53 protein-coding genes and 1 pseudogene (1 of these 54 running past the window's edge) are annotated in these 57203 nt (G+C 66.3%); 33 read left to right on the top strand and 21 right to left on the bottom strand.

Annotation, left to right across the window (positions count from 1 at the left end; all coding sequences use genetic code 11):
- The 5 genes in view from BPODLACK_RS17145 to BPODLACK_RS17125 are tightly spaced (each overlapping or abutting the next) and all read left to right on the top strand, a layout consistent with a single transcriptional unit that may run on beyond the window.
- A protein-coding gene (locus tag BPODLACK_RS17145; RefSeq protein WP_159405784.1) for an acyl-CoA dehydrogenase family protein crosses the window boundary here: on the top strand, window positions 1-1053 show its 3' portion. 141 nt of this gene lie to the left of the window's left edge; only the last 1053 of its 1194 coding nucleotides appear in the window; its start codon lies off the left edge, out of view; it ends in the stop codon at window positions 1051-1053.
- Entirely contained in the window at window positions 1050-1784 is a 735-nt protein-coding gene (locus BPODLACK_RS17140; RefSeq protein ID WP_159405783.1) for a hypothetical protein, read from the top strand. Before BPODLACK_RS17145 ends, BPODLACK_RS17140 begins: the two co-directional genes overlap by 4 nt.
- A complete protein-coding gene (locus BPODLACK_RS17135) occupies window positions 1781-2653 on the top strand; it encodes an alpha/beta fold hydrolase (RefSeq protein WP_159405782.1) in 873 nt (290 codons plus the stop codon). The genes BPODLACK_RS17140 and BPODLACK_RS17135 overlap by 4 nt, the downstream gene beginning before the upstream one ends.
- Window positions 2650-4347: an AMP-binding protein gene (locus BPODLACK_RS17130; protein ID WP_159405781.1), complete on the top strand. Its 1698-nt coding sequence runs from the start codon at window positions 2650-2652 to the stop codon at window positions 4345-4347. Before BPODLACK_RS17135 ends, BPODLACK_RS17130 begins: the two co-directional genes overlap by 4 nt.
- Window positions 4344-5582, top strand: a complete 1239-nt coding sequence (locus tag BPODLACK_RS17125) for an acetyl-CoA C-acetyltransferase (protein WP_159405780.1) — start codon at window positions 4344-4346, stop codon at window positions 5580-5582. The genes BPODLACK_RS17130 and BPODLACK_RS17125 overlap by 4 nt, the downstream gene beginning before the upstream one ends.
- Window positions 5583-5590: 8 nt before the next feature.
- Here BPODLACK_RS17125 and BPODLACK_RS17120 read toward each other — a convergent pair whose 3' ends face one another.
- On the bottom strand, window positions 5591-6298 hold the full coding sequence (locus BPODLACK_RS17120; RefSeq protein WP_024499651.1) for a tyrosine-protein phosphatase: 708 nt from the start codon (window positions 6296-6298) through the stop codon (window positions 5591-5593).
- A gap of 76 nt (window positions 6299-6374) precedes the next feature.
- Complete coding sequence (locus BPODLACK_RS17115) at window positions 6375-6689, bottom strand: DUF2470 domain-containing protein (protein WP_159405779.1); 315 nt, start codon at window positions 6687-6689, stop codon at window positions 6375-6377.
- A gap of 104 nt (window positions 6690-6793) precedes the next feature.
- Between BPODLACK_RS17115 and BPODLACK_RS17110 the strand changes: the two genes are divergently transcribed.
- Window positions 6794-7426, top strand: coding sequence for a flavin reductase family protein (locus BPODLACK_RS17110; protein ID WP_024499649.1), 633 nt, complete (start codon window positions 6794-6796; stop codon window positions 7424-7426).
- Here the strand turns inward: BPODLACK_RS17110 and BPODLACK_RS17105 are convergent.
- From BPODLACK_RS17105 to msrB, 3 genes are all read right to left on the bottom strand, one after another.
- Window positions 7423-8376 carry a PfkB family carbohydrate kinase gene (locus BPODLACK_RS17105; protein WP_024499648.1) on the bottom strand — a complete coding sequence of 318 codons (954 nt, stop codon included), beginning with the start codon at window positions 8374-8376 and terminating at the stop codon, window positions 7423-7425. The two genes, BPODLACK_RS17110 and BPODLACK_RS17105, sit on opposite strands and share 4 nt — an antisense overlap.
- A gap of 114 nt (window positions 8377-8490) precedes the next feature.
- On the bottom strand, window positions 8491-9039 hold the full coding sequence (gene msrA / locus BPODLACK_RS17100) for a peptide-methionine (S)-S-oxide reductase MsrA (protein WP_159405778.1): 549 nt from the start codon (window positions 9037-9039) through the stop codon (window positions 8491-8493).
- Window positions 9036-9521, bottom strand: coding sequence for a peptide-methionine (R)-S-oxide reductase MsrB (msrB, locus tag BPODLACK_RS17095; protein ID WP_159405777.1), 486 nt, complete (start codon window positions 9519-9521; stop codon window positions 9036-9038). Before msrB ends, msrA begins: the two co-directional genes overlap by 4 nt.
- Before the next feature lie 190 nt (window positions 9522-9711).
- Here msrB and BPODLACK_RS17090 point away from each other — a divergent pair, with 190 nt between their 5' ends.
- A complete protein-coding gene (locus BPODLACK_RS17090) occupies window positions 9712-11124 on the top strand; it encodes an amino acid permease (RefSeq protein WP_159405776.1) in 1413 nt (470 codons plus the stop codon).
- A gap of 94 nt (window positions 11125-11218) precedes the next feature.
- On the opposite strand, the gene BPODLACK_RS17085 is transcribed toward BPODLACK_RS17090, so the two are convergent.
- Entirely contained in the window at window positions 11219-12952 is a 1734-nt protein-coding gene (locus BPODLACK_RS17085) for a PEP-utilizing enzyme (RefSeq protein ID WP_024499644.1), read from the bottom strand.
- Between the two features lie 272 nt (window positions 12953-13224).
- On the opposite strand from BPODLACK_RS17085, the gene surE reads away from it, so the two are divergent.
- Complete coding sequence (surE, locus tag BPODLACK_RS17080; protein ID WP_024499643.1) at window positions 13225-14013, top strand: 5'/3'-nucleotidase SurE; 789 nt, start codon at window positions 13225-13227, stop codon at window positions 14011-14013.
- Window positions 14014-14111: 98 nt separating this feature from the next.
- On the opposite strand, the gene BPODLACK_RS17075 is transcribed toward surE, so the two are convergent.
- Both BPODLACK_RS17075 and BPODLACK_RS17070 read right to left on the bottom strand, forming a co-directional pair.
- Window positions 14112-14741, bottom strand: a complete 630-nt coding sequence (locus tag BPODLACK_RS17075; RefSeq protein WP_024499642.1) for a MarR family winged helix-turn-helix transcriptional regulator — start codon at window positions 14739-14741, stop codon at window positions 14112-14114.
- The gene (locus BPODLACK_RS17070) at window positions 14738-16309 is read right to left on the bottom strand and encodes an AMP-binding protein (RefSeq protein ID WP_024499641.1); all 1572 of its coding nucleotides are present in this window, start codon (window positions 16307-16309) and stop codon (window positions 14738-14740) included. Before BPODLACK_RS17070 ends, BPODLACK_RS17075 begins: the two co-directional genes overlap by 4 nt.
- A 165-nt stretch (window positions 16310-16474) precedes the next feature.
- Between BPODLACK_RS17070 and BPODLACK_RS17065 the strand changes: the two genes are divergently transcribed.
- The 8 genes from BPODLACK_RS17065 (at window position 16475) to BPODLACK_RS17030 (ending at window position 24963) form a co-directional block, all read left to right on the top strand.
- Entirely contained in the window at window positions 16475-17674 is a 1200-nt protein-coding gene (locus tag BPODLACK_RS17065) for a cytochrome P450 (protein ID WP_024499640.1), read from the top strand.
- The gene (locus BPODLACK_RS17060) at window positions 17671-19125 is read left to right on the top strand and encodes an aldehyde dehydrogenase family protein (RefSeq protein WP_024499639.1); all 1455 of its coding nucleotides are present in this window, start codon (window positions 17671-17673) and stop codon (window positions 19123-19125) included. Before BPODLACK_RS17065 ends, BPODLACK_RS17060 begins: the two co-directional genes overlap by 4 nt.
- Complete coding sequence (locus tag BPODLACK_RS17055) at window positions 19122-19946, top strand: SDR family oxidoreductase (RefSeq protein ID WP_024499638.1); 825 nt, start codon at window positions 19122-19124, stop codon at window positions 19944-19946. Before BPODLACK_RS17060 ends, BPODLACK_RS17055 begins: the two co-directional genes overlap by 4 nt.
- Window positions 19947-19959: 13 nt before the next feature.
- Entirely contained in the window at window positions 19960-21444 is a 1485-nt protein-coding gene (locus BPODLACK_RS17050; protein ID WP_024499637.1) for a pyruvate, phosphate dikinase, read from the top strand.
- A complete protein-coding gene (locus BPODLACK_RS17045) occupies window positions 21441-22154 on the top strand; it encodes a TetR/AcrR family transcriptional regulator (protein ID WP_024499636.1) in 714 nt (237 codons plus the stop codon). The genes BPODLACK_RS17050 and BPODLACK_RS17045 overlap by 4 nt, the downstream gene beginning before the upstream one ends.
- Window positions 22151-23194, top strand: coding sequence for a ferredoxin--NADP reductase (locus BPODLACK_RS17040; protein WP_159405775.1), 1044 nt, complete (start codon window positions 22151-22153; stop codon window positions 23192-23194). Before BPODLACK_RS17045 ends, BPODLACK_RS17040 begins: the two co-directional genes overlap by 4 nt.
- Before the next feature lie 165 nt (window positions 23195-23359).
- Window positions 23360-24211: an SDR family oxidoreductase gene (locus BPODLACK_RS17035; protein WP_268895972.1), complete on the top strand. Its 852-nt coding sequence runs from the start codon at window positions 23360-23362 to the stop codon at window positions 24209-24211.
- Window positions 24208-24963 carry an enoyl-CoA hydratase/isomerase family protein gene (locus tag BPODLACK_RS17030; protein WP_159405773.1) on the top strand — a complete coding sequence of 252 codons (756 nt, stop codon included), beginning with the start codon at window positions 24208-24210 and terminating at the stop codon, window positions 24961-24963. The genes BPODLACK_RS17035 and BPODLACK_RS17030 overlap by 4 nt, the downstream gene beginning before the upstream one ends.
- Before the next feature lie 110 nt (window positions 24964-25073).
- Here the strand turns inward: BPODLACK_RS17030 and BPODLACK_RS17025 are convergent, their stop codons facing one another.
- Entirely contained in the window at window positions 25074-25292 is a 219-nt protein-coding gene (locus tag BPODLACK_RS17025) for a hypothetical protein (protein WP_236577703.1), read from the bottom strand.
- 143 nt (window positions 25293-25435) lie between these two features.
- On the opposite strand from BPODLACK_RS17025, the gene BPODLACK_RS17020 reads away from it, so the two are divergent.
- Together BPODLACK_RS17020 and BPODLACK_RS17015 are read left to right on the top strand one after the other, a co-directional pair.
- Window positions 25436-26077 carry a TetR/AcrR family transcriptional regulator C-terminal domain-containing protein gene (locus tag BPODLACK_RS17020; RefSeq protein WP_096274702.1) on the top strand — a complete coding sequence of 214 codons (642 nt, stop codon included), beginning with the start codon at window positions 25436-25438 and terminating at the stop codon, window positions 26075-26077.
- Window positions 26077-27759 (top strand): acyl-CoA dehydrogenase family protein, encoded by a 1683-nt coding sequence (locus tag BPODLACK_RS17015; RefSeq protein WP_159405825.1) that lies wholly within the window; start codon window positions 26077-26079, stop codon window positions 27757-27759. The genes BPODLACK_RS17020 and BPODLACK_RS17015 overlap by 1 nt, the downstream gene beginning before the upstream one ends.
- A 19-nt stretch (window positions 27760-27778) precedes the next feature.
- Here the strand turns inward: BPODLACK_RS17015 and BPODLACK_RS17010 are convergent, their stop codons facing one another.
- A complete protein-coding gene (locus BPODLACK_RS17010) occupies window positions 27779-28690 on the bottom strand; it encodes a LysR family transcriptional regulator (protein ID WP_024499629.1) in 912 nt (303 codons plus the stop codon).
- A 331-nt stretch (window positions 28691-29021) separates the two neighbouring features.
- Between BPODLACK_RS17010 and BPODLACK_RS17005 the strand changes: the two genes are divergently transcribed.
- Window positions 29022-30191 (top strand): GGDEF domain-containing protein, encoded by a 1170-nt coding sequence (locus tag BPODLACK_RS17005; protein ID WP_035760776.1) that lies wholly within the window; start codon window positions 29022-29024, stop codon window positions 30189-30191.
- Here BPODLACK_RS17005 and BPODLACK_RS17000 read toward each other — a convergent pair.
- The gene (locus tag BPODLACK_RS17000) at window positions 30169-31533 is read right to left on the bottom strand and encodes an FAD-binding oxidoreductase (RefSeq protein WP_159405772.1); all 1365 of its coding nucleotides are present in this window, start codon (window positions 31531-31533) and stop codon (window positions 30169-30171) included. The genes BPODLACK_RS17005 and BPODLACK_RS17000 overlap by 23 nt on opposite strands.
- 87 nt (window positions 31534-31620) lie before the next feature.
- On the opposite strand from BPODLACK_RS17000, the gene BPODLACK_RS16995 reads away from it, so the two are divergent.
- Both BPODLACK_RS16995 and BPODLACK_RS16990 read left to right on the top strand, forming a co-directional pair.
- Complete coding sequence (locus tag BPODLACK_RS16995; protein ID WP_024499626.1) at window positions 31621-32046, top strand: nitroreductase/quinone reductase family protein; 426 nt, start codon at window positions 31621-31623, stop codon at window positions 32044-32046.
- A gap of 72 nt (window positions 32047-32118) precedes the next feature.
- On the top strand, window positions 32119-33063 hold the full coding sequence (locus BPODLACK_RS16990; RefSeq protein WP_159405771.1) for a serine/threonine-protein kinase: 945 nt from the start codon (window positions 32119-32121) through the stop codon (window positions 33061-33063).
- Between the two features lie 14 nt (window positions 33064-33077).
- On the opposite strand, the gene BPODLACK_RS16985 is transcribed toward BPODLACK_RS16990, so the two are convergent.
- Window positions 33078-34205, bottom strand: a complete 1128-nt coding sequence (locus BPODLACK_RS16985; protein WP_236577702.1) for an amidohydrolase family protein — start codon at window positions 34203-34205, stop codon at window positions 33078-33080.
- A 132-nt stretch (window positions 34206-34337) separates the two neighbouring features.
- Here BPODLACK_RS16985 and BPODLACK_RS16980 point away from each other — a divergent pair, with 132 nt between their 5' ends.
- The gene (locus BPODLACK_RS16980) at window positions 34338-35489 is read left to right on the top strand and encodes an FAD-binding oxidoreductase (protein ID WP_006437657.1); all 1152 of its coding nucleotides are present in this window, start codon (window positions 34338-34340) and stop codon (window positions 35487-35489) included.
- Here the strand turns inward: BPODLACK_RS16980 and BPODLACK_RS16975 are convergent.
- The 8 genes from BPODLACK_RS16975 to dnaK all read right to left on the bottom strand — a co-directional run bounded on the left by BPODLACK_RS16975 (window position 35483) and on the right by dnaK (window position 42878).
- A complete protein-coding gene (locus BPODLACK_RS16975) occupies window positions 35483-36565 on the bottom strand; it encodes a hypothetical protein (RefSeq protein ID WP_159405769.1) in 1083 nt (360 codons plus the stop codon). The genes BPODLACK_RS16980 and BPODLACK_RS16975 overlap by 7 nt on opposite strands.
- A 33-nt stretch (window positions 36566-36598) precedes the next feature.
- Window positions 36599-37744, bottom strand: a complete 1146-nt coding sequence (locus tag BPODLACK_RS16970; protein ID WP_006437655.1) for a hypothetical protein — start codon at window positions 37742-37744, stop codon at window positions 36599-36601.
- 46 nt (window positions 37745-37790) lie between these two features.
- Window positions 37791-38093, bottom strand: a complete 303-nt coding sequence (locus BPODLACK_RS16965; RefSeq protein WP_006437654.1) for an antibiotic biosynthesis monooxygenase family protein — start codon at window positions 38091-38093, stop codon at window positions 37791-37793.
- 74 nt (window positions 38094-38167) lie between these two features.
- Entirely contained in the window at window positions 38168-38635 is a 468-nt protein-coding gene (locus BPODLACK_RS16960; RefSeq protein ID WP_006437653.1) for an SRPBCC family protein, read from the bottom strand.
- 36 nt (window positions 38636-38671) lie between these two features.
- Window positions 38672-39070, bottom strand: coding sequence for a heat shock protein transcriptional repressor HspR (locus tag BPODLACK_RS16955; protein ID WP_006437652.1), 399 nt, complete (start codon window positions 39068-39070; stop codon window positions 38672-38674).
- Window positions 39071-39073: 3 nt separating this feature from the next.
- Window positions 39074-40276: a molecular chaperone DnaJ gene (dnaJ, locus tag BPODLACK_RS16950; protein WP_024499621.1), complete on the bottom strand. Its 1203-nt coding sequence runs from the start codon at window positions 40274-40276 to the stop codon at window positions 39074-39076.
- Window positions 40277-40410: 134 nt separating this feature from the next.
- Window positions 40411-41034 carry a nucleotide exchange factor GrpE gene (grpE, locus tag BPODLACK_RS16945; RefSeq protein WP_024499620.1) on the bottom strand — a complete coding sequence of 208 codons (624 nt, stop codon included), beginning with the start codon at window positions 41032-41034 and terminating at the stop codon, window positions 40411-40413.
- The gene (gene dnaK / locus BPODLACK_RS16940; protein ID WP_024499619.1) at window positions 41031-42878 is read right to left on the bottom strand and encodes a molecular chaperone DnaK; all 1848 of its coding nucleotides are present in this window, start codon (window positions 42876-42878) and stop codon (window positions 41031-41033) included. Before dnaK ends, grpE begins: the two co-directional genes overlap by 4 nt.
- 337 nt (window positions 42879-43215) lie before the next feature.
- Here dnaK and BPODLACK_RS16935 point away from each other — a divergent pair, with 337 nt between their 5' ends.
- The 4 genes from BPODLACK_RS16935 to BPODLACK_RS16920 all read left to right on the top strand — a co-directional run bounded on the left by BPODLACK_RS16935 (window position 43216) and on the right by BPODLACK_RS16920 (window position 47695).
- Window positions 43216-44403 (top strand): hypothetical protein, encoded by a 1188-nt coding sequence (locus BPODLACK_RS16935; RefSeq protein WP_236577701.1) that lies wholly within the window; start codon window positions 43216-43218, stop codon window positions 44401-44403.
- 11 nt (window positions 44404-44414) lie between these two features.
- The gene (locus BPODLACK_RS16930; RefSeq protein WP_159405768.1) at window positions 44415-45497 is read left to right on the top strand and encodes a DUF1214 domain-containing protein; all 1083 of its coding nucleotides are present in this window, start codon (window positions 44415-44417) and stop codon (window positions 45495-45497) included.
- The gene (locus tag BPODLACK_RS16925) at window positions 45497-46759 is read left to right on the top strand and encodes a sulfotransferase family protein (protein ID WP_159405823.1); all 1263 of its coding nucleotides are present in this window, start codon (window positions 45497-45499) and stop codon (window positions 46757-46759) included. Before BPODLACK_RS16930 ends, BPODLACK_RS16925 begins: the two co-directional genes overlap by 1 nt.
- Window positions 46760-46864: 105 nt before the next feature.
- Window positions 46865-47695, top strand: a complete 831-nt coding sequence (locus tag BPODLACK_RS16920; protein WP_159405767.1) for a DUF1353 domain-containing protein — start codon at window positions 46865-46867, stop codon at window positions 47693-47695.
- Between the two features lie 53 nt (window positions 47696-47748).
- On the opposite strand, the gene lon is transcribed toward BPODLACK_RS16920, so the two are convergent.
- On the bottom strand, window positions 47749-50076 hold the full coding sequence (gene lon, locus BPODLACK_RS16915; RefSeq protein ID WP_159405766.1) for an endopeptidase La: 2328 nt from the start codon (window positions 50074-50076) through the stop codon (window positions 47749-47751).
- A 177-nt stretch (window positions 50077-50253) separates the two neighbouring features.
- On the opposite strand from lon, the gene BPODLACK_RS16910 reads away from it, so the two are divergent.
- The 7 genes and pseudogenes from BPODLACK_RS16910 to BPODLACK_RS16885 form a co-directional block, all read left to right on the top strand.
- Window positions 50254-50979, top strand: coding sequence for a TnsA-like heteromeric transposase endonuclease subunit (locus tag BPODLACK_RS16910; protein WP_006369927.1), 726 nt, complete (start codon window positions 50254-50256; stop codon window positions 50977-50979).
- Window positions 50976-52985 (top strand): helix-turn-helix domain-containing protein, encoded by a 2010-nt coding sequence (locus BPODLACK_RS16905; RefSeq protein WP_079931101.1) that lies wholly within the window; start codon window positions 50976-50978, stop codon window positions 52983-52985. The genes BPODLACK_RS16910 and BPODLACK_RS16905 overlap by 4 nt, the downstream gene beginning before the upstream one ends.
- On the top strand, window positions 52982-54055 hold the full coding sequence (locus BPODLACK_RS16900) for an ATP-binding protein (RefSeq protein WP_006369929.1): 1074 nt from the start codon (window positions 52982-52984) through the stop codon (window positions 54053-54055). Before BPODLACK_RS16905 ends, BPODLACK_RS16900 begins: the two co-directional genes overlap by 4 nt.
- Window positions 54021-54503: pseudogene (locus tag BPODLACK_RS23925) on the top strand (TniQ family protein); the annotation flags it as partial. The gene BPODLACK_RS16900 and the pseudogene BPODLACK_RS23925, both read left to right, overlap by 35 nt.
- Before the next feature lie 159 nt (window positions 54504-54662).
- Complete coding sequence (locus tag BPODLACK_RS23610) at window positions 54663-55715, top strand: hypothetical protein (protein WP_020169780.1); 1053 nt, start codon at window positions 54663-54665, stop codon at window positions 55713-55715.
- A 296-nt stretch (window positions 55716-56011) separates the two neighbouring features.
- Window positions 56012-56362, top strand: coding sequence for a hypothetical protein (locus BPODLACK_RS23605; RefSeq protein WP_010844931.1), 351 nt, complete (start codon window positions 56012-56014; stop codon window positions 56360-56362).
- Window positions 56363-56453: 91 nt separating this feature from the next.
- On the top strand, window positions 56454-57203 hold a 750-nt coding region (locus tag BPODLACK_RS16885; protein WP_236577700.1), incomplete at its 3' end, for a helix-turn-helix domain-containing protein.

The raw sequence follows: 57203 nt of genomic DNA, 5'->3' as shown, positions 1-57203 counted from the left end.
ACCATCCCCGACACGCTCAAGAAGGCGATGGCCGAGGTCGGGTTCTTCGGCATCATGATTCCCGAGGAGCACGGCGGCCTCGGGCTCGGCGTCTTCGAATACTGCCTCGTCGCCGAAGAACTCTCGCGTGCGTGGATGAGCGTGTCGGGACTGTTGGCGCGCGGCAACGGCATGGGCGGCGGATTCACCCCCGAGCAGGAGTCCGCACTCCTGCCACGCGTGGCGCGCGGCGAATACCTCGGCGCCTATGCGCTTTCCGAGGCCGAGGCAGGCTCCGACGTCGCCAACATCTCCTGCCGGGCGACCCGTGACGGCGACGACTGGGTCGTCAACGGCACCAAGATGTGGTGCACCTATGCCGACGAGGCCGACTACCTCGTGCTGTTCGCCCGTACCGATCCGAACAAGGACCCGGCCAAACCGCATCGCGGCATCAGCGCCTTCCTCGTCGAGAAGGATCGCGGCGTGTTCCCCGAGGGCATCTCCGGCACCAAGGTCCGTAAGATCGGCTACTTCGGCTGGAACACCTGGGAACTGTCCTTCGACGATTTCCGCATCCCCGCCGACCGCATGCTCGGCGGGGAGGGCAAGGGCTTCTACCTCGCGGTCAGCGGGCTCGAGGTCGGTCGTGCCCACACGGCGGCTCGCGCGATCGGCCTGGCCCGCGCCGCACTCGAGGACTCCATCGCCTACATGCACACCCGCAAGCAGTTCGGCCACGAACTCGCGGACTTCCAGCACCTGCGTTTCAAGATCGCCACGATGGCCGCCGACATCGAAGCGGCCCGGCAACTGATGTACTCGGTCGCCACCGACATCGACACCGGCAGGCGTTGTTCGCTCGAGGCCTCGATGTGCAAGCTCGTCGCCACCGAGATGGCCGAACGGGTGACCAGCGAGGCCGTCCAGATCCACGGCGGCGCGGGGTACACCACCGACTTCCAGGTCGAACGGCATTGGCGCGACGCACGTCTCACCAAGATCTTCGAAGGCACCAGCGAGATCCAGATGCGGATCATCTCCGACGAGTTGCTGGGCAGGGCCGGGTCATGAGTTCCGCCCTCGCATCGATCCGCGTCGGCGTCCGGACCGCGACCGGCACCGAACCGGCCGCCGATGTCCTCGACCGCCACGGGCTCCGCATCCCCGCTCGTTCACCGTCGTTCGGGATGGTGGTGGCGGAGTGGCTGACCGACCCGGTCCCGGCTGCCGAACGGCTCGGCGTCACCTGGTCGGCCACAACGCCGATCACCGGGTCGGACCGTGTCCACGCCACCACCGTCGTGACCCGCGTCGGACCCGACGGCATCGACCGCGAGGTCCGGCTGCTCGACGACACCGGGCGGGTTCGCGAATCCGGGACGGAGACCTGGCGTACCGAGATCCGGACCGAAGTGATTCCGTCGCTTGACTTCTGCTCGATCGAGTGGGGTGAGCAACTGTGTGGACGCCTGCATCACGACGCCGCGTTCACCTCGTCGGTCTCCACCTGGGACGGCACCGTCGGACTGCGGTGCGGCAACCGCGAAGTGCACCTGCGCATCTACAAGGGCCAGGTCATCGACGTCACGCGGCGCGCGCTCCTGGGTGCCACGTTCACCTTCGAAGCGGCCCCTGTCACCTGGGTGGATCTGATGCTGTCCGACTCAGACGACTTCATGCGTCGCGCACTCCGTGGTGAGTTCTCCTCAGCCGGAAACGGATACGAGTATCTGCGATTGACCAAGCCGTTACACGCGATCATCCAGAACGCGCGAGCGATGGCGCGGGAGGTGCACTCATGATCGAGGCACGCTACCTCGAGATCCAGGGCGCCTTGGCGTTCGTCGAGATCGTCACCGCCGACCCCACCGCGCCGGGCCGGCGCGTCGTCGACATACCGACGGTGCTGTGCATCCACACCGCCGGACAGAGCGGCGTCCAATGGCGTTGTGCCGCACAGGACATCGCCGACCGCGGCTACCGCGTCATCGTCCCGGACCTACCGGGTCACGGACGCTCCGAGCCCTGCCCAACGGGCCCGATCACCGGCCTCGGCGACTACGCCGACTGGCTCACCGCCGTCCTTCGGCGTCTGGACGTCGAGCGGCCGTATGTCATCGGGTGTTCCATCGGCGGCAAACTCACGCTCGAACTGGCGACGCGGCCGGAGTACCCGCTCGCCGGGGCCGTCGCCATGGCCGCCGAGACCGGGCCGGGCCGGGTCAGGATCGCCGGTCTACGACGCGAACTCGAGGATGTCGCCGGGCCCGCCCGCGCGGACCGCACCTACCTCGGCAGCCTGGCCTCCGTAGGACGGGCGGTGCCTGCGGCGCGGGCACATCTCATCGGCCTCATGCACAAACGTGAGGACCCGGAGATCTCCTCGTCGGATCTCATCGGCTGGGGCAGTCACGATGTCCGCGACCGGCTCACCGAACTCACCTGTGGCCTGCACCTGGTCTGCGGCGCCGACGATCCGTGGATCAGTGTGGACGCCGTCCGCCGAGCCGCCGACGAGATCAACGAACTCGACGGTCCGCGTGCGGAGTTCACCGAGCTGGCCGGATACGGCCACTATCCGATGGAGGAGCTCCCCGACTTCGGTTCACGCGCCGACGCCTGGCTGCGGTCCCTGTCGTCCGGCACGCGCACCCCGGAGGTCGTGTCATGACCATCACCACCCGTCCCACGCTCGCGGGAATGCTCGCCGACCTCGTCCAGAAGTCCCCGGACAGTCCGGTGGCGATGGACGTCGCCGACGGCGAGGTGATCACCCTCACCCGATCCGAACTCGCACGACGAGTCGAGCAGCTGCGCGAAGAGCTGTCCGACATCGGTGTCCGTCGAGGCCAGTGTCTGGCGGCATATCTGCCGAACTGGTCCGACGCGCTCGTCTGGCAGTTCGCCGCGTCGGCCGTCGGTGCGCACGTCATCGGGGTCAACACCCGGTACAACGTCGGCGAGGTCGCCCACATCCTGAACTCGGCGCGGCCCGTGGTGGTCGCCGTCCCCGCACAGTTCCACGGGCTCGACATCTTCGGCACCTTGCGCGATGCGAGTTCGGCGGCCGATCCCGTTCCCGCGATCGCGGTCGTCCCCGGGCCGTTGAGTCCCACCGCGACGCCGTCCGACTTCGATCTCGGCGCGGGAGCCTGGATCGCCGGAAGTGGCGACACCACCGGCGTTCACGCACCCGCGACCCCGTCGACGGCGGCATGGACACCTGCGGGTGAGCGCGCTGCGGACACCGGTGAACTCGGGGTCGCATTCACGACCTCGGGCTCCACCGGGACCCCCAAGCTCGCAGCGCACCGGGATTGTGCCGTCGTCCGACACGCGCATGCCGATTCCGTCATCATGGACGTCCGCGAGGGCGACGTGGTCCTCGGCGTCCTACCCGTGTCGGGTGTCTTCGGATTCAGCACGGCCATGGCCGGTCTCGCCGGTGGCGCAGCCATCCTGATGGAGCCCGTCTTCGACGCGGTGGCCGCCCTCGATCGAGTCGAATCGCTGCGTGTGACCCACATCGTCGGCGGCGACGACCTCTTCGGGCGCCTGTACGACACCTGGCATGACGGCCGGCGTACCGACCTGAGTTCGTTGCGTTGGCTCGGCATCGCGGACTTCCTCGGCCGGTCCCATGACATCGCCCGGTGGGCGCGTGACGAGGCCGGCGCCGAGACGACCGGTGTCTTCGGTTCGTCGGAGATCTTCGCCCTCGCTCTGCTGTGGTCGTCGGACGACCCGGAATCGTTGCGCTGGAACGGCGGTGGCCGGCCGGTGGAGGATGCCATCGAGGTCCGTGTCGTCGATCCGTTCGACGACCGCATCCTGGGAGCCGACGAGGAGGGTGAACTGCAGTTCCGCGGTCCCAACGTCGTCGACGCGTATCTCGGCAACCCGGAAGCCGCCACGCGGGCATTCACCACCGACGGCTGGTTCCGCAGCGGCGATCTCGCGCGCACCCTCGACACCGGCGGCTTCCGTTATGTGTGCCGTATGGGAGATGTGTTGCGGCTACGAGGTTTCCTCGTCGACCCGGCGGAGATCGAGCACCGCCTCGCCGAACACGAGAACGTGCAGACCGCGAAGGTCGTCGGGGTCACCGGTTCTGGTGGTTACACCGAGGCGGTGGCCTTCGTCGTACCCGTCGAACCCGACGCCGACCTCGACGCCGCCGCGTTGAAGGCCTGGTGCCGCGACCGCCTGGCCGCATTCAAGGTGCCTGCCGCCGTACACGTGATCGAGGAGATGCCGACCACGGTCGGGGGCAACGGAACCAAGATCCGGGCCGTCGAGCTGCGCGACTGGGCGCAGCGGTGGTCAGGCCAGGAAGTGGACTACCGCAAAGGAACACCCGCATGAGCGTGAACACCGCACCACCCGCAGCCGACGACGTCGTGATCTGTGAGCCACTCCGTACGCCCGTGGGACGCTACGGCGGTTCGTTCGTCGACGTCCCGGCGACCGACCTGGCCGCGACGGTGATCTCGGAACTGTTGCAACGCACCGCGATCGACCCGGAGAGTATCGACGACGTGATCTTCGGCCAGTGTTACCCCAATGGCGAGGCGCCGGCCATCGGTCGCGTCGCCGCACTCGATGCGGGACTCCCCGTCACCGTGCCGGGTTCCCAGCTCGACCGGCGTTGCGGCTCCGGTCTACAGGCCGTACTCGACGCCGCGATGCGCATCCAGACCGGGGTCGCCGAGCTGGTGATCGCCGGCGGCGTCGAATCCATGAGTCGCGCAGAGTATTACACCGAATCGATGCGATGGGGCGCCAAGGGCGCGCCGGCCGCCCTGCACGACCGGCTGGCCCGCGGCCGCGTCACCGCGGGCGGAAAGAACCATCCGGTCCCCGGTGGCATGCTCGAGACCGCGGAGAACCTCCGCCGCGAGTACTCGATCCCGCGCCGGGAACAGGACGAGTTGGCCGTCGAATCGCATCGACGCGCCGTGGCCGCCATCGAGAGCGGCAAGTTCGCGGAAGAGATCGTGCCGGTGTCGGTTCCGCAGCGAAAAGGCGACGACCAGGTCGTCGACCGCGACGAACATCCCCGTGCCGACACCACGCTGGAGTCACTGACCCGACTGCGCCCGATCATGGGCAGATCCGATCCCGAGGCGACCGTCACCGCCGGCAACGCCAGCGGCCAGAACGACGGCGCCGCCGCCACACTGGTGACCACCCGGGCGAATGCCGAACGCCTGGGTCTCGATCCGCTCGCCCGCCTGGTCACCTGGGCGGTGGCCGGGGTCGGCCCGGAGGTGATGGGCATCGGCCCTGTTCCCTCCACCGCCAAGGCATTGGCGCGGGCGGGTCTCGAACTGTCCGACATCGATCTCATCGAACTGAACGAGGCCTTCGCCGCCCAGGCGCTCGCGGTCACTCGAGAGTGGAAGTTCGCCGACGCCGATTTCGAGCGCACCAATGTCAACGGGTCGGGTATCTCATTGGGTCACCCGGTCGGTGCGACCGGCGTGCGGATCCTGACGACACTGCTGCGTGAACTCGACCGTCGTGAGGCACGTTTCGGACTCGAGACCATGTGCATCGGGGGCGGACAGGGGCTCACCGCGATCTTCGAGCGGGTCTGAGACCCGGTTCAGCCGACGAAGGTGGCGACCCAGCGCTCGAAGCGCGGGACGTCGCCGCCGTGGGCCTCGAACCATCCCCAGGCCCCGCCCGGCGTGCCGGTCACCTCGTCGATGACGAGGTCGATGGCCTCACGCGGAGTCCGCAGGATCGGAGCGGCGAGTGTGGTGCCGGCCGGGATTCTGCGCCGCTCGCGCAATCGTGCGAAGACCCCGGCGATGAAGTCCTCGGTGCGCTGGTAGTCGGCGATCACCGAATCCGCCTCGACCCCGGCGAGGAGCAGTGCGATCGCCACGACCATGCCCGTGCGATCCTTGCCGGCCGCGCAGTGCACGAGTGTCGAACCGGTGGAATCGAATTCGTTGAGAGCCGCGGTGAGCCGGTGTTGCCCGGTGCGGATGACCGACGAATAGATCTCGATGAGCGCCGTGTCGGCGAGCCGGTCGATACGCGCACTCGACGACACCTGCCGATTGACGACCCGCACAGCCGACGGCCAGGTGACGGCTATCGGCTCGATCTCCGTGGGGTTCCGCAGGTCGACGACGGTACTCGGCGGCCACGGCACCCCCGCCGGGTCCTCGTCGGCGGGATAGGGCGCGTCGCTGCGGATCAACACGTTCGGCACCGTCACACCGCCCGACGCGAGGGGCAGCCCACCCAGGTCCCGAAGATTTGCGAACGTCCGGAGCCTGGCATCGGAGGAGGAGAGGGTCACGCGATTCCCGTCGTTGTCACTGACAAGTCGCACCTCAGGATACTGAAGTCTGGACCCTGCGGTATCCGTGCGTGAGCTATCTCTCCGGAGTCGCCTCCAGGCGGGCCTGCGCATCCCGGAACATCGCCACGACGGCCATGCGTACGTCCGTCCGGTTCACCACCGGACGGTCCCACTCGAATCGCATCTCGACGACCCCTTCGGGGACGGTGACGTCGAAGATCGCGGCTTCGTGATCGAATCCGGTCATCACGGCCGCAGTCGCGTCCGGGCGTCGCCCGAGAGCGTGGCAGATGACCAGTGAATCGTCGGCGTGGTCGCCGTTCATGTGCGCCAGCACCCCGGCCACCACGTCCTCGGTGAACTGCGGTGTCGTGTCGTGACCAGCCATGTCAGCCTCTCTCGTCGATCTCGTCGAGGGTACTCGGCGCCGTCACCTCGTCTCCGGACGGTGTTGCCCCGGGACACGATCGAGCACTCACGTACGGTGAAGCGATGACCGGGTACCACTCCTACGAGCCGGCCGCGGGCCACCGGCTCGCCCATGACCCCCTCAACGCGATCATCGCGCCGCGTCCCATCGGCTGGATCTCCACGGTGTCCGACGACGGGGTGCGAAATCTCGCCCCCTACAGCTTCTTCAACCTCTTCAACTACTCCCCTCCGATCATCGGCTTCGCCAGCATCGGCTGGAAAGACACTGTCGCCAATGCCAAGTCGACCGGTGAGTTCGTGTGGAACCTCGCGACCGAGGCGATCGGCGAGCAGATGAACCAAACCTCCGCCGCGCTTCCTGCAGACGTCGACGAGTTCGACCACGCCGGCCTGACCGCGGTCGACTCCGACCTGGTCCGCCCGTCCCGGGTCGCCCAGAGCCCGGTCAACTTCGAGTGCCTGGTCACCGAGGCCTTCCAACTGCGGTCCGCCGCAGGCGAGTCCGTGGACACCTGGATGGTCCTCGGCGAGGTCGTGAAGGTGCACATCTCGACGGCGCTTCTCGGTGACGACCTGACCTACGACACGGCGCGCCCCCGACCCCTGTTACGCGCCGGCGGCAAGGGTGACTACTTCATTCCGAGCGACGAACACCATCTCTACATGGAGCGGCCCCAGCCGATGACGCGTTAGGTTCCCGACACCGCGCGCTGGATCGCCGGCGCCGTCGGCATCCCGGTGCGCGCCCCCACGTGAACCACCGACAACGACGCTGCTGCCGCACCACGCCGCGCAGCCGTCACGAGATCGTCGCCGGCCGCAAGGGAAGCCGCCAGCACGCCGTTGAAGGTGTCGCCGGCACCTGTCGTGTCGACCACCGTCTCGACCCTGCCCGCCGGCACGGCGGTCGCACCGGCGCGGTCGACGACCAGCAACCCATCGGCGCCGAGCGTGACGATCACGGTCACCTCGAAGTGTTTCGCGAGGGCGACTGCCATCTCGGTCTCGGTCATGCGGTCATGATCCGCGACCACCGACGTCCGCACGTACAGGTCGCGCAGTTCCGAGGCGTTGGGGGTGAGGATGTCCGGAACCGAGATCACGCCGACGAGTTCGTCGAGGACGGGGGCCGGATTGACGACGCACGGGACACCCTGTTCCGCAGCGGCTTTCACCGCTGCAATGGCTGCATCGGGGGCTATCTCGGTGCTGACGAGTACGCAACCGACTCCCCAGTCCGCGGCGCGGCCGACGGCCGCGCGTACCCGCTCGGGGTCGACACGCGCATTCGCCCCCGATCCCACCGCGATCTGATTCTCGCCGGACGGATCCACCACGATCAGCGCGGCGCCGGTGGCGACTCCGGCGACCCGGGTGACCTCGGTGATATCGACGCCCTCGTCCGCGAGCTCCGCGAGAGCCCCCGCTCCCATCTCGTCGTCACCGACCGCGCCGCAGTATCGGACAGCCGCGCCTGATCGCGCCGCCGCGACAGCGGCGTTCGCACCCTTGCCACCTCCGTGGCGGGCCACGTCCGGCCCGACGACGGTCTCCCCGGGGCCGGGCAGCCGATCGGCACCGACGACGAGGTCGACGTTCACGGCCCCGACTACGAGCACCTTCCCGGTGTCAGCATCGGTCATGAGGGCTCCTTCGACGTCGGCACAGGCAGGTGCGCACGATTCTGGCACCTCAGAAAGGCGCCGGACCGGGGCGCGCGGGAAGGAGACGCACACGTCCCGCGCGACCCCGGTACGTCACGGCGTGGTCGACGCACCGCGCCTGGGAAGTACCCAATCGGCGCGCGGGAAGTGGCAGGTGTAGCCGGACGGATACCTCAGCAGGTAGTCCTGATGCTCGGGTTCGGCCTCCCAGAACGGTCCTGCGGGCTCGATGGTCGTGACGGCCGCACCCGGCCACAGGCCCGACGCGTTCACGTCGGCGATCGTGTCCCGGGCCACCTGCTCCTGCTCCGGGCTCAGCGGGAAGATCGCCGACCGGTAGCTCGTCCCGACGTCGTTGCCCTGGCGGTTACGAGTGGTCGGATCGTGGATCTGGAAGAAGAACGCCAGAATGTCGCGGTACGTGGTCTGCGTCGGGTCGAACACGATCTCGACGGCCTCGGCGTGACCGGGATGGTTGCGATAGGTGGCGTGGTCGTTCTGCCCGCCCGTGTAGCCGACGCGGGTGCCGAGGACACCCGGCTGCTTGCGGATCAGGTCTTCCATCCCCCAGAAGCATCCGCCGGCGAGGACCGCGGTCTCGGTGCCGGGTCGGACGGTGATCTGGCCGGTGTCGGTGGTCATGCGGTCTCCCCTTCGGTATGGGTGTCTGCGGTTGTGGTGTCGCCGAACAGCCCGGTGTACTCCCCGTAGCCCTCGGCTTCGAGGTTGCTAGCCGGGATGAAGCGCAGCGCTGCCGAATTCATGCAGTAGCGCTGTCCGCCGGCTTCGCGCGGACCGTCGTCGAAGACGTGGCCGAGGTGGCTGTCGGCCCCCGACGAACGCACCTCGGTGCGTCGCATCCACAGGGTGCGATCGGACTTGGTCGTCACGGCGGCGGAGTCGATGGGTCTGGTGAAGCTCGGCCATCCGGTGCCGCTGTCGTACTTGTCGGTGGACGAGAACAGCGGCTGGCCGGAGACCACGTCGACGTAGATACCCGGCTCGTGGTTGTCCCAGTACTCGTTGTCGAAGGCGCGCTCGGTGCCGTCGCGCTGGGTGACGCGGAACTGCGCGTCGGTGAGGCGGTTCAGGGCCTCGGGGGTCTTGCGGTACTCGTTGCTCACGATTCCTCCTGTCGACGCCGGCCGCTCGTCGATCTGGCATGGCTCTCCGGCGTCATCATGCGCAACAACGCGGGGTCCCGATTTGGTCCCGCGCGAGTGAATCCGACAATTCAGGCTGGTGAATCCGGCTGCGAGGTCGTCGTTACCCTGAGGACCGCCAACCAACACAATGGCGTCAGGAGTTCTCCACGTGACGATCGAGCACGGAAGCGCCGAAACCGGCGTCGAGGCAGACGAGGGTTACCAGCGCGGGCTCACCGCGCGCACCGTCCAGATGATCGCCATCGGCGGCGCGATCGGCACCGGACTCTTCTACGGGTCGGGCGGAGCGATCGAGAAAGCCGGACCGGCGCTCGTCCTCGCCTATGCACTCGCAGGCCTCGCCATCTTCATCGTGATGCGAGCCCTCGGCGAGTTGCTGATCTACCGTCCGATCTCGGGCGGGATCAGCGAGTACGCCGACGAGTTCCTCGGCCGCTTCGCCGGGTTCAGCCAGGGCTGGACCTACTGGGCCGTGTGGACCACCACGTGCATGGCCGAGATCACCGTCGCCGGCAAGTACATCAACTACTGGTGGCCGGCGGTCCCCGTCTGGCTGACCGCACTGGTCGCGCTCCTCGTCCTGTTCTGCGCGAACCTCATCTCGGTCGGGCTGTTCGGAAAGGCCGAGTTCTGGTTCTCCACGATCAAGGTGACCGCCATCGTCGGCATGATCGTCGTCGGCATCGGCGTGCTGCTCCCGATCTCCGGGTTCGGCCCGGAGACCGGACCGTCGGTCACGAATCTCTGGAACGACGGCGGATTCTTCGCCACCGGCTTCAGCAATGCCCTGCTCAGCCTGCAGATCGTGATGTTCGCCTATGTCGGCGTCGAGCTGGTCGGCGTCACCGCGGGTGAGGCCGAGAATCCGCGGGTCACGCTGCGCAAGGCGATCAACTCGGTACCCTTCCGCATCGGCATCTTCTACGTCGGCGCCATCATCGTCATCCTGTCCGTGCGCAGCTGGAAGGACTACCAGGAGGGCGAGAGCCCGTTCGTGTCCGTCTTCTCCTACATCGGCATCCCCGGAGCCGCGGGGATCGTGAACTTCATCCTGCTGACCGCTGCCCTGTCATCCTGCAACTCGGGCATCTACTCCACCGGCCGGATGCTGCGGTCGCTGGCGCACACCGGTGACGCCCCGAAGCAGCTGACGAAGCTGTCGAGCCGCAAGGTCCCGGCCGCGGGCATCGCCGTGAGCGCTGCGGTGATGGTCCTCGGCGTGGTGGTCAACGTGCTGGACCCCGAACACGCCTTCGCGTACATCACGGCGGTCTCGACGGTCGGCATCATCGTGATCTGGTCGACGATCCTGCTGTGTCAGATGGCCTTCCGGCGCCGGGTCGCACGCGGCGAATTACCCGCCTCCGACTACCGGGTGCCCGGGGCGCCGGTCACCACCTGGCTTGCACTCGCCTTCCTGGTCATGGTTTTCGTATTGCTCTTCTTCGACGAGGACGGGCGTATCGCGCTCATCGTCGGCGCGGTGTGGTTCACCGGAGTCGGCATCGGTTACCTCGCCTGGACGCGCAACGCCGGGGAGCTGGCCGACCGCGAGGTCTGACGATCCGCCGACGAACGAACCCGGACCAGATGGACGAGCGGCCCCGACGGAGATGTCCGTCGGGGCCGCCCGGGTTCGGGGGCGCCGAATCCGGTCAGAGAAGAGTGACCCTGCCAGAGGTGCCGTCGACCTCGACCATGGCTCCGTCGGTGATCCGCCGGGTGGCTTCGGTGGCCGACACGACGCAGGGGATGCCCAGCTCGCGACTCACGATCGCGGCGTGGGAGAACGGGGCGCCCACGTCGACGACGACCGCAGCGGCGGCGACGAACAGCGGAGTCCACGACGGATCGGTGATCGGTGCGACGAGGATGTCACCCGGCTCCAGGGCCGAGGGATCATCGGGATTCGTGAGAACCCTGGCGCGGCCGCGTGCAGTGCCGCCACAGGCGGGAACGCCGGTGATGGTGTCACCGCTGGATGCGGCAGCGACACTCGACTCCGAACGCAGCGGCCATTCGCTGACCGGGGGCGGGGTGCCGTCCACGACGAACGGCGGTGTGCGATCGAAGAGGTCGAGGTAGACCTTCTCCCGCTCCACGAGGGTTTCCCGGTAGGACTCCGGGTTCTCGAGGAAGTCCGGCAGTTCGTCGGCGAACACCATGAAGATCTGGCGGCTCGAGTCGATCGCGCCCTTGTCCGCGAAGCGACGACCGAGTTCGAGAGCCGGTAGACGGAGCTCGTGGATGAGCATGGCAGCGGTTGTTCGGCCTCGTTCGCGGCCTCGCATCCACAACGCGGACGCATTGAGAACCGCCTCGAACTGCGCGGAGGCTTCCGCGTCGGCGGCCAGGGTCTCGCGGATCGCCGCTGCTGCAGCATCGCGTTGCGCGGCGCGCTCGGCGGACTTCGCCTCCGGTGCTTCGTCATCCGAGACATCGCGCATTCGATCGATGGTTGCAAGGGCCAGGTCCGGGTCGACACCCCAGGTGATGGCTCGGATCTCCCACTCGGCGGGGCCACGGAAATCCCAGTCGGCGAGGAATGTGTCGAGCTCAGCGGTGAACTCCGCGACCGCGGCCGACTCGGAAGCCCTGAGCTTCGCGTAGAGGCCCTTGGTGCCTGCGTCGAACAGAGCCGCGACGTCCGGATGCTGAGCCCGACGGCTGAGATCCCACATACGCAGCGAGGGGCCGGCGGAATCGACGTTGCCGAGTCCCGCGACGAGGGTGAGGGACTGTTCCGGCTTACCGACCGCCTCGGCCAGCTGTGCGATGGCACCGAGCCCGACACCGGACTTCAGGCTCGCCTCGATGTGATGCTTGAAGAGTCGACGCAAGAGGGTCTCGAACGAATTCATCCGCTCGACCAGCTCGGCGTCGGACAGCGTGGTCATGTCCGGCCGATTTCGACGGATCTCGTCGACCTCGTCGCGATCGGCGTCGTAGGCGGCGAGGTCGGTCGCGCCGAGGACCTGCTCGGCGAGCCACGCGTCGGCCTTGGCCTCGTACTCGGGGCTCTGGTCGAAGTCCCGCTTCTCACTCTCGTAGCTCGGGATGCCCGGCATGTCGCCGAAGTACTGCAGGTCGACCGCCTCGGCGCCCATGCCCGGTACCCGCACACCGAACAGGCGCATCAGGGACATGTTGATGTAGAGGTAGCTCCCGAAGGCCGGAAGGATGTTGAAGTCGACCGAGTCGTCGTAGAGGTCGTCGTCCCACACCCCGCACGCGATGAACGCATCGCGCCATCCGGGTTCAAGAGTGTGCTGGAACCCGAGGGAAGCGTTCAGCGGGGTGATCGGGTCGGGGAAGATCTCACCGACGTTGGCGCGGGAGTACAGCGGGAAAATTTTCGAAGTCTCGTTCGAGATCGGCCAGGCAGTCATGTGTCCGGGCGTCCTTCCATTTCGTCTTGAGCCAGCGGCCGAATCCTCGAACCGCTTCCGGCATCGCGCCACCGATTTGTCGGTTAGCGAACGCTGTGTCACATTATTCTGTGACACCACTCACGTTGTCAACCGCCCGTGACTGCCTATTGCCCGTCCAAACACGCGCTTTCGTCCGAACGTCCCATCTCCACTGGACACAGATGTGATGAGTGAGTCACTATTTATGGCAGGCACGCCGGTGATGACAGGCTGCCGAGAGGAGAAGTCTGATGCGAGTGCTGGTCACCAACGACGACGGGTACGACGCCGATGGGTTGATCGCGGTCGCGTCGGCGCTAATCACGGCGGGACACGAGGTGGTCGTCGGCGCACCGAGTTCCGAGCGCAGCGGCAGTGGCAGTTCGTTGGGCACCATCGAGGACGGCGCGCTGATTCCCACGACCGAGCACCGGCTCGCCGAACTCGGTGACACCCCGGTGTTCGCGTTGGACTGTCCGCCGGCATTGACGACAATCGCGTTCTGCTCGGGCGCGTTCGGACCGCCGCCTGAGCTCGTGGTCAGCGGCATCAACGAGGGCCACAACACCGGACGGTCGATCCTGTTCTCGAGCACGGTCGGGGCCGTCCTCGCCGCGCGCGTGGCCGGCGTCGGCGGCATCGCGGTCAGTTCCGGCTTCGCCCCGCATAGCCGCTACGACACCGCCGCGGCGGTGACCGAGCGTATCGTCGGCTGGATCGCCGAATCCAACACCCCGCGAATGACGTTGAACGTCAATGTTCCTGACGTCGACTTCGCCGACCTTCGTGGTATCCGGATGACATCGCTCGCCGCCAGGAGCATGTTCTCCCTTCGACTCTCACGCACCGAGAACGCACTGCTGATCAATCGCGTGCTGCGGGACGCCGGCTTCCGCGAGGGCACCGACAGTGCCGCCGTGGCCGACGGTTTCGTCTCGGTGTCGGCGTTGCGCGGAGTCGACGCGGACAGCGATCCCATTCGCGACGCGGACGCAGCGGTGCGATTGGACGACGCATTGGGTCTGACGCGACTCGCCTGACAGCGCCGAGCAACCTGTACACCGATTGAGCCGCCCGTCACCAGGTGACGGGCGGCTCAATCGATATGGGGCTCAGTCGCTGCTGCCGGACCGAGTTCTCACTCGTCGCCGGCGCCGCGCTCGCGGCCCGACGTCAGCAGCAGGTCCTGGTGCAACTCCATCCAGATGTCGTGGTAGCTGTCGTACATCGGACGGGCGAACGCCGCGGTGTCGCCGTCGCGCACCTTCTGCAGTGCGACCGACAGTCGGGCGCTGTAACGACCCAACCGGGGAATGTCGGTGCCGACCGCATCCAGCGCAGCGGAGACCCGCTCGTGAACCTCATCCAACTCGGCGACGACAGATGCGTCGTAGTCGGGATCGGTGTGATCGTTGGGCGTTTCGTCCGGACGAACCTGCCACGCGGAGCAGATCTTCTTGAAGTCGCCGTTGATCGGTCCGAAGGCTTCGCGGAACGTATCCACTGCCACACGCTCGGAATCACCGAGCACGAACTCCGTGGCCAACCGCTCGTACTCCTCGCGGCCTGCCGGAGTGATCATCGTGCCGGAGATGCGTCCGCCCTCACGGCGCAGGACGAAGCCCGTTTCCCGGAGCGCATCGACCGTCGCGGTCAGTGTGTCGGAGGCCAGACCCGTCAGCGCGGCCAAGGCCTCGTCACTGGCGAGTCCTTTCACCTTGAGGGCGTGCAGCACATCGAATTCGGCGGTTGAGGTCTTCGTCGTCATACTTTCTCTCCTTGAAACGTCGACGGACTGGGCAACTGTTGCGAATCGGGGAACTTCGACGAACCGGGGCCGGCGCCTTCGTCCGCGGTGGCGAAGCGGTCGACCAGTGTGCGCTTGTCGAGCTTGCCGGTGGGTAGGCGGGGTAGGTCGGTGGTGAATTCGACGGATCGGGGCGCCTTGAAGTGCGCCAGGTGCTCGCGCGCGTGGTCGATCAACTCGGCCTCGGTGACCACCGCTCCGGGGCGCACCTCGACGACCGCCTTGACCGACTCGCCGAACTCGGCATCCGGGACACCGACCACCGCCACGTCGGCGACGGCGGGGTGAGCCATCAGGGCCGTCTCGATCTCCTCGGGGTAGATGTTGACCCCGCCCGAGATGATCATGAAGCCACGACGCCCGACGAGATAGAGGAAACCCTCGTCGTCGAGGTACCCGATGTCCCCCATCTGCTTCAGTGCCGGACGGGACGCGTCACCGGAACCGGCGGTGGCCTCGAAGCAGACTGTGCCCTGTTCGCCGGGGTCGACGTCGGCGCCGTCGGCGTCGGTGATGTGCACCCTGGCAGCACCGAGGGGGCGGCCGACCGACCCGGGGTGCGACTGCGCCTCCAGCGGCGAGATGTAGGTGTGGCCGTAGCCTTCGGAAGCTCCGTAGTACTCGTGGAGGATCGGCCCCCACCAGTCGAAGATCGCCGTCTTGACGTGCGGCGGGCACGGGGCACCAGACGTGAAGGCCACCTGGTGACGGGGCGAGAGCGCGATGGACTCCCGATCCGGTAGACGCAGCAGGCGGACGAGCATGGTCGGCACCCACTGTGAGTGGGTGACCCCGTAGTCGACGATCGCCCTCATTGCCCCCGCGGCGTCGAACCTCTCCATACACACCACCGTGCCGCCGGCAGCCAAGGTGATCAGTTGGAACGTGAACGGCGCCGCGTGATAGTTGGGTGCCGGGGAGAGCAGGACAGAGTCGGAACCGACCCCGAGCTTGTCGACCAGCCCGGAGTGTCGGCGCGGCGCCTCGGAGGGATGTATTCCGAGCAGTGGCTGGGCGAACCGTTTCGGGCGCCCGGTGGTCCCGCCGCTGTAGAGCACTCGCGCACCGAGCAACTCGGTTTCCAGCGGGTCGGTGGATTGATCGGCGAGGGCCGTATCCCACTCGACACACCCCTCGGCCGCCCCGTCGGCGCACACGATCACCGGGTGCTCGTCGGTCGTGCCGCCCACCGCGGCGACCACCTGCTCGGCGAGCGCAACGCTGGTGACTATCGCCGCCGGACGGTCCTCACTGATGAGTGCCGCCAACTCGGCAGGCTTGAGGTGCCAGTTCACCGGCGTCACGTAGAGGCCACTGCGCATCCCGGCGGCCACCGCCACCGGCCAGGCCAGGTTGTTCTCCATCACCAACACGACCGAGCCGCCCGGGCCGACGCCCCGCGACTGCCAGAATCGAGCCAGCTGGTTCGATCGTCGATCGAGCTCGGCGTAGGTGATGCGCTCCCCCGACCCCGCCATCACATAGGCGATGGCTTCGGGGCGGTCACGCACGGTCGACGGTGGGTACACGTCACTCCTGATTGCGAATCGCAAGTCGCATTGCTCACCCCCGGCCGATCAGCCGGTTATCGCAGGCAAGCAACCTCGGACTTTTCTATTGTTGTGGTTCACAACACACCATAGACTATGGTTTAGTGAAAGTGCAGTCACAAACCAGAGTCTTTTGGAGACGACATGACAATCGCTGACAACATCGACCTGATGGATCTCAGCCCCTTCGCCGCGGGCGTCGACCACGAGCTGTTCGCACAGCTGCGCGACATGGACCCGCTGCACTGGAACGCCGAACACGATGGCCCGGGATTCTGGTCGGTGACCCGCTACGAGGACATCAAGGCCGTGGCCTCCAACGCCGAAGACTTCACTGTCACGCAGGGTACCCAGATCGCCAGTCGACGCGCCGAAGGAGAGGGGGCGCGCAGCATCCACCACGTCGACCCTCCCGAGCACGGCAAGCTGCGCGGCATCGTCACCCCGCACGTGCGGCCCGTGAAGCTCAAGTCGCTCGAAGGGGACATCGCCGCCGTCATCGACGAACTCCTCGATGCCCACACCGGCACCGGTGACATCGACTTCGTCGCCTCCATCGCCGCGCAGCTCCCCCTGGTGATGATCGGACGCCTCCTCGGCGCACCGCTCGAGGACTGCCCGAACCTGTTGCGCTGGACGAACCAGATGGCCAGCGAGGATCCCGACTACTCCGAGGGACCCGAAACCGCGGTGAAAGCGCGTGACGAGGTCTTCGACTACTTCCGCGGACTGGAGAAGCTCCGCCGCGAATGCCCCGCCGACGATCTGATCAGCGTGCTGACCGCGGCCGAACTCGACGGTGTACCGCTCAGTCGTGGCTACCTCGATGCCTACTACCTGATCCTGATGGTCGCGGGCAACGAGACGACGCGCAATCTGCTGTCGGGCGGGGTCAACGTCCTGTCCGAGAATCCGCAGTGGTGGGACTTCATGCGTGAGAACCCCGCCAAGATCCGGGTGGTCGTCGAGGAGATGGTTCGCTGGGTCTCGCCAGTCCTTTCCATGCGGCGCACCGCAACCCGCGACATCGAGATGCACGGCAAGACCATCCGAGAGGGCGACAAGGTCGTGATGTGGTTCTGCTCGGCAAATCGCGACGAACGCGCCTTCGAGAACCCGGAGACGTTCGTCGGCAACCGCTTCCCCAACGAGCACGTCGGTTTCGGGTGGGGCGCGCATGCCTGCCTCGGCTCGAACCTCGCGCGGATGGAAGCACGGCTGTTCTTCACCCACGTCATCGAGCGCGGACTGGACATCAAGGTGATGGATCAGCCGAATCGGTTGCAGAGCAACTTCTTCCGTGGCATCAAGACGCTCCCGGTCCGGATCGAAGAGACCCGATGAGCACTATCGGCGAGCTGGGGACACCCGCCGGCGTCGGAGCGGGTCCCGCGGCCCTGATCGAGGACCGCGTCATCGCCGATGGCGCACCGATCCCGGTGATCAACCCGTTCACCGACCGCGAGATCGGTACGACCCATGAGGCCGGTACTGCCATCGTCGACGAGGCCGTCGCCGCAGCCGTGGCCGCCTTGCCGTCATGGTCCCGGACCAGCGCGGCGCATCGGGCAACGGTGTTGCGTGCGACCGCGGATCTGATCGATCACCATGGTCACCGGATCGCGGCGACCGTGACCTCCGAAATGGGAATGCCGACCGCTCTGTCCACTGCCAGCCAGCAGGTGTTGCCTGCATCGGTCCTGCGCGCCACCGCAGACGCTGCCGAGCGCTTTCCCTGGGAACAGACCGTGGACGGGGCGATCGTGCGCCGCGTTGCCGGCGGCGTCGTCGCGGCGATCACACCGTGGAACATGCCCGTACATCAGATCATCGCCAAGGTCGCCGCCGCCTTCGCCGCCGGCTGCACCGTGGTGCTCAAGCCCTCCGAGGCGACGCCCTTCGATGCCGCACTGGTCCGTCGGTGCTTCCTCGAAGCCGGGCTTCCCGCAGGCGCATTCGCCATCGTGAACGGTACGGGACCAGAGACCGGGCAGGCGTTGTCGTCACACCCGGACATCACCCACGTGTCGTTCACCGGTAGCGTCCGCGGCGGAAAAGCAGTCGCTGCGGCGGCCGCAGAGTCACTGGCCCGGACCACGCTCGAACTCGGCGGCAAGTCACCCGCCGTCGTGCTGCCCGACGCCGACCTCGACGCCGTCGTCCCGAGGATCCTGGCCTCCGGGCTGGTCAACTCCGGCCAGGCCTGCAACGCGACCACGCGACTCGTGCTCCCCGCCGCGCATGCCGACCGCATCGAGCAGCTGATCGGCGATGCGCTCGCCGAACTCGTGTTCGGCGACCCGACCGCACCCGAGACCACCCATGGTCCGCTGGCATCAGCCGCGCACGCCCGCCGAGTTCTGGACCACATCGATCTCGCCCGGCACAACGGTGGTCGCGTGATCGCCGGTACCGGAGAGCAACTCGGCATAGGCAACTCCCGTTGCTTCGTGGCCCCGATCGTCTTCGGTGATCTCGACCGCTCCGCGTCCGCGGTGCGCGAGGAGATCTTCGGGCCGGTCCTGGTGGTGCAGTATTACCGCGATGTGGCCGAGGCGATCGAGGTGGCCAACGACAGCCAGTACGGCCTGTCCGCTGAGGTGTGGTCCGCCGACCGGGATCACGCGGTCGAGGTCGCGACACACCTCGAGGTCGGCCAGGTCAAGATCAACGGGGTGCGTACCCGCGAACGGCCCACCGTCCCCTTCGGTGGGGTCAAGAACTCCGGCTACGGACGCGAACTCGGCAGTGTGGGTATCGCCGAGTTCACCGAGGTATCGGCGGTGATGGCATGAGCGACGCCTCCAGCATCGCACGTACGGTGGTCATCACCGGCGCCGCGTCGGGAATCGGTCTGGCCCTGGTGAATCGGTTGCTCGACCGAGAGCCGGACACCCGCGTCATCGCGATCGACATAGCCGCCTGCCCGGACGATCGCGCACACTCCCTCCGGTGCGACCTGTCCGACCTGGCGGCCATCGCCGCACTGGATCTACCCGACCACGTCGACGCATTGGCCAACGTCGCCGGCGTGCCGGGCACCGCGCCGGCCGAGACCGTCCTGGCGGTGAACACCCTGGGCCTGCGGGCGCTGACATTCGCTGTGCTCGAACGGATGTCAGGAGGTGCGGTCGTCAACGTGGCCTCGATCGCGGCACACCGGAACACCCTGGGACACGACGATATCGTCGGACTCCTCGAGGTCCGCGACCGCGACGAGCTACGTGAATGGCTGGACCGGACACAGCTCGACGGCCCGGCGGCCTACGACACGTCCAAGCGTGCTGTCGTGGATTGGACCATCGCCTTGTCGGCGTCTCTGCAGGCCCGAGGTATCCGCGCGCTGTCGGTCAGTCCCGGACCCACCGAAACCCCGATCCTCACCGACTTCGAACAGTCCATGGGCGTCGACGCCATTGCACGATCGGCATCGATGGTCGGCCGCCATGGCACCGCCGCGGAATCGGCGTCGGTGATCGACTTCCTGCTCAGCCCTGCTGCAGACTGGGTCAACGGCATCGACGTCCCCGTCGAAGGCGGACTCACCGCGCTGCGTTCAGCAGCCCTCCCCACTCCTCTGTCCCAGCCTCGAGCTCGGGTCGACACCACCGAGTGAAAGGACCACTCTGATGAACACACCCGCTGTCCTGGCACTGGACGGGACCGCTCCGGCCGACCGGGAGTTACTGGGAGGCAAGGCCTACAGCGTCAACCGCATGCGGTCGCTCGGGCTGCCGGTCCCGCCCGCCTTCGCCATCACCACGCCGGTCTGTGCACGGTTCCACGACAACGGAGGCCAACTCCCCGACGAGGTGTGGGACGAGGTCGTCAATCAACTGCACGTCCTCGAACAGCAGACCGGAAAGACCTTCGGTGCCGGACCGTTTCCCCTTCTTGTGTCGGTGCGTTCGGGTGCCGCGCAGAGCATGCCCGGGATGATGGACACCGTCCTCAACCTGGGGCTGACCGAGCAGCTGACCGCCGACCTCGCCGAGGCGACCGGGGACCACGACTGGGCGCGCGACACCTGGGCGCGGTTCTGCGCGGGATACGGCGAGGTCGTTCTCGGTGACGCCGCGTCCGCACCGCCCGTCGATCCGCACGACCAGTTGCGCGAGGCCATCGGCGCGGTGTTCCGCTCGTGGACCAATGAGCGGGTCACTGCGTATCGCCGCCACCACGGACTCGGCGAGGGCGGTGGCACCGCGGTGACCGTGCAGGCCATGGTGTTCGGGAATCGCGACGAGCAGTCCGGTACCGGTGTGATCTTCAGCCGCGACCCGGCCACCGGCGACCCTCAGCTATTCGGCGAATGGCTTTCGCAAGCACAGGGAGAGGACGTGGTCTCCGGAGAACGCACTCCGCAGACGATCGATCAGTTCCAGGTTCACTCCCCGCAGTTGCACCAGGATCTGAGTGCGATCTCGGCCACTCTGGAAGCCGAGCATCGCGATCTGGTCGACATCGAGTTCACCGTCGAGAGCGGCACGCTCTACATGCTGCAATGTCGATCGGGCAAGCGGTCTGCACGTGCGGCGGTGCGCATCGCCGTCGATCTGGTCCGTGAGGGCCTCATCAGCCGTGAGGAGGCCGTCTCGCGCATCAGTGCAGAGCAGGCCGAGGCCCTCGCCCAGCACAACTCGGCCGACGCGGGCGCCGAACTGCTCGCCTCGGGCACGGGCGCAGGACCGGGAGCCGCCGTCGGCGTCGTCTACACGGACACCGACGCCGCCTGCATCGCGGCCGCCGAGGGCGAACGCGTGGTCCTCGTGCGCCCATCGACCTCCCCGGCCGATGTCCCGGCGATGTTCGACTCCGTCGCCGTGGTCACGGAGGTCGGCGGAACCACGTCTCATGCCGCACTGGTGTGCCGCGAGATCGGCGTGCCGTGCGTCGTCGGCTGTGGGATCGGCCTCTCGCAGACCTTGGCGGGACAGACGGTCACCGTCGACGGTTCGACCGGAAAGGTCTACGCAGGCGACGCACTGAACTCCGGGGACACCAGCGACGAGTATCTCGACGAACTGCTGTCGTTCCTCCCCGACACCATGCCGGATGGCCATCCGCTGAAGGCACTACAGGCAGCACGGTCGCTGGAAGGAGCGACCCGATGAGTACCGAGACCGGCCCGGACACACGCGAGCATGACGGGATCAACGCGGCCTATTCGGCGGCCGGACTGCTCGACGAGACAGCGGTCTCGACCAAACGCGCCAACAAGCGCGGTGAACAGACCCGCGACAAGCTGGTGAAGGCGGCCACCGAGTGCTTCACCGAGTACGGATACACCCGCACCCGCATCTCGGACATCACCCACCGCGCCAACGTTTCTCAAGGCAACTTCTACCGCCACTTCGTAGGCCTGGACGACATCTTCCTCGCGGCTCTCCGGCCGTCGCTGCAGGAACTGGCCACCGCCCGGCTGCGGCCCGACCGAACCCACGGTGAGTTGGAATCGCTGATCGAGGTCAACACGACATATCTACAGGCCTACGCCCGTAGCCGCCACATGCTGCGCCTGCTCCGCGAGGCCGCCGCGGCCAGCGAGAATCCGGGATTCAAACAGTTGTGGCTCAACCTTCGTGGCGACTTCGTCAAACGCACCGAACGTTGGCTGGAACGCCTCGTCGCGAGCGGCGCGATTGAAAGCTGTGACACCAACCTGCTCGCGGAGACGCTGGGATGTGCCACCGAACAGATGGCCTACATCCATGTCGGCCTGCCGACCAGCACGCCTCGACGAGAACGACTCGAAGCGCTCGGCACCGCACTCGGCGAACTGTGGTACCGAGCGATTCCCCTCATCTCCAGGACCACCACATGACCCAATCGACCATCTCTCCCGTCGCACGGACCCTCGGCATCGACGTGACCGTCACCGCGGTCATCGACGAGACCCCGGAGGCCCGCACGATCGTGCTAAACTTCCCCGACGGCACCGACTACCGGCCCGGACAGTTCATCACCGTCCGTATTCCCAGTGACCGCACCGGCCTCGTCGCCCGCAGCTACTCCCTGTCCACGGCCCCGAACGTCGACGCTTCCCCGGCGATCACCGTCAAACGAACCCGCGACGGCTACGGGTCGAACTGGTTGTGCGACAACGCCGAACCGGGATTGGTGCTGCATATCCTCCCACCGTCGGGCGTCTTCACGCCACGGTCCTGGGAAGGACCGCTGTACCTCTTCGCGGCCGGCAGCGGGGTGACCCCGGTGATGTCGATACTGCGTTCGGCACTGGCGGAGCACGACACCGACGTGGTGTTGTTCTACGCCAACCGCGACCATGAGTCGACCATCTTCGCGAGCGCGATCGACGAACTGACAGCTCGTCATCCCGCGCGACTGACCGTGAACCACTGGCTCGAGACCGAGCGGGGTCTTCCCACCGCGGATGCGGTCAGCGGGGTCCTCACCGACGCAGTCGGTACGGGCGAAGCATTCATCTGTGGCCCAGCACCTTTCATGGACCTCGTCGAGCACACCCTGCGGGAACACGGCATCCACCACGACCAGGTTCACGTCGAGCGATATGTGTCGTTGACCGGCGATCCGTTCACGCTGGACACTGCCGACCACGAGGGCTCCGGTGCATCGGAGATCACCGTCACCATCGACGGAGACGTCCGAACCGTCCGGTGCGGCACGGACACCGTCCTGCTCGACGCGCTCCTCGCCTCGGATGTCGACGCCCCGTACTCGTGTCGCGAAGGGGACTGCGGGTCGTGTGTGGCACGCCTGACCGCCGGGGAAGTAGACCACGGCAACGGGATCGCACTGGAACCCGAGGACATCGACGACGGCTACCTGCTGACCTGTCAGGCGACCCCGAAGAGCGGCCGCATCGGGATCGAGTTCGACTGAACTCTCAGACCTGATCCGATCCGGTCATCGGCGCAGCGCCGTCCGGAGCACTCGCGCCCGGGGAACCCTCCGGGCCGGATCTTCTCGTGTAGTTCCTGGAATACATTGAGAATCACCACTTTCCATCGCGCCTGAATGTGGCGCCCCTTCCTGAAAGGACCAGTCGTGCAGACTGAACCCGAGGACAGATCACTGGAAGGCCGCACCCTGATCATGTCAGGCGGCAGCCGAGGCATCGGCGAGGCGATCGCAATCCAGGCGGCCCGTCGAGGAGCCAACGTGGCCCTGATCGCGAAAACGACCGAGCCGCACCCGAAGCTGCCCGGCACCATCTACACCGCGGCTGCTGCGATCGAGTCGGCCGGCGGCAAGGCGCTGCCACTTGTCGGTGACATCAGGGACGACGAGTCGGTGGCCGACGCCGTCGCGCGCACGGTCGAACAATTCGGTGGCATCGACATCGTCGTGAACAACGCCAGCGCGCTCGATCTGACACCGACTGCAGATATCAGCATGAAGAAGTACGACCTCATGCAAGACATCAACGCGCGCGGCGCCTTTCTCCTGACGAAGACCGCCATCCCGCATCTACGGCGATCGGCCAACCCGCACGTCCTGACCCTGTCGCCGCCGCTCAATCTCGAACCGAAATGGTTCGCGGACATAGGGACTGCGTACACGATCTCGAAATTCTCGATGTCCCTCGTAACCATCGGACTTGCCGCCGAGCTCGCCGGCGACGGTATCGCCGTGAATTCCCTGTGGCCGCGAACGACCATCAACACGGCCGCTGTTCGCAACATCTTGAGCGAGGAACTCGTCTCGCGTAGCCGAACGCCGGACATCATGGCCGATGCAGCGATCAGCATCATCACCAAGCCCTCCGACCTCGTCACCGGACAGTGCTTCATCGATGACGAGGTCCTGGCCGGTGACGGTGTGACCGATTTCTCGGGCTATCGAGTCGTACCCGGCGACGTGGAGCTGGAACTGGACTTCTGGATGGAGTGGGCATGAGTTCGGTCATCTTCGGAGTGGACGAACGAGGTGTTGCGTCCATCGAACTCAACCGGCCATCCGCGGGCAATGCACTCGATCTCGAGGTCGCCGACGGCCTCGCCCAGGCGATCACGTCGATCCGCGAGAATGCCGACGTACGGGTCATCCGTCTGTCTTCGACCGGAAAGATCTTCTGCGCGGGCGGCGACGTACGGGCAATGGCGGCGGCGTCGGACCGCCCGCGGTTCCTCGCAGACCTCGCGGGGTCCATACACCGTTCACTCATCGCACTCGACGAGCTGCCCGTCCCGATAGTCGCCGCAATCCAGGGACCGGTTGCGGGCGCCGGGCTCGGCCTTCTACTTGCAGCCGACTACGTGGCCGCCACTCCCGCCAGCTCTTACGTAGCTGCGTACTCGACGATCGGGTTGTCACCGGATTGCGGGGTGTCGATCAGCCTCCCCCGCGTGATCGGCATGCGGCGGGCGCTTCAGATGCTCGTTCTCAACGAACGTATCGATGCGTCGACCGCACTCGCGTGGGGCCTCGTGGATACGGTCGTGGAGCTGGACGAACTCGCCTCCGACGTCGACGGTGTTGTGTCCCTGCTTCTCGATCGGCAGACGTCGGCTGTCGGCCAGGCGCGGAGGCTCGTTCGAGCGTCCTACCAGCGAGATTTTGCCGAGCACCTCGACGATGAAGCCCTGACCATCACCCGTCTGGGCGGTACCGAAGAAGTGGGCGCCTTGCTCTCTTCCCGTTCGAAGTGACCGCCTGGAAGCGGTCCTGTCCGGGCTGGTGACCGGCCGCGCTTCCGGCTGATCGTCGGCTCACCGCGTCGTCGACGTCGCAGACTGCGCGGTCGACGTACTGGACACGTTCAGCCTCGACGGCCGTCGACGTCTTCGATGCCGCGATACTGCCACAGGTCCGACCCACGCACGGAGGTTGCGGCGATCTTGATGATCGCGTTGGTGGGCTGCTGGATCGTCGGGTTCTCTCGTTCGTCCATCCGGATCTTCCCAGGGTCGTCCATGATCACGCCGAGCAGTTTCTTCCACTTCAGCCCGCCGTCCGCGGCGGGGCGGTCCGTACTCATCGACGCAGGCGACTTCGTCAGGGCGGGTTCCCAACGACTTGGGAGCGAAACCCGCTGACCCGTCGGCGATCAGCCCTTGCCGTCGCCCTCGTGGGTGTTTATTGTTTGTCATACAAACATCTACTTCGACCAGGCAGGATGCTGTGGCGACCTCCGGACGCGCTAGCCGGGAAGCGGGCAAGGCGACCCGCCAGACCCTGCTGCGTGCCGCTGCCGAGGTCTTCGCCGAACAGGGGGAGACGGCATCGGTCGCCCAGATCTGTCAGCGAGCCGACGCCTACCCGAACCAGGTGACGTACTACTTCGGTTCCAAGGAACAGCTGTTCGTCGAGGTCGCCTGCGTCGGCGTGCTGCGCGCCGGGCGTCGAGCCGAGGAAGCCGCCGCCGGAACGACGACCGTTCGCGACTACACCAACACGCTCGTCGGCACCTTGCTCGGCCCCTGCGCGCGGGACGTCGAATTGTTCACCACCGCCATGCTGCTGACGGCGCGTCGGACCGACCTGCGCGAGCACATCACCGACACGCTGCGCACGCTCCACGAACGCGGCGAACAGGCGCTGATGTCGACGCTCGTGCGCACCGGCTGGAAGCTGCGCGCGGGGATCGACGTCGAGGCGAAGGCGTTCTGGTCCGCGATCTTCGGTCTCGCAGTCCAGAAGGCCGCCACCGGAGCCGATTTCGGCTATCGGCTCGAGGACGCGGTCGCGGTGATCTTCACGAACCTGCAGATCCCGGACCGGGTTCTGGATCGGCCACTCGTACCCACGTCCCAGGAGGCATGATGTCCCAGTCCGCAACGCACATCCATCCGCAACCCCACCTCACCCACGAGGTGTTCAACCAGTCCGCGCCGCGGGTGGACGTCAACGAATACGAACTCGACACCGTCCTGACCGAGGCGGTCGCCCGCCACGACGGCGCCTGGGGCGACGCCGAGCTCCGCGAGATCGGTGCGCTCGTCGGCAGCGAATCCTTCAAGCACGACGCCCATCTCGCCAACACCGTCACCCCCGTACTGCGGACGTTCGATCGCTGGGGCCACCGCATCGACGAGGTCGAGTACCACCCGGCATATCACCGGATCATCTCCGCCTCCATCGCGCACGGTGCCCATACCCGTTGCTGGGCCGACCCGCAGCCCGGGTCGCACGTCGTCCGCGCGGCGGCCTTCATGCTGTTCGGTCAGATCGAACCGGGCCACGCCTGTCCGGTGTCGATGACCCATGCGGTCATCCCCTCGCTCGAACTCCAGCCCGACGTCGCCGCGAGCTGGGTGCCGAAGGCGTTGTCCCGCAGCTACTCCCCCGATCTGAGCGCCACCAAGGAGTCGGCGATATTCGGTATGTCGATGACGGAGAAGCAAGGTGGCTCCGACGTCCGCGCCAACACCACGGTCGCCGTCCCCGCCGGGACCGGCGGACAGGGCGCCGAGTACCTCCTCACCGGGCACAAGTGGTTCTGTTCGGCGCCGATGTCCGACGCATTCCTCGTCCTCGCCCAAGCGCAAGGCGCTGGCGGCGAGGGACTTTCGTGCTTCCTTCTCCCACGGATACTGCCCGACGGGACCCGCAACGTCTTCCGCATCCAGCGACTCAAGGACAAGCTCGGCAACAAGTCCAACGCCTCGAGCGAGATCGAACTCGACGGCACCGTCGCCGTGATGGTCGGCGAACCGGGACGCGGCGTGCGCACGATCATCGAGATGGTCGCGCAGACGCGGCTCGACTGCGTCCTCGGTTCGGCGGCCGGCATGCGGCAGGCGGTCGCCGAGGCCGTGTGGCACGCCCGCCACCGCGCCGCCTTCGGCGCGACGCTGGCCGACCAGCCGGCGATGACCGCCGTATTGGCCGATCTCGCACTGGAATCGGAGGCCGCGACCACCACCGCGATCCGGCTGGCACGCGCCCACGACGAGGATGCCGATCCCCAGGAACGGGCCTTCCGCCGGCTCGCGACCGCCGTCGCCAAGTACTGGATCTGCAAGCGCGGACCCCACCACGCCTACGAGGCGCTGGAATGCCTGGGCGGCAACGGATACACCGAGGACTTCCCGCTCGCCATGCGCTACCGCGAACAGCCGGTGATGGCCGTGTGGGAAGGCTCCGGAAACGTCATCGCCCTCGACGTCCTGCGCGCGATGACCCGCGAACCGGAGTCGGTGGCCGCCTTCGATGCCGAGGTGTCACTCGCCCGCGGCGCCGACCGCACTCTCGACGCCCACCTGGACCGGCTCCGCGACCAGCTCGGCGAACTGTCGCGCCTCGGCCCGGCCGACGCCCAGCGCAGGGCCCGGTCGACCGTCGAGGCGATGGCCCTGGCGCTCGAGGCGTCACTGCTGGTGCGGCACAGTCCGTCCGCCGTCGCCGACGCCTTCATCGCCAGCCGGCTGGGTCCCGACCGCAGCTTCGAGTACGGCGCGCTTGCCGACGGTGCCGACCTCGCCGCGATCCTGGAGCGTCACTGAGGTCCACACCCTTCCGCTCTCACACAACACCTTCCGCCGCGGCCAGGATCTGTCGGCGTAGCGTCGACGCGGTGTTGGGCAGCCACATCGCCCGGACGGGGGCGAGCGGCGGATCGGTGAATTCGATGATGCGGATGGAGTTCGCATAGATCCAGCCGGGTTCGTTGGTGACGAACGCGCAGGCTTTCGGGTGTGCGATCACCGCGGTGTGCGGTGGCGTACCCAGGAGCGTCGACAGGATGATCCGCGGTTCGAATCCCGCACGCCGACACAGTCCGACGAGGATGTCGGTGTACTCGTATTCGTGCTCGGGGCCCCACACGACGATCTCGTAGTCGGCGAGGTCGGCCATGTCGACGTGAGCGTGCGCGGCGAGCGGGTGATCACTGCGCACCGCGAGCCGGAGTTCGTGCTGGGTCGCGATCGTCGTCGCCATGTCCGGGGGCGCCGCCACACCGCGGCCCAGTGCCAGATCGATCGAGCCCGACAGCAACTCGTCTCGCATGAAGTCGGCGAACACCGGGCGCACCGTGATCGGTATCGAGGGGTCGGCGAGGACGACGGGTTCGATGATGCGGAACACCTCCGACGACGCGAGGTCTGGTGCGTGGCCGATGACGAACGGTGCCGGCGACCCGGAATTGACGCGCCTGACCTGGGTGGCGAGCTGTTCGCCACCGGCCAGCAGCGGCACCGCGCCGCGGTAGAGCGCCTCCCCGGCCGGCGTCGGCGTCAGGCTGCGGCGCGACCGGGAGAACAGCTCGACACCCAACTGCCGCTCGAGTTCACGAATCGCCGACGACAACGCCTGCTGGCTGATGAACAGGGTGTCGGCCGCGACGCGAAGGCTCGGAGCTTCCATGACGACGACAAACATTCGGAGTCGACGCAAGTCGATATCGCGGAGTCCGGCGTCCCCAGAACCATTCATCAACCTTCTCCTGTCAGTTATCCAGATTGATGTGATTGTAGGTTGACCTTTGACCCAATATGCTCATTTCTGCATGGCGTCGTATTCAGATGTCAGTCGCGTTTGGGCTACCTGCTGAGGTCCCCCCGCGGAGGGGACGGGAGGACCTCGGCAGGTGCTTCCCACTCATATCTTCCTGCTTTCGCTTCTGCGACCGGGCTTCGGCGAATATTTCTCGCGCTGATGAAGTATCGTTAACGCCCCTCTAGACTTCGCATTGTTCGCCACACCCTCATTTCCGGAGCTCGATCAGGTGGAAGAAACGGTCGGCCGTTCGCCGAGATCCAGACCGTTGAGCGGGCTCGGTGGCGACTCGCTCACCGCTGAGATCGCACGAGGCGGGCAGCTCTACGACGAAACGCATCACGTCCTTCGGCAATTACGACTGCGCGAACGTCATATCCGCTACACCATCGCCGGGCTGGTACTGATCTTCGGCGTCGTGGGGGCACTCGGGCTCTTCACACCGAGTGGTTCGCAGGGGTCGGTATGGCGGTCACTGATCCTCGGCACCGCTGCCGCCACCACCGTTCCCACCGCGATGGCGGTGAGCCGAGTTCATCTGGGCGAGATGTGGTGGACCAAGAAATCACACGTCCGAGGATTCAACAACGTATTCGTCGCCTACGCGGACATCGGAGTGGCGGTGTGTCTGTTCGCCATCGCCGACCCACGTCTCGCGTTGTACTTCTCGGCGCTGTTCGCCGTGGTGGGTTCGTACAGCGCACATTTCGTGCGGGCACGCGTCGTGTATCTCCACATGGCTTTTTCGAGCGCGGTGACATGCACTCTCGGCATTCTCGCGTGGCACGACGGCGTTCCGCCGGTCACCGCGTTCTCCGCGACGCTCGCGCTGCTCGTCGCCGTGAACGGGACCGTCACCCTCCACCACGGTTACACCTCCGATCTCCAGCGGACCCTGAAACATCAGCTGCGGATGGCCAACACCGATCCGCTCACCGGATTGCTGAATCGCCGCGGATTCATCCTGGCGACGTCCACGCTGTTGCGCCGGGGGCAAGGGGATCGGTTCGCACTCCTCATCGCCGACGTCGACCGCTTCAAACGGATCAACGACGACCACGGCCACGGCGTGGGTGATCTCGTACTGCAGCAGGTCGCCGAGATCCTCCAGGGAGCAGTGGACGAGCCGGCGGTCGTCGCCCGGCTCGGTGGGGACGAGTTCGCGATCGCGATGCGGCTCGACGAAGCCGCGGCGCGTGCCGTCGCCGAAGACATCCGGGCTCAACCGATCGATACCGAGGACGGCGAGTGGGCGACCGTGAGTCTGGGTATCGCGGTGGGTCCGCTGGACCGCGACCAGATGTCCGACGTGGATGCAACCGCACGGATTCGACGCGACCTCGCCCTCGCCGACGATGCCCTGTTCTCGGCCAAGGCGAAGCGCCGCGGCAGCTATGCCGTCGTGCTGACCACGTCTACAGGATCACGCCCGGATTGAGGAGCCCCTCCGGGTCGAGGGCGTTCTTGATGAGCGCGGTCAGCTCCATCACGTCCGGTCCCACCTGGTCGGGCAGCCAGCCCTTCTTGAGGCGCCCCACGCCGTGCTCGCCGGTGATGGTGCCACCGAGTTCGATGGCGAGGTCCATGATATGACCGAACGCGGTCTGCGCACGGCCGGCCTCGGCGGCGTCGGTCGGGTCGAAGACGATCAACGGGTGGGTGTTCCCGTCGCCGGCGTGCGCGATCACCGAGATCATCACCTGATTGTCCGCGGCGATCTTGGCGACGCCGTCGATGAGATCGGGCAACGACGGCAACGGCACGCCGACGTCCTCGAGGAGCAGCGACCCGAGCTTCTCCACGGCCGGGATGGCCGCGCGCCGGGCGGCGGTGAACGCCTCCCCCTCGGTGGGATCGTCGGTGGCGAAGACCTCACCGGCGCCGTTCGTCTCGAAGGCGTTCCGGATGAGTTCGACCTCCTGGGCGCCGGCCGCCCCGGGTGCGTCGGACTGGGCGACGAGCAGCGCGCCGGCGTCGCGGTCGAGCCCCATGCGCAGCATGTCCTCGACCGCGTTGATGGCCACCGAATCCATGAATTCGAGCATCGCCGGACGGATCTCGCCGGTGACGGCGAGGACGGCACGGCTCGCGTCGTGGACCGAGTCGAAGATCCCGACGACCGTGCTCGCCGGCCCCTGGGGTGGCAGCAGCCGCAGGGTCACCTCGGTGATGATCCCGAGGAGTCCCTCGCTGCCGACGAAGAGTTTGGTCAGCGGGAGGCCTGCCGAGTCCTTGAGCTGTTTGCCGCCCACTCGCACCGCGCGGCCGTCGGCCAGCACCACCTGCAGGCCCAGGACGTAGTCGGTGGTCACCCCGTACTTCACGCAGCACAGTCCGCCGGCGTTGGTGGCGACGTTGCCGCCGATCGAGCAGATCTCGAACGACGACGGGTCCGGCGGGTACCAGAGACCCTCGGCCGCCGCCGCGGCCTTGACCTCCGAGTTGAACAGCCCGGGCTGCACGACGGCGGTCCGCGTCGCCGGGTCCACCGCGATCTCGCGCATCTTCTCGGTGGAGAGCATGATGGCGCCGTCCACCGCGGTCGAGCCACCCGAGAGGCTGGTGCCGGCACCCCTCGTGATGATCGGCACCCGGTTCTCGTGACACCAGCGAACCGTCGTCTGAACGTCTTCGGTCGAGGTCGGGCGGACGAGTGCGAGCGGGGTGCCCGCGGTCGGGTCCAGGGCACGGTCCTGGCGATACCCGGCAAGGATGTCGGGGTCGGTGATCACCATCCCATCGGGCAGCGCGGCGGCCAACGAACTCGTATCGGCACTCATACGTTCAGCGTATTCTTCGCCGCCCGGACCGCGGTTTCACTTTGACACACCGGCCGGTCGTCGCCGGGAAGGCGTATCAATGAGATCGTGAACGACTTCAACACCACCATCATCAACGAGTTCCGCACCAACAACGGACATGTCGAGACCGCAGGGTTCGGGAAGAACCTCGTCCTGCTGCACACCGTCGGCGCCAAATCCGGTGAGCCGCGGATCAGCCCGCTGTTCGGTCTCGCCGACGACGGCTCCTGGCTGGTCATCGGGTCCTTCGCGGGTTCCCCGACGACGCCGGCGTGGGTGCACAACCTGAGGGCCCACCCCGACTCGGTTGCCGTCGAGGCCCCCGCCGTCGACGGCATCGAGCGTCACGACACGCAGGTCACCGAGATCACCGACGACGACTGGGATGAGGCCTGGGCGAAGTTCACCTCGTTCACCGATCAGTTCGTCAAGTACACCGAGACCGCACAGGGCCGAAGGTTCCCGATCTTCCGCCTGACGCCGACGGCCTGACCGCGAGCCCGGGTCCCGACACCCCGATCGTCGCACCGCTCCGACCGGTCGTCGTCGCCTTACGCTGACAAGGTGTTCGAGGTTGGCGAATGCGTGGCCGGCTTCACCATCGACGAGTTCCTCGGCGGGGGTGCGAGTGCCGACGTCTTCCGTGCCCATCGCGACGACGGCAACGGGCCCGTCGCGCTCAAGGTGCTGCACCCGAACGCCTCCGACCACGGCCGGGTCCGCGAACGGTTCGAGCGGGAGTCCGGGATCGCCTCGCTGCTCGACCACCCGCACATCGTGCGGATTCGCGCGCACGGCGAGATCGCCGCGCCGCCCGGGTCTCTCGGCCCCCACCACCTGCCGTCGATGTGGCTGGCGATGCAGTACGCGCCCGGCCCGTCAGCCACTGCACTCGTGCCCGGTCGCACCGACGAACCCCACGTCGACACGATCCTGCGGGTCGCCGCACAGATCGCCGATGCCCTCGACCACGCCCACCGCCAGGAGATCCTCCACCGCGACGTCAAACCCGCCAACATCCTGCTCTCCCGGCCGGTCAGCCCCGACGGCGACACCCCCGCACCGGTGGACGCCTATCTCTCCGATTTCGGGATCGCCCAGTTCCTCGACGACACGAGGCCACTCGCCCGGAACGGGCGGGTGCAGGGTTCCATCGGGTACGCCTCACCGGAACTGCTTCAGGCACAACGTCTCTCGCCGGCCAGCGACAACTACTCCTTCGCATGCAGCCTCGTCGAGATGTTCACCGGCGAACCGCCGTACCCGCGACACACGTCGTTCGCGATCACCTACGCACACATCAACGACGAGCCGCCCCGCCTCACCCGACGCCGGCCGTGGCTCCCGTCGGCGATGAACTCCATCTTCGCCAAGGCGCTCGCCAAGTCGCCGCAGGACCGCTATCCGACGTGTACCGAACTGGTCGACATACTGGTCCGCCTCATGCGCGACGTGCCCGTGCCCGAACCGACCCGCTCACGAAGGTGGGGGCGTCCGCGTCACCTGTGACGAGATCCGACACGTCACGCGTCGTCGAGCTTGTAGACCCGGACCGCGGTGTCGCGGAAGATCCGTCGCAAGGCCTCGTCTCCCCATGGCGACGCGCAGTCGACGAGGGCTCCGACGAGTACGTCGATCGCGGCGTTGGGCCGGTCGATCGGGTAATTGGACCCGAACATGACGCGATCGGTACCGAAGTGGTTCACGACGTGTTCGACGAACGGACAGATCATCTCGGCGAGTGTCGTCTGCCCGCCGATGTTGCCCCACCGTTCGTGGCCGTAGCCGAGGACCGGCATCGCGAGACCGGAGAGTTTCACCACCACATTGCGATACGACGCCAGGGTGGTGATCCGTTCCCGCCATAGCCGCCAGATGTCCGCGCGCGCGGCGGCCGTCGCGCCCGTGCGAGTCCCGATCGGGCCGAAAACCCCGGCCGGCATCCCGAAATGATCGAGCACGATGGTCGTGTCCGGATACTCCCTCGCCAGCACGATGACGTCGTAGAGCTGATGGGAGTAGACCGCCGCCTCGAAGACGAGCTTGCGCCCCGCGAGCTCGGCGAAGCCGTCGAGGAAGGCGGTCGACGACAGGATGTTGTCGGCGTCGCCACCGTCGCGGACGCGTGGATCGGGGTGACGCGTCGCCACCAGCCGGACGCCTCGGACCCGCGGTGAGACGATGAGCTGCTGGTCGAGTGTCTCGGCGAAGTCGTGGTCCCGTGGATCACCGTGGGCGACGATCGCTCCGAGACGGGGAGCCCCCGCCTGACCGAACGGGAGGTCCTCCAGATAGCGCGTCTCCTCCACCGCGGTGCTGTGGGCGGACGCCTGTTCCCCGGCCGGAAACGCCTTGCGCCAGTGCGACTCGACGTGCACGACGGTGTCGATGGGCACACCGACGACCGTCGGCACGAGTGCGGCATCGGTGGCGTACTGCCGCGGCCCGTAGGGACGCGCGACCGTTCGCGGTGTCAGCACGAACTCGCGGTCGGCGCGCGAGGCGACGAGCGGAAACACCCGGTCCCCCAATCGGGGGACGAACCCGTACAGGCGCGACGAACGGGTTGCGGCCCAGGGAGTGCGCCGCAGATTCCAGTGCTGCACATGCGCGTCGACGATGGCCGGGAGGACACCGTCGAGGGACGTCATGCTGGTACCTTGCCATACCGGATCACAGTCCGACATACGATGGCGGATCCTGAATTCTGTCGGGTCGAGAGGCTAGTGTTGGGTCTCTTGGAAGAGGCGGGGACGAACGCCGACGGAGGTTGTCCAGAGAGAATGGCGAGCCACTCACGCCACACGTTGCATCAGCTGCGAACAGCGGTGAACCGGCAGCCCGACCGGTTCGCGACCAACGTCTTCACCCGGATGTTCGCGATCGACCCCGACCTCCGGGACCTGTTCGGCGTCTCGATGGCCGCACAGCAGATCGCCTTCCATCGCGTGATCGACCACGTCCTCGAAGCCATACCGGCAGAATCCGGCCACGCCGACCTCGTCGAGTTCCTCGCCCAGCTCGGTCGCGACCATCGCAAGTTCGGCGTCGAACCCGAGCACTACCACGTGATGTACTCGGCGCTCATGGGCGAGTTCGCCAGTCTGATGGAGGGGTACTGGGACTCCGAGGCCCAGCAGACGGTCTCCCAGGCGATGATGCTCGTCACCGGCGTGATGCGTGGGGCGGCCGAAACCGCCACCCATCCGGCGCGGTGGACGGCAGAGGTCGTCGAGAAGTACCGCATCAGCCGCGACCTCGCCGTCGTACGACTCATCGCGCACGCGCCACTGACATTCATCGCCGGCCAGTACCTCGAGGTCCACATCCCGCAGTGGCCGAAGCAGTGGCGCAACTTCTCGCCGTCGATCCCCCCGAATCCGGCCGGTGAGCTGGAGTTCCACGTACGGGCGATCCAAGGTGGGGCGGTCAGTTCGGCGATCGTCAGCGAGACCAGCGTCGGGGATGTCTGGACGCTGTCCCAGAGTCACGGCACGTTGCACGTCGACCGGGATCAGCCCGTGCTGATGGTCGCCGGCGGTACCGGTCTCGCCCCGCTGCGTGCGCTGCTCATCGAGATGTCCAAGCGCGCGGACTCGCCGCCGACCCACATCTTCTACGGCATGCGCCATCCCGGCGAACTCTACGACCTCAGTGTGCTGCGGCGGATCGCCGCCACCAATCCGTGGTTGCAGGTCACCGCGGTCTCGGAGGAAGAACGCGACCCGTGGTGGATCAGGGCGGTGGCGACGCCGGCCGAACTCGGGATCGAACACCGCATCGGCACCCTCGCCGACGTGGTTGTCGGCGCCGGGAACTGGGAAAACCATCAGGTGCTGATCGCGGGGTCGGCGCAGATGATCGAGGCGACCCGGCGACAGCTGATCATCGCCGGGGTGCGGGCGAGCCGCATCCAGCACGACCCCGTCTACTGACCCCGGGGCGCTGATTCTCCCGGCGCCGGCACCTCGATGGTGGTCGTCTCCGTCTCGGTGATCGTGGCAGCCGACACCTCTTCGGTCACCGTGGTCGTCCGGGTGACCGGACGCGGCGTGCTGGTGACCGTCGTGGTGCGGGCCTGCGGCGTCTCGGTCTCGGTCTCGGTGACCGTCGTCGCGTCTGCGGTGACGGTCACCGCCGCAGGGGTCTCGGTGACCGTCACCGGAACAGCTTCGGGGGTGGCCCTCTCGGCGGCCAGGATCAAGGTCAGCCCGACGGCGCCGAGGAACACCGCGGCGCCGATCGCGGCGCCGACGAACCACCAGCGTCGCCCCGTCGACACCCGCGTGGCCCCCGCCGGGGCCGACAGCGCCACCAGGGCGGCGTCGGCCGCGCCGATGGCCGACGCGAGCGGGGGGTTTGCGGCGACCGTGACGGGTCGCTGCGCCGCGTACTCGAAGGCGGGAGCGATGCCGGGCATCTCCGCGCCGGGTCCCACCACGATGATGGAGGTGATGTCGCGACCGCGCGGGAGCTTGGTGACCGCCGTCGCCAGAGCGGACGCCCCGTCGGGATCGGTGACGGGCGCGAGCCGGTTGGTGGTGAAGTCGGCGGTCCCGAGGACCGCACCCGACGTCGTGTCGACCGTAGCCACAGTGGTACCGGCCGCCGGGGCGGCATCGCGATCGAGGTCCACGACGGCCACGACGCCGCCTCGGGTGGCGTGGGTGCAGGCGATCTCGGCGAGCGCCGAGGCGTATCCGGTGACGACGACGCGGCGATGCCAGGATTCGCCTGCGGCGTCCGAGGCGAAGGCTTGCGCCAGGTGCTTGCGGACGTCCTCGCGAGAGGCGGAGACACCGATCTGGTCCACCACGACCGGAACCGAATCGACGAGTACGATGATCGCGGCCTCGACCGCGGGGGCCGAGGAATCCGGCAGGTCGACGAGATTGCTCGCCAGGATGTGCCCGTCGGCGTCCCGCACGACGGACGCGATCTGGTCGTCGACGACGGATATCCCGAGAACCACGGATCCGGGCAGTCCCCCACCCGCCGGATCTTGGGTCATCGTCACCTCCACATCGACGTTTGCCCATGAAGCCTAGCGGCTGTTACGCGATCCGTGGCAGCCGGACCGTCGCGGAGTACCTCGCCAGACCGACTCGGCCGGATGCTGGGTGTATGCGGCGTCGCGCACCGCCTCGTCGGTCTCCAGCCCCGCACCGAGCGCACCGCCGACCGTGGCGAGCGAACACGTCAGCCACGCGACCTCCAGGTAGTCGGTGATCCCGGGATCGTGGCCGAGTGCATCGCCGAAGACCTGCGGGACCACCAGGCACAGTGCGCCGGCGGTCGCGAGTACGAACAGAGCCGCATAGAACGCCGCGACGCCCAGCACGACGGTGATGACCGTGACGGTGTTGAACAGGACGATCTGTTCGCGCGACTGCCGCGACGATCCCCGCTCCCACAGGTCGGCGCCGATGATCAGGGTGGCGGTGATGGCGACGATCGAGCCGACGGCGACGCCGGTGAGCCGGACCCATCCGAAGGTGTCGGCCAGCAGCCAGATGTCGGCGGTCACCAGTGCGAACACGCCTGCGGCGATGGCGCCCGTGAGCGCACGGGTCAGCCCGAGCGCGAGGCGCCACGGCCGATTGGCGCGGACCATGCCGGTGAGGAGTCGGAGGTTGCCGGTCAGCACCCGGGCGGTGAAGGCGGTGCTCTCCTCGTCGGTGTCGGTGCCGAGCTGGCGGACGCGGTGCCGTAGCGGGGAGCGAGACGGCGACTTCTGATGCTCTCGGAGATCGTCCGCGTCGGCGCCGAGGAGCTGAGCGAGGAGACCGACCACCGTCCCGCGCGTCCGCTGACGCAGGCCGGTCGGACCGAGCGCGGGAACCGACAGGACCGCAACGCCGTGCACCGCGTTGGCATGGGCGACGACGGGGCGGCGTCCCACGTGTAGCGGCAGGTCGGTCAGGCAGACCACGAGGTCCCATTCCCGTTCGAGGAGAAGGTCTCTCGCGGCGTCGACGATCTGGGCGTCGGTCGCGGGCGGCTGCACCACGGACACCTCCACGACCTCGACCTGCCATCGGGCTCCGGGGAAGGTCGTCTGCACGTGCTCGATCAGATCCGCGTCGACGAGTTTGCGCGCGAGACCGATCGGCTGTCCGGGCGCGGCGACGACTCCGAGGACAACCGCCGGTTCGTCGCCGGATGACGACGCCTCGTCCTCGAACTCCATGTGGCGCCCTTCGTGTGGTGGTCGTCGCCCGGCGGCGACGAAGTGATCAGGCGGTGAATGTCTCGATCAGGGTGTGCTGTTCGACGGCCGAGGGAGCCTGCATCCCCGGCGCCTGCTTGTCGGAGTGCGACGCACGGAACGAGTCCGACTTCAGCCACGCCAGGAAGTCCTCCCTGGCGTCGAATTCCATCGTGGACACGTAAGGCAGGCCGTCGGCCTCCGGGCGCATCAGTGTCGCGCGCTGCAGGCCCGGGACGCCCTTCAGCGTGCTGCGCATCGACTCCGAGAACGCTTTCTCGAATGCCTCGGCATTCTCGGTGACATCGATGCGGTTGGTGATCACGAACATTCGTCGACTCCTGGACTCGGGTCTGATGGTCGCCGCCATCTTACCGACACCGTGTCGGCAAGAGGGCGGCAAGGTCAGCCGAATCGCTTCGCGAGCGCGCGCAGCGTGCCCTCGATGCCGTGACCGTTCTTCTTGTCGTACCCGATCAGTTCCATGATCTTCGGGATCTTGAGCGTCGAGTAATCGAAGGTCTCGGTGACCTGTGTGGTCGTCGGCGACGTGGACACCAGTTCCCAGCGCCAGCGATGGCCCATGGGGTGCTTCCATTCGACGACCTTGTCGGTCTCGACGTCGGTCGCGGTGGACGTGATGGTGTACGGGACGCCGAACTGCTTCATCCCCACACTGAATCGCGCGCCGGGGGTGAGCTTCTCCGGCCCCTTGACGGGTGTGTCGCGCACCGTGCCCGAACCGTCGAGTTCGTGATGCCGGTGCGGGTTGACGACGAGGGCGAAGACGTCGGCGACCGGCGCATCGACGACGATGCGCCGGGAGACGCGGTGCGGGCCCGTGTCAACGGTGGTAACGGTGTCGGATGCCATACATCCAACGTACGCGGGCCCTGCCGGTCGGTTCGCTCAGTCGACGGAACGCTTGCGCCGCGGCTGCCACACGACCAGCGCATTGGTCCGGGGCACCGGGACCAACTCGCCGCCGCGACGGTTCCGCGACGCGGCAACCTCGTCGGAGAGTTCACGGATACGCTGCTGGAGCGCCTCGACCTGATTGCTCAGATCGATGATCCGTTTGATACCTGCGAGATTGACGCCTTCTTCCTGCGAGAGACGCTGGATCTCTCGCAGGAGTTCGACGTCGCGGGAGGAGTAACGGCGTCCGCCCCCACTCGTCCGCTGCGGGGTGACCAGACCCAGACGGTCATAGGTGCGCAGGGTCTGGGCGTGCAATCCGGCGAGCTCGGCGGCCACCGAGATCATGAAGGTCGCGCCATCGGCGTCGAAGTTCTTGTGGCCGGCCATCACTCATCTCCCCCAGTTCGCCCGTGGATCGAATCCGCTTGCCCGCTCGGCCTGATCGTAGGCACGCATCGCCTCGATCGCGGCGTCGTCGAGCTTGTCCGGCACCGCGACCTTGACGGTGACGAGCAGGTCGCCTGCTCCGCCGGACCGCTTGGGGACGCCGCGGCCACGCACGCGGAGCGTCCGGCCGTCGGTCGTGTTCGGTGGGATCTTGACCCCGACCGAACCCTCGAGGGTCGGTACCGAGACCGTCGCGCCGAGAACGAGTTCGGAGATCCGCACCGGCAACTGCACGCGAAGGTCGTTGCCGCTGCGCGTGAACTGCTTGTGCGGGGTCACGTGCACGACGACGTACAGGTCGCCCGACGGCGCTCCGCGGCGTCCGGCCTCACCCTGTCCGGCAAGCCGAATCCGTTGACCGTCTTCGACTCCCGCCGGAATGCGCACGTTGATGGTGCGGGTCCGATTCTTCACGCCGCTGCCGGAGCAGTCGCCGCACGGGTCGTCGATCCGCGAACCGGTGCCCTGGCAGTCCTGGCAGGGTTCACTGAACCCGAACGCGCCCTGGTTTCGGCTGACGAAACCGGAGCCGTTGCAGTTGGGGCACACTCGCGGGCTGGTGCCCGGCTTGGCGCCTGAACCGTGGCAGGTCGTGCACGGGGACGGGCTGGTCACCCGCAGCGGGACCGTCGTACCGAGGGCCGCGTCCTTGAAGGACAGCGTGGTCTCGGTCTCGAGATCCTTACCGCGACGCGGACGGCTGGCCGTCGATGTGCGTTGGGTTCCGCCGCCACGGTTGAAGAGACCCTCGAAAAGGTCCCCGAAACCGCCGGCGCCTCCCCCGCTGGTCTGGGCACCGCCGAACAGGTCACCGAGATCGAAGTCGTTGCCACCGGTCGTGTAGGTCGTACCGCCGCCGGGGAAGCCACCCGGGAATCCGTTGCCGCCTCCGCGGAATCGTCCGCCGGCGAACATGGCCCGGGTCTCGTCGTACTCTTTGCGCTTCTCGGGATCACTGAGCACGCTGTGGGCTTCGGACACCCGCTTGAAGCGCTCTTCGGCCGCGGAATCGCCGGGATTGGCATCCGGATGCAGCTCGCGTGCGAGCTTGCGATAGGCCTTCTTGATCTCTTCAGCCGAAGCGTCAGAAGCAACGCCCAGGTCCTTGTAGAAGTCGTGTTCCAACCACTCACGTTGTGGAGCCACCAGACGTCACCTCCTCAAAAGTCTTTTTGTTGTCTGGATTGATATTTCGGTTGTGTTCGTACTCTCGCCAGAGAGCCCTGAGGTGCGAGGCGCGTGCTCTCGCTCCTCGCACCCCAGGGCCACAGACGGTCGATCTATTGTGCACCGGTCGGGTCGCCGGCGGGCTCCGGATCGGTGACCGTCACCATGGCGGTACGGATCACCTTCTCGCCCAGCCGGTAACCGCAGCGATACACTGCGCCGATGACGGGGTGGTCGCCGGTGCCGTCGTGCTGAACCGCCTCGTGGAGTTCAGGGTTGAACTCGTCACCCGGGGCACCGAAGGCCTCGAGGCCCTCGGTGTTCAGCACACCGGCCAGCTTGTCGGCGACGGCCCGCAGCGGACCGCTCTCGAGATCGCCGTGCTCACGGGCACGGTCGAGGTCGTCGAGAACCGGCAGGAGCTTGTCGATCAGGATCTGCTTGCCGTAGGCAACCGATCCCTGCTTCTCCTCGGCCGCGCGTCGCCGGAAGTTGGCGAACTGCGCGCGTTCCCGCTGCAGATCCGCCGTCAGTTCGGCGACCCGCGCATCTGGCGACGTCGCATCGGCCGGCTGTTCGTTGTCGGACTCGTCCACGACGGGTTCGGCGTCGGCCGGGCCGGGGCCGGCGGCCGGCTCGTCGCGCACCTCACCCGTTTCCGGGTCGATGCGACGACGGTCGGTCACCGTCACCGGCTCCTCGCCGGACCCATTCGTCGAATGGGATCCTGCGGTCACTTGTTCTCCTTGGCGTCGGCGTCGTCCACGACCTCGGCGTCGACGACATCGGACTCGCTGTCGGCGGCTGCGCCGGCTTCACCGTTGGGGGATTCCGCAGCGGCGTTGGCGTAGATCGCCTGGCCGAGCGCCTGCGACTCCTCCGACAGCTTCTCGATCGCGGTCTTGATCGCGGCCGAGTCGGTGCCCTTCAGCGCTTCCTTAGCGTCGGCGACCGCAGCCTCGACCTTTTCCTTCACGTCGGCCGGGACCTTGTCCTCGTTGTCCTTGAGGAACTTCTCGGTCTGGTGGACCAGCGACTCCGCCTGGTTGCGGGTCTCGGCCTCCTCACGACGCTTGCGATCCTCGTCGGCGTGAGCCTCCGCGTCCTTGATCATGCGGTCGATCTCGTCCTTGCTCAGGCCGGAACCCTCCTGGATGCGGATCGAGTTCTCCTTGCCGGTGCCCTTGTCCTTCGCGGTGACGTGCACGATGCCGTTGGCGTCGATGTCGAAGGTCACCTCGATCTGCGGGACACCCTGCGGCGCAGGTGCGATGCCGCCCAGCTCGAAGCTGCCGAGCAGCTTGTTGTGCGAGGCGATCTCGCGCTCGCCCTGGTACACCTGGATCTGCACCGACGGCTGGTTGTCCTCGGCCGTGGTGTAGGTCTCCGACCGCTTGGTCGGGATGGTGGTGTTGCGCTCGATCAGCTTGTGCATCACGCCACCCTTGGTCTCGATGCCGAGGGACAGCGGGGTGACGTCGAGCAGCAGCACGTCCTTGACCTCACCGCGGAGAACACCGGCCTGCAGGGCGGCGCCCACGGCGACGACCTCGTCCGGGTTGACACCCTTGTTGGGCTCGCGGCCACCGGTCAGTTCCTTCACCAGATCGGTGACGGCCGGCATACGGGTCGAGCCACCGACGAGCACGACATGGTCGATGTCGCCGACGGAGATGCCCGCATCCTTGATGACGGCCTGGAACGGGGCGCGGGTGCGCTCGAGCAGATCAGAGGTGATCCGCTGGAACTCGCTGCGCGAGAGCTGTTCGTCGAGGAACAGCGGGTTCTTGTCGGCGTCGACGGTGATGTAGGGCAGGTTGATCGAGGTGCTCTGCGAACTCGACAGTTCGATCTTCGCCTTCTCGGCAGCCTCACGCAGACGCTGCAGAGCCATCTTGTCCTTGGTCAGGTCGATGCCCGAGGTGGACTTGAACTTCTCGACGAGCCAGTCGACGACGCGCTGATCCCAGTCGTCACCACCGAGGTGGTTGTCACCGGAGGTCGCGCGGACCTCGACCACACCGTCGCCGATCTCGAGCAGCGAGACGTCGAAGGTGCCGCCACCGAGGTCGAAGACCAGGATGGTCTGTTCCTTCTCACCCTTGTCGAGTCCGTACGCCAGCGCGGCCGCGGTGGGCTCGTTGACGATGCGGAGCACGTTGAGGCCGGCGATCTGGCCGGCTTCCTTGGTGGCCTGACGCTGGGCGTCGTTGAAGTATGCGGGCACGGTGATCACGGCGTCGGTGACGTCTTCACCGAGGTACGCCTCGGCGTCGCGCTTGAGCTTCATGAGCGTGCGCGCGCTGATCTCCTGCGGGGTGTACTTCTTGTCGTCGATCTCGATCGTCCAGTTGCCCTCACCCATGTGGCGCTTGACCGAGCGGATGGTGCGGTCGACGTTGGTGACCGCCTGGTTCTTGGCCGGCTGACCGACGAGTACTTCTCCGTTACGCGCGAAGGCGACCACGGACGGCGTGGTCCGCGAGCCCTCGGCGTTGGCGATGACCGAAGCTTCGCCACCCTCGAGCACCGAAACCACGGAGTTGGTGGTGCCGAGGTCGATTCCAACAGCACGAGACATGTTTGGCTTCCTCCTAGTTTGTGGGTGTGCACCCAAGTCCTTGTGCCCCCGCGGCCGGAGACGCGGGGATGATGTCCGAACCCTGCGCGAGGTGGACTTCAGTGCGTCCGACTCATGTCCTACTGAATTCGGAGCGGCGAGTCAAACCTACTTGAGTCTGGATCGCTCAGGTTTCTCGAAGTGTGTAACGGGGGTCCCACGGGGTTTGTTCCCGCGCCGCCGGGAAAAGTTGAGCGGATTTCGCTCAAGCCGTGTGGTCCTTGACACACCGGCCGCCACCGTGCAGATTTCAACAGGAAGCAAGCGATTCCACTTCGACGAATCCGAGGACCCGCACATGACGCTGCCCCGACCGACGACCGCCGAACCCGGCTCCGCTCCGATACGTCCCTATCGGATCGCCGTGTGGGGTCCCGGCGAAGTCGGTGGCGCGGTCATCCGTGCCGCGGTCGCCGACCCGGCGTTCGAGGTCGTCGGTGCGCTGGTGCACAACCCGAAGAAGGACGGCAAGGACATCGGTGAGCTGGTGCGCACCGATCCGATCGGGATCGCCGCCACCAGAGATCGCGAGGCCTTCAAGGAGCTCGACGTGGACTGCGTCGTCCTCACCCCGGCACCGGCCGCGGTGATCAAGGGGCTCGACGACGACGTCATCGATCTGCTCGAGTCCGGGAAGAACGTCGTGGCGACCGCCGCCTATCACAACGTGTCGATGCCGAACTGGCTCAGCCCCTTCCGCAAGTCCCCGCAGCGCATGCTCGAGGCGTGCCGCACCGGCGGCGCCACCCTGCACGGGACCGGTGTCCATCCGACGTTCATCGTCGAACGGGTCGCGATGACGATGGCCAAGGCGATGTCGTCGGTCAGCCATGTGCGATCGGTGGAGGCCGTCGACTTCTCCCGGGCCGGGTCGATGTGGGGCGGCCTGGAAGCACTGGGTTTCGGCGCCGATCCGGACTCCCTCAGCGCCGAGTCCCCGGTCGCGCGCGGCGGCGACATCTACTACGGCGACCTCACCGGCAACGTCGCGCACGCGTTGTACGGCGCGGACAGTGCCGAGGTCAGGGTCGAGACCTCATTGCGCGGACTGCCCGCCGAACGTGACGCCCAGGTCGGTGCGACGACCATCAGGAAGGGCACCGCTGCGGCCCTGCATTTGACTCATCGCGGCTACCTCGGCGACCACCACTTCTTCACGAACGAGGAATGCTGGTATCTCGCTTCGGTACCCACTCAGCCCGCTCGCTCCGCTCCCGGCGCCGAACTCGTGTACCGGGGCGATGACCTGCCGTTCGGCGGGTTCACCAGCCCGATCGCGTACACGCTGGTCATCAGCGGCGAACCGGCCGAGATGCGGACACAACTCGAGTTCGGCATCGGGTCCGGGCACACCAACCCGATCACGACGGCGTCGGTGCGGGCCGTGCTCGATGCCGTCCCGGCGGTGGTCGAGGCCGAACCGGGCATCCTCGTCGACGACGTGGGCCCCCACTACCGGCACGACGACCGGGTCCGACTCCCGTGAGCCAGGAGCCGATGAGCCACGAGGCGCGGCCGGAGGTCGCCGCGTGGAACGGCCTGGTCGACGCACTCCGGACCGCCGGCGACAAGCTCGCGGCCGACACCGCCGACCTCGATTCGGCCGAGCAGGCGGACGGGTTCCGTGCACTGGTCCGCGGGCTGTCGAATCAGTTGTCGCGCTTGGAAGCCGACCGTGAACGTCCCGAGTTGGTGCCGTTCAACGGGTGGCGACACAAGTTCCTGATGGACAATCCCGACTTCAAATACTGGGTCACCGAGGTCCGCGGGGACCGCACCTACCGCATCCGCGGGAACCGCGGGGATGCGTCGTACCTGTCGGTCACCGTCTACAAGCGGACCGGCGGCATCGGCTCGGAGGCGACAGCCCGCATCGACAGCGACGCCATCGGATTCGATGACGACGGCGGCTTCGAGATCGTGGTCGGCGGTACCGCGCCGGGTGCCGGGGACTGGCTGGACCTCCCGGAACGCTCCGGGGCGATCTGGGTCAGGTTCTTCCACGGCGATGTCGCACACGACGAATTTGGCTGGTGCAGTATCGAACCGGTGGTCGAACCGCCGGTTCCGCCGTCGATCGATCCGGACAGGTTCGCTTCTGCGCTGGGCACGTTGGCGGCCACGACGTCCATGCTGCCGACGATCTTCGAGATCTCGACGAAGGACGATCTCGATCCGCCCAACACCCTGCGGCACTGGTCGGAGATGGCCGGGGGCGCGGTGTTCACCGAACCGGGCATCCACTACGTCCGCGGTGGCTGGCAGCTCCAACCGGATCAGGCGCTGGTCATCGAGGGCGACACCGTCGAGTGCCGATACTGGAACATCCTGGCCTACAGCCGATTCCTGAACTCCCTCGACTTCCGGTACCGGCCGGTGTCGTACACCGGTGCCACCGCCACGGTGGTCGACGGTCGCTACCGCTTCGTCGTCGCGGCCGAGGATCCCGGTGTCGGAGACTGGATCGATTCCGAGGGACGGGACTTCGGCATCGTCGTCATGCGCTTTCTCCAACCGACGGACACCCCTCCCCTGCCCTCGGTGCGGGTGGTGCAGCTCCACGAACTGCGAGGTGAATGATGGTCGCCTGGACCCCGCCACCGCGCACAGCGGTCGCCGAGAACATCTATGCGGCAGCGGAAGCCGATCGCGCTGCACGACCCGATCGGTATCGGCTGGGCGCCGGCGCGGTCGATGCGATCGTCGAACGGGCCACCGCGAAGCACGGGGTCGAGGGTCTGGGCGAGCCGGCGCAGTGGCGTCCCGGTCTGGAGCAGTACCTGGAATCGGCCGGCGAGGACGGGCGGTTGAACGCCGTCGGCGTCCGGAATGCGCAGGACGCGGTGATCGGAAAGCTGCGGGCGCGCTCCATCTTCGACAAGACCCTGCGGGAGAACCCCTCGGTGAGTGAGCGTGATGTGCTCCCGCCGATCGTGATCATCGGGGGCTGGCGCACCGGGACGACGTTCCTGTATCGGCTGATGGCCCGCGATCCCCGTCTCCGCGCGCCACGCCCGGTGGAGTTGTACGCCCCGTGGCGGGTTGCACAGCTGTCGCCGGACGAGCGCGAGCAGCTGATCGAAACCCAGGCCGCCGAGCCCAATCCACTGCACATGCTGAATCCGGCGATGGCCGCGGTCCACGATTCCGGGCCGGCACTGCCCGAAGAGTGCGTGCTCGGAATGGGCACGACCATGCGCAACTGGGCGTTCAGCTCGACGATGCGCCTCGACAGTTACTCGCGCTGGCTGGCGGAGCAGGACTTCGCCGGCGAGTACGCGGCGCACCGCACGATGCTGCAGATCCTCGACGATGGTTCCCGACGACGCTGGCTGCTGAAGGCACCGGCCCACACTCCCGAACTCGCCGACCTCGCACAGACATATCCCGGAGTCTGCATCGTTCATCTTCACCGCGACATCGTGGAAACCGTGGCCTCCGGCGCGAGTCTGTTCGCGACATACCGGTCGACCTACAGCGACGACGTCGACGGGCACGACGTCGGGCGGTTCCAGATCCAGCAGTCCGAGTTGTGGTTCCGGCGGGCACTCGAATTTCGCGACTCCCCTGCAGCCGGATCGGCGACCGTCCTCGACATCGACTACCAGGACCTGGTGTCCCGACCCGAGGAGACCGTCGGCCGGGTCTATGCCGCGGCCGATGTCGAACCCCCCGACATCTCGTCGATGCTCATCGAGCACAACGCCGAGCAACCGCGGCACGGCAAGGGCAGACATCGTTACGGTCCCGAGGAATTCGGGATCGACCCCGGAGCCTTGCGCGAACGGATGGCGTTCTACACCGACGTCGTCGCCGAGTGGACGTCGCACCCGGTGTCCTGAGGGCAGGACGACGACCGGTTGCACTTGTGTATCCGACGAGCCGATTTCTCGCCCGCACACCGTCGAACGGGGTTACCGTCGCGGTGTCGGACTCGGGAGGTCGAGATGGGCGAGGTCACGTCGGTAGAGGCCGAGACGGATGTCCGGTGGGTGCCGTGGCGGGTGGCGCCACATTCGGGTTTCGAAGTCGACGATCCCACGGGCAAGGGCAGCGTCCGGGTGGTCCAGGTCGACGATCGGCAGTTCGTCGTACTCAACACCTTTCGTTACTCGGACCCGGATGTCGAGAAGGACCTGTCGACGCGACTGGTCCGCAGCGGGATGAGTGACGCCCGGGCACGCGCGGCAGTTGACGACGCGCGGACTTTCGTCCCACGTGAGGACAATCCCACGGATCTGGCGTCGGTCCCGCGCTTCATGCGGTGGTTCGAGGACTCGTACGGGCGGCACACGCTCGCCGCGATGATCCATGACGAGCTCATCAGCGACGCGGTCAACTCCGGCGCGCTGCAGAGTGACACGCTCTCCGACCGCTTCTTCCGGGAGATGATGCGTACTTCCGGGGTCCCCTGGCTGAAGCGCTGGCTCATGTGGTCCGCGGTGGCGCTCCGCACCCGTTGGGTCGCAGGCGGTTACCGCCGGTGGAGCATCGTGCTGTGGCTGTTGCTCAGCGTCGTCGGGATCACTGCGACGGTCGGTTCCGCAGGCGCGTTGCTGTTCGACTGGCCGTGGCCGGTGTCGTCGCCGGCGTGGTCGCTCGTGGTGGCACTGCTGATGATCTTCGTCGCCGCACCGCTGTGGGGGCGGCAGTGGGCCGCCAGCCTCATCGCCGCGGTCGGGGCGTTGTGGCTGGTGCCTGCTGCTGCCATGACCAGTCTCGCCTGGGTTGTGTACAGCGCCTTGGAGCGGATCGCCCGCGCTGTGGGATTGCGATGACACGACAGCGGGGCACCGCCGGTTGAAATCGGACGATGCCCCGCTCGTGTATGTCAGGCCGCGCTGACCTGTTCTCCCGCTGCGGGTTCCAGTGCCTGCTCGACGATCTCGGCGACATCGGTCATCGGACGCACGTCGAGGGCGTCGAGGACCTCGGCCGGCACGTCGTCGAGGTCGGGTTCGTTGCGCTGCGGGATGAAGACGGTCTTCAGCCCGTTGCGCTGTGCGGCGAGCAGCTTCTGCTTGACCCCGCCGATCGGCAGGACACGGCCGTTCAGCGTGACCTCGCCGGTCATGCCGACCTCGGCACGCACCCGTCGACCGGTCGCCATCGACACCAGTGCGGTGACCATGGTGACGCCCGCACTCGGCCCGTCCTTGGGCACCGCTCCGGCCGGAACGTGCACGTGGATGGTCTTGTTGAGCAACTCCGGTTCGACGCCGAGCTGCTCCGCGTGCGCCCGCACGTACGACAGCGCGATCTGTGCCGACTCCTTCATCACGTCGCCGAGCTGGCCGGTCAGCTTCAGTCCGGGATCGCCGTCGGTGGCGTTGACCTCGATGAAGAGGACATCACCACCCATTCCCGTGACGGCGAGACCCGTTGCGACACCGGGGACTGCGGTTCGTTCGGCCGATTCCGGGGTGAACCGGGGACGGCCGAGGTAGTCGCGCAGGTCCGGCTCGTCGATGGTGATCGGTGCGCTCGCCTTACCCTGCGCGAGGTTGGTCGCCGCCTTGCGCAGCGCCTTTGCGAGAAGCCGTTCGAACTGTCGCACACCGGGTTCCCGGGTGTAGTTCGCCGCGATCTCGCGGAGCGCCGCGTCGGTGACGGTCACCTCGTCGGTGGTGAGTGCCGCACGCTCGGCCTGCCTGGGCAGCAGGTAGTCGCGCGCGATGGCAACCTTGTCGTCCTCGGTGTAGCCGTCGAGGGTGACCAGTTCCATGCGGTCGAGCAGGGCCGACGGGATGTTCTCGATGACGTTGGCGGTCGCGAGGAACAGGACGTCGGACAGGTCGAGATCGAGGTCCAAGTAGTGGTCGCGGAAGGTGTGGTTCTGCGCGGGGTCGAGGACCTCGAGCAGCGCCGCGGCCGGGTCACCCCGGTAGTCCGAGCCGACCTTGTCGATCTCGTCCAGCAGCACAACGGGATTCATCGATCCCGCCTCGCCGATGGCACGCACGATGCGGCCGGGCAACGCACCGACGTAGGTGCGCCGGTGCCCGCGGATCTCCGACTCGTCGCGCACACCTCCGAGGGCGACGCGCACGAACTTGCGGCCCAGGGCCCGGGCGACACTCTCGCCGAGCGACGTCTTGCCGACGCCGGGCGGACCGGCCAACACCATGACGGCACCCGATCCACGTCCGCCGACGACCTGCAGGCCGCGTTCGGCGCGTCGTGCTCGCACCGCGAGGTACTCGACGATGCGGTCCTTCACGTCGTCGAGGCCGTGGTGGTCGGCATCGAGGATCTCGCGGGCCCCCTTGATGTCCGTGGAATCCTCGGTGCGGGTGTTCCACGGCAGGTCGAGGACGGTGTCGAGCCAGGTGCGGATCCACCCGGTCTCCGGCGACTGGTCGCTGGCGCGTTCGAGTTTGCCCACCTCCCGGAGTGCGGCTTCGCGCACCTTCTCGGGCAGGTCGGCTTCGTCGATGCGCGACCGGTAGTCGTCGGCACCCTCGGGTTCGTCCTCGCCGAGTTCCTTGCGGATGGCGGCGAGTTGCTGACGAAGGAGGAATTCCTTCTGCTGCTTGTCCATTCCCGCACGGACGTCCTCGGCGATCTTCTCGCTGACCTCGGACTCGGCGAGATGGTCGCCGGTCCACTCGATCAGCAGGCGCAGGCGCGCGGCCGTGTCGGGTGTTTCGAGGAGCTCACGTTTCTGCTCGTCGGTGAGCCAGGATGCGTAGCCCGAGGTGTCGGCGAGGTCTGACGGGTCGGTCATCTTGTTGACCGCATCGATGAGCTGCCACGCCTCGCGACGCTGCAGCATCGCCAAGACGAGTTTCTTGTACTCGCCGGCCAGGGTCCGGACCTCGTCGGTGACCTCGGAGTCTTCGACCTCGGTCACATCGACCCACAGCGCCGCGCCGTGGCCGGGCGTACCGGTCCCGATCTGAGCCCGCTGCTCACCCTTGACGACGGCGGCCAGTCCACCGCCGGGGATACGCCCGACCTGCACGATCGAGGAGATCACCCCGTAGGTGGGATACCGGTCGTCCAGGCGTGGGGCGACCAGCAGTTTTCCGGTCTCGCTCGCCCGCGCGGCGTCGACGGTGGCCTGAGCGGCATCATCGAGCGGGATCGGCACGACCATGCCGGGCAGGACGACAACGTCCGGGACGAAGAGGACCGGCAGTGAATATGTCTGCGACATGAAACCTCCAGAGTTAAGCCTGACCGACTCAACTGAGGTGGCTGGAAGTTTGTTCCCGCGTGGTTTATGCCAGGGGCGAACGAAGATGTAGCTTCTCACCGAACGTGTCATTTTCTCATCGGCTTGTCATAGGCGTGTCATCGTTCTCATCGGGCTGTCATGCGGCACGATAGCAAAATGCCTGATCAGATCGGTGCGACCGAGATTCGCTTCGTTACCGAAGCCGGTGACGAGACCATCAGTCAGGTCAGGGATCACTCGATCAGCTCGATGGCCCGAGCCCAGCCAGTGCGCCTGCCACCGTCCCACGCCGGCCAACGCCACTATCCAGGTCTTTTTTGGACCCGTACAACAGCCGACCACGTGGTTTACGAAAGCCTTCTCGAACGCGACCGCATCTTGCTTGCCGACTTCGATCCCGAAGTCGTTTGGATCACGGCGCAACCTTTCTGGATCACCGGCGACGACAGAGGTACCGGCCGACGCCACTGTCCCGATCTCCTACTGACGCGGGCTGATGGGTCATATTTGGTCGTGGACGTCAAGAATCCACGAATCGCGCAGAAAGACGAGGTCAAGGCCGTGTTCACGTGGACCAAGGTGGTGTCCAAGCGCCTCTCCGCCGATTATGAGGTTTGGACCGGCGAGGACTCGGCGTTGATCAACAACATCAGATTCGCTTCTCAGGCTCGCCGCGAGTCGCGCGCGGCCCTGTTCCAGACGGTGCTCGAACGATTTCCAGAGGAGCTCTCAATCGCGCACGCTGAAGCCACACTCGCAGCCGAGCGGATTGCACGGCCTCGACACATCGTCCTCGAGCTTCTGTGGACGGGCACCTTCACGGCCGATCTCACCCGGCCATTCGGCGACAACACCTTGATCCATCGAGCCGAGGCCGTATGAGCAACACTTATCGACTTGCTGTTGGCGATCGGGTGTGGATCGACGGATCCGTGGTCCGCATAGTCGAGATCAGCGACAGTCGGTCGATAGTCGAATCGGATCGCGGCACACGAGCGGTGAGCACTCCACACCTCGTGAGGTCTTCTCAGCCGCTCGACGCACCTCGCAGGCCCTGCGAGACGTCCGGACAACTGCTTTCGAATCTTACGAAGAAACAGCAAGAGACTTACAACGCACGGCTCGCCGTCGTCGAAGCAGTACTGGAGATGCATCACAACAGCGGCGACTCTATCGGTCGCAGCTCCGAAACGGTCGCTCTCGCACACAACATGTCTGACCGCACCGTCAAACGCTGGGTGAAGGCGTATCAAGAGTCAGGACCAGCCGGCCTCGTCGAAGCAAGGAAGCAGCGCTCGCCGATCGACCCACTCTGGCGGGAGGCGTGCCTCGACGTACTCAATCGGTACACACGCGAATCCACACCCAGCAGAAACATAGTAATCGACCAGGCCAACAATCTGCTGACCGAGCGGTGTGGCGCCGATCTGGCGCCCACCCCATCCAATGCGACCGCCTACCGCTGGCTGGACGAGCTCTCCAAGGGTCGCTATTCATTTGGCAGCGGAAAGGCACGGCGAATCGCCGCCGACCGGCCGGAGGCCCCGTATGGCCGTTTGCGCGCCACGCGCCCCGGAGAGTACTTCGTACTCGACACAACGCGCCTCGACGTGTTCGCGATGGAGCCGATCACGCTGCGTTGGGTGCCGGTCGAACTCACTGTGGCGCAAGACCTCTATACACGCTGCATTGTCGGTCTGCGCCTGACCCCGATTTCAACCAAGGCAATCGACGTGGCCAATGTGTTACACCAGTCGGTCACGCCCCAAGAACCGGTCGACGACGGAGCGTGGCCGTTTCACGGCGTGCCTAGTTCGATCGCAATCGAACGCGACGACCCGACCGCAGACGATGCCACTCCGAGCATCCCAGGCTGCCTACCCGAGTCAATCGTTGTTGACCATGGCAAGATCTACCTCTCGCACCATGTCAGATCCGCCTGTGCGCGACTCGGAATCTCGATTCAGCCTGCGATCGTAAAGAAGGCGTCAGACAAGCCAACTGTCGAACGCTTCTTCAAGACCATTCGGCTCGGCCTGCTTCAGCAACTGCCGGGCTACAAGGGACCCGACGTCTATCACCGCGGTGAAGACATTGAGAGTCAAGCGTTCTACTACGTCGCCGAGCTTGAGTCGATAATTCGCGAGTGGACAGCTCGGGTGTACCACCGGTCGAAACACGAAGGCTTGTGTCTCCCTGAGACGCCCGGCCTCGAGCTATCACCGCTCGAAATGTACGAGATCGGCCTGGCTCGCGCCGGTGGACTCACCATCCCGTCCTCACCGGACCTTGCGTACGAGTTTCTCAATGTGGAGTGGCGCACGATCCAGCACTATGGCATAGAAGTGGATGGGCGCCGATACGATGGCGCGGCGCTCAACCCTTACCGGAATAGCAAGTCCAACTTCGGTGGTCCGAAGGCTAGAAAATGGCCAATCCACATAGACAGCGGCGATGTTCGACGCGTGTACTTCCGCGACCCCTCATCTGGCAAATGGTCGCCTCTGGTCTGGGAGCACGCAGGTGGACTCGACCAGCCCTTCTCCTCGGACGCCGCCGACTACACCAAGCTTCTGGCCGTCCGCGAAAACCGGCATGTCGACCCACAGGACGCCGTCCGCAACCTCCTCGATGAGTGGTCCAAAGGCAACACCAAATCCAAGCGCGACCGCGCCCTCGCACGACGCCTGGCCAGCACCCGTTCCACGGCAAGCGATACTGGCGATGGCCAACCTGACGACGAGATTGCATCACTGCCAGGAGTTATCGACCTTCTCGCGAGGAGAGCAGAACGTCGCCCTCCAGGTTGGGATTTGGACGATGACCTCGATGTGTTTGAGAAGTACCAAGGTGCAGACGATTCGAGCTATGAGGTATTCGACGAATGAGTAACCCATGGGCACTATGGCTTCGAAACAATCAACCGCATCGCTACAACCTGGCGTCAAAAGTGGGCTGGCACGACTTCGTGCATTCGCCGCCGCGCGCGAGCCTGGAACTCCTCACGAAGGGACAGATCGCAGCGCTCAGCGACGACGAGCGCGAAGACTACAACGAAGCTCGCTTTGTATGGAATGCCAACCTCCCGACTGTCAAGACAGCTCAACTCACGCACGCCTTCGCTGTCATCGATCAAGTCATGGCGTCCAACCGTCGCGATGGCGACCGCCTCCGCGGATCGGTCGTGATCGACGCCCCGCCAGGTCTCGGTAAGACCACCATCGCCATCCGCTACGCAAGGCAGTTCCATCGAACTGCAATTCGCCGCCTCAGCAGCGAGACCGCCGCAGGCGATCAGCGTATTCCGGTCGCCTTCATCCCGCTCGATGCTGGAATCACCCTCAAGGGCCTGAACAGAAAGATCCTCGCCTTCTATGGCCATCTGGGGGTAGCTGGTGCGAATACTTCTGGTTTGGGTGCGCTCGCGGTCGACTGCGTACGGAGCTGCGAGACTCAGATAATTGTCATCGATGACCTTCACTTCATCGACTTTCGAGACCGTCACGGTCGCGAAGTAAGCAATCATCTGAAGGGCTTGGCCAACGAAATGGCGGTCACGTTCATTTACGTCGGTGTACGCCTCACAGAGAAGAAGTTCTTCGACGAGGGCCTGGGAGGCGATGACGGTGCCGTGTACGCACAGACTGCCCGCCGTGCCACACGTGCACGCGTCGCGCCGTTCAACACCGACTCCGATGCCAGCAACGTCGCCTGGATCTCGCTTCTCAACGCCCTCGAATTGCACCTAATGCTCGCCGCGCAAACGCCTGGGACACTATCCGATTTCGGCAAGGAACTCTTCCGCCGAACGCAAGGGCACATCGGTTCACTGACGAACCTGCTCGATCGGGCCGCCTATCTGGCTATTAAGACGGGCACCGAGCAAATTACTGCGAGCATCCTGGAGGAGGTCGTCGTTGACAATGCCGCTCAGCGGCTCACCACTCCCAAGAGGTGAGAGAACCGACGCGGAGCAACTACCCTCCGCAATTGCGATACCAGACGGGTACAACCCGCGGCGGCTTCCCATACTCGTCGCCCCCAGGGACGATGAGACCGCACCGAGTTGGCTGCGCCGTTTCGGCCACCGCTACGGACTCACCGCACGCGCGCTACTCCGAGAACTCGGGATTCCAACGAGTGCCTGGTCCCCCACACGAGTCTCTGCGCATATCGCTGAGCACAGTGATTTGATTGTGGATACGGTGGGGCTACCGGACGAACGAGCCCGATACCTCCGGGCAGGACTCATATCCGAGGCTGTTTCCGCATTTCGCACGCACTGGGAACGGTACGGTAAGTCTTCGGAATCGATGCCCCTCGACCCTTCCTACTGTCCCGAATGCCTTGCTCAGCAAGGATACTGGAACTCGACATGGTCACTGCCGCTACACCGCGTCTGTGTCGAACATGCGATCTTGATGCCTACCAACTGCCCTCGGTGCGCCGAGACGCCGTGGGCGGGCACGAGTTGGCCCAATAGCACCGACCCCAACTGGGCCTGTCCGCAGCGCGACAATCGCCCCCGAACACCAAGAACTCGACACGCATACTGCGGCCACGACTTGCGCGACGTCGAGTTCCGTAGGGTTGCCCCCGAGATCGTTGAAGCTCAGGTTTGGATTCTCGAACTCGCACGCGGTGCATCAGAGCCTTCGACGAACAGCTTTGGCGGTCAGCGGTTCAGTACACGCGAATACTTCGACGCGGCTCTGACGCTGGGCAAGCCCATTATGAGCTGTCAAGCAGCAAGCGACCCTGACGCCGCGTGCCTCGAGCAACTCCTCAAGGTAAAGTCCATCCTCTGCGAGGAGGACGTTCATGCGGCTCATTCGCTCGCCGTAGAGCAGAGCGTCCTTACTCCAGGAACCTGGCTTCTCAGGGACGGCCGAGATTTGCCCCGTAGTCGGACGAATGCGGTTATCGGCCACCTCGCCATCACCCCGCTCGCCGAAAAGCTATCGCCGACGGCACAACTGACGTTTCGAGTTGCTAGTGGGTGTGCCCGTTATCCGACGGCCCACGAGATCCCGGGCAACCACATTCCTCTCTCGTCGATACCTCAAGTTCACTGGACGGGATTCCGCGACTACACGACTGCGAAGGATCGCGCCGTCCTTTCCATGCTCCTTGCACGGTCTGGGACCGCGAGACCTTGGGGCCATATCGCTTTCGCGCTAGGACTGCCTCACGAATTCTCGCGCTACCCACCACTACTCATCCGCCAGATCAAGCGCAGCGGCGATTGGACCGACACCCTGGATCAGATCGAGAACCAGACCCGGGAACTGCTCACCGGCCCGCCTCCTATCGATTACCACCGCCGGCGGCTTCAACTTGCCAATCCAGATCTCACGATCTCCATTGCGAGAATTCTTAGCACGAGCCGCACGTTCAGAGCAGTGACTCCACACGCGCTAGCCGTCGCGATTTGGGAGGTCTACACCGGCGGGGCCGCCGAGTTCGCGACAGAATCGCTCTACTCTGAGGATTCCAACGACGGCGATCTCAGCTCGGCGCGCAACCTGGTACGCGAGCAGTGGTCCACAATCCGATCAAACAGCCTGTTGCCTGACCTGGGATTCGGCGAGGAGCCACTTGAATGGCGCCCACCTTGAAGGAGCTACGTGCAGACAGGACACTCCGGCAACAGATCTGACTCGCGCTCGTCAGTGGCTTCGAGAATGCCCTCACTCTACCGCGGAACGCTTGAGGCGGATCAGCACATGTGCCGCGCAGATGTCTACGAGGCGAATGAGTCATACCGACGCCACGGGCTCAAAGGAGTCGGGCAACTCAACTCACTGATGGAAATCCTCCTGCAGCACACCTTCAACGCCGCAAGTCCACGCTATACACCGTGGGAAATTGATCGAGAACCACCAGGGCGTGCAATCTCCCTGCCGCCGACGGCATGGCCGCCGAGTTCGGAACCGACCCTTGCGACACGCTACCCGGATGGTCCGACGAACTGGTAGTCGAACGCCTCGGTCTTGATCGGGCATCGCCCGCAGGGTCGCGCGAGGTGTGGGCATTCGTCGGCGTCGCTTGCAACAATGCCCATGTGAAGTTCCGTCGCCGCAACCTCGAAGCTCTTGGAAACCTCGTCGTGGGCAACCTCGGACGCGACGATGCCCAGAACGTCGACGAAGTTCGGTACTTCCCGTATCGCTCCAGCATGTACATCACTGAGTTCTTTCAAGAGTTGGAGACGGAGTACCAGCACGACGGCTCCACCCGCCACCGGTGGGTTGCCGACGTGTGACGTGTAAGGGCTCGGGACATGCTTGACGTCGTGTCGTCGGGACATCGTTGACGTCTCACGCTTGTCGGTGGTCGCAGTCAGAGTGTGGGGGGTGTCCTTCTCTGCTGAGACTGAATCCGATGCTGAGATCGCTGCACGGGTGCGTGTGGAGGTCAGGTTCCGTGCGGTCACCGAAGTCGCCGACGGTGCTCCGGTCATCGAGGTCGCTAACCGTTACGGTGTCTCTCGCCAAACGGTCACGGCGTGGCGCAAGCGCTATGCCGCATCAGGTCTGGGCGGTTTATCGGATCGATCTCGCCGACCGCGTACTAGCCCGAACCAGATCTCTCCACAAGTGGAGGCGACGATCTGCGAAATGCGACGCACCCACCGGCGGTGGGGTGCCCGGCGCATCGTCTACGAACTCGGACGCCTCGACCCTTATGCGCCCGCGCCCGCGCGGGCCACGGTGCACCGCGTGCTGGTACGCAACGGATTGGTCAATCCTCAAGAGCAGCTACATAAACGGGTCTACAAGCGATGGGAGCGGGAAGCTCCGATGCATCTGTGGCAACTCGACCTGGTTGGAGGTGTGTTCCTGGCTGGCGGCCGGGAATGCAAACTGTTGACCGGCATCGACGACCATTCCCGCTTCGTCACCGTCGCCGCGGTTCTCGAGCAGCCCAGTGGCAGTGCCGTGTGTGAAGCGTTCGTCGGGGCGATGAATCGATGGGGCGTGCCGTTCGAGGTGCTCACCGACAACGGCAACCAGTTCACCGGCAGACTGAGGTTCCCCCCGAACCGTAGAGGCATCGATAATGAGGAGCACGATGCCAGAGAAGCGGAAGAAGTACGACCGGGA

Origin of the sequence: Gordonia sp. YY1 (assembly GCF_009872315.1) — a bacterium.
GTDB lineage: Bacteria > Actinomycetota > Actinomycetes > Mycobacteriales > Mycobacteriaceae > Gordonia > Gordonia amicalis.
The sequence above is the reverse complement of the archived record's forward strand: the minus strand, read 5'-3'. Positions and strand labels throughout refer to the sequence as shown.

Bases quoted from the DNA above. Each gene is read 5' to 3' on its own strand.
- BPODLACK_RS17140 (WP_159405783.1), top strand. From the start codon at position 1,050: ATGAGTTCCGCCCTCGCATCGATCCGCGTCGGCGTCCGGACCGCGACC.
- BPODLACK_RS17135 (WP_159405782.1), top strand. From the start codon at position 1,781: ATGATCGAGGCACGCTACCTCGAGATCCAGGGCGCCTTGGCGTTCGTC.
- BPODLACK_RS17130 (WP_159405781.1), top strand. From the start codon at position 2,650: ATGACCATCACCACCCGTCCCACGCTCGCGGGAATGCTCGCCGACCTC.
- BPODLACK_RS17125 (WP_159405780.1), top strand. From the start codon at position 4,344: ATGAGCGTGAACACCGCACCACCCGCAGCCGACGACGTCGTGATCTGT.
- BPODLACK_RS17115 (WP_159405779.1), bottom strand. From the start codon at position 6,689: ATGGCTGGTCACGACACGACACCGCAGTTCACCGAGGACGTGGTGGCC.
- BPODLACK_RS17110 (WP_024499649.1), top strand. From the start codon at position 6,794: ATGACCGGGTACCACTCCTACGAGCCGGCCGCGGGCCACCGGCTCGCC.
- BPODLACK_RS17105 (WP_024499648.1), bottom strand. From the start codon at position 8,376: ATGACCGATGCTGACACCGGGAAGGTGCTCGTAGTCGGGGCCGTGAAC.
- msrA (WP_159405778.1), bottom strand. From the start codon at position 9,039: ATGACCACCGACACCGGCCAGATCACCGTCCGACCCGGCACCGAGACC.
- BPODLACK_RS17085 (WP_024499644.1), bottom strand. From the start codon at position 12,952: ATGACTGCCTGGCCGATCTCGAACGAGACTTCGAAAATTTTCCCGCTG.
- surE (WP_024499643.1), top strand. From the start codon at position 13,225: ATGCGAGTGCTGGTCACCAACGACGACGGGTACGACGCCGATGGGTTG.
- BPODLACK_RS17075 (WP_024499642.1), bottom strand. From the start codon at position 14,741: ATGACGACGAAGACCTCAACCGCCGAATTCGATGTGCTGCACGCCCTC.
- BPODLACK_RS17065 (WP_024499640.1), top strand. From the start codon at position 16,475: ATGACAATCGCTGACAACATCGACCTGATGGATCTCAGCCCCTTCGCC.
- BPODLACK_RS17060 (WP_024499639.1), top strand. From the start codon at position 17,671: ATGAGCACTATCGGCGAGCTGGGGACACCCGCCGGCGTCGGAGCGGGT.
- BPODLACK_RS17055 (WP_024499638.1), top strand. From the start codon at position 19,122: ATGAGCGACGCCTCCAGCATCGCACGTACGGTGGTCATCACCGGCGCC.
- BPODLACK_RS17050 (WP_024499637.1), top strand. From the start codon at position 19,960: ATGAACACACCCGCTGTCCTGGCACTGGACGGGACCGCTCCGGCCGAC.
- BPODLACK_RS17045 (WP_024499636.1), top strand. From the start codon at position 21,441: ATGAGTACCGAGACCGGCCCGGACACACGCGAGCATGACGGGATCAAC.
- BPODLACK_RS17040 (WP_159405775.1), top strand. From the start codon at position 22,151: ATGACCCAATCGACCATCTCTCCCGTCGCACGGACCCTCGGCATCGAC.
- BPODLACK_RS17030 (WP_159405773.1), top strand. From the start codon at position 24,208: ATGAGTTCGGTCATCTTCGGAGTGGACGAACGAGGTGTTGCGTCCATC.
- BPODLACK_RS17025 (WP_236577703.1), bottom strand. From the start codon at position 25,292: ATGAGTACGGACCGCCCCGCCGCGGACGGCGGGCTGAAGTGGAAGAAA.
- BPODLACK_RS17015 (WP_159405825.1), top strand. From the start codon at position 26,077: ATGTCCCAGTCCGCAACGCACATCCATCCGCAACCCCACCTCACCCAC.
- BPODLACK_RS17010 (WP_024499629.1), bottom strand. From the start codon at position 28,690: ATGAATGGTTCTGGGGACGCCGGACTCCGCGATATCGACTTGCGTCGA.
- BPODLACK_RS17000 (WP_159405772.1), bottom strand. From the start codon at position 31,533: ATGAGTGCCGATACGAGTTCGTTGGCCGCCGCGCTGCCCGATGGGATG.
- BPODLACK_RS16985 (WP_236577702.1), bottom strand. From the start codon at position 34,205: ATGACGTCCCTCGACGGTGTCCTCCCGGCCATCGTCGACGCGCATGTG.
- BPODLACK_RS16980 (WP_006437657.1), top strand. From the start codon at position 34,338: ATGGCGAGCCACTCACGCCACACGTTGCATCAGCTGCGAACAGCGGTG.
- BPODLACK_RS16975 (WP_159405769.1), bottom strand. From the start codon at position 36,565: ATGACCCAAGATCCGGCGGGTGGGGGACTGCCCGGATCCGTGGTTCTC.
- BPODLACK_RS16970 (WP_006437655.1), bottom strand. From the start codon at position 37,744: ATGGAGTTCGAGGACGAGGCGTCGTCATCCGGCGACGAACCGGCGGTT.
- BPODLACK_RS16965 (WP_006437654.1), bottom strand. From the start codon at position 38,093: ATGTTCGTGATCACCAACCGCATCGATGTCACCGAGAATGCCGAGGCA.
- BPODLACK_RS16960 (WP_006437653.1), bottom strand. From the start codon at position 38,635: ATGGCATCCGACACCGTTACCACCGTTGACACGGGCCCGCACCGCGTC.
- BPODLACK_RS16955 (WP_006437652.1), bottom strand. From the start codon at position 39,070: ATGGCCGGCCACAAGAACTTCGACGCCGATGGCGCGACCTTCATGATC.
- dnaK (WP_024499619.1), bottom strand. From the start codon at position 42,878: ATGTCTCGTGCTGTTGGAATCGACCTCGGCACCACCAACTCCGTGGTT.
- BPODLACK_RS16935 (WP_236577701.1), top strand. From the start codon at position 43,216: ATGACGCTGCCCCGACCGACGACCGCCGAACCCGGCTCCGCTCCGATA.
- BPODLACK_RS16930 (WP_159405768.1), top strand. From the start codon at position 44,415: ATGAGCCACGAGGCGCGGCCGGAGGTCGCCGCGTGGAACGGCCTGGTC.
- BPODLACK_RS16925 (WP_159405823.1), top strand. From the start codon at position 45,497: ATGGTCGCCTGGACCCCGCCACCGCGCACAGCGGTCGCCGAGAACATC.
- BPODLACK_RS16920 (WP_159405767.1), top strand. From the start codon at position 46,865: ATGGGCGAGGTCACGTCGGTAGAGGCCGAGACGGATGTCCGGTGGGTG.
- lon (WP_159405766.1), bottom strand. From the start codon at position 50,076: ATGTCGCAGACATATTCACTGCCGGTCCTCTTCGTCCCGGACGTTGTC.
- BPODLACK_RS16910 (WP_006369927.1), top strand. From the start codon at position 50,254: ATGCCTGATCAGATCGGTGCGACCGAGATTCGCTTCGTTACCGAAGCC.
- BPODLACK_RS16905 (WP_079931101.1), top strand. From the start codon at position 50,976: ATGAGCAACACTTATCGACTTGCTGTTGGCGATCGGGTGTGGATCGAC.
- BPODLACK_RS16900 (WP_006369929.1), top strand. From the start codon at position 52,982: ATGAGTAACCCATGGGCACTATGGCTTCGAAACAATCAACCGCATCGC.
- BPODLACK_RS23605 (WP_010844931.1), top strand. From the start codon at position 56,012: ATGGCCGCCGAGTTCGGAACCGACCCTTGCGACACGCTACCCGGATGG.